This is a genomic window from Streptomyces sp. NPDC088730 (assembly GCF_044751215.1).
GTDB lineage: Bacteria > Actinomycetota > Actinomycetes > Streptomycetales > Streptomycetaceae > Streptomyces.
In genome coordinates this window covers 1-57,671 of record NZ_JBIVLK010000025.1, presented here as the reverse complement: position 1 = coordinate 57,671, position 57,671 = coordinate 1, and the positions used below count along the sequence as shown (strand labels likewise).

Annotated in this window: 49 protein-coding genes and 2 pseudogenes (1 of these 51 running past the window's edge); 27 read left to right on the top strand and 24 right to left on the bottom strand. The window is 68.2% G+C overall.

Going from position 1 to position 57,671, the window contains the following annotated elements; genetic code table 11:
- From ACIP89_RS36290 to ACIP89_RS36280, 3 genes are all read right to left on the bottom strand, one after another.
- Positions 1-15, bottom strand: the start of a protein-coding gene (locus ACIP89_RS36290) for a glutaredoxin domain-containing protein (protein ID WP_402118726.1). Its footprint begins 426 nt before the window's first position; only the first 15 of its 441 coding nucleotides appear in the window; it begins with the start codon at positions 13-15; the stop codon falls past the left edge of the window.
- A gap of 58 nt (positions 16-73) precedes the next feature.
- A complete protein-coding gene (locus ACIP89_RS36285; protein WP_402118723.1) occupies positions 74-1,258 on the bottom strand; it encodes an alpha/beta hydrolase family protein in 1,185 nt (394 codons plus the stop codon).
- A gap of 105 nt (positions 1,259-1,363) precedes the next feature.
- Positions 1,364-2,122, bottom strand: coding sequence for a TetR/AcrR family transcriptional regulator (locus ACIP89_RS36280; RefSeq protein WP_402118721.1), 759 nt, complete (start codon positions 2,120-2,122; stop codon positions 1,364-1,366).
- A gap of 231 nt (positions 2,123-2,353) precedes the next feature.
- On the opposite strand from ACIP89_RS36280, the gene ACIP89_RS36275 reads away from it, so the two are divergent.
- The 4 genes from ACIP89_RS36275 (at position 2,354) to ACIP89_RS36260 (ending at position 6,495) form a co-directional block, all read left to right on the top strand.
- A complete protein-coding gene (locus ACIP89_RS36275) occupies positions 2,354-4,582 on the top strand; it encodes an MMPL family transporter (RefSeq protein ID WP_402118719.1) in 2,229 nt (742 codons plus the stop codon).
- 154 nt (positions 4,583-4,736) lie between these two features.
- Entirely contained in the window at positions 4,737-5,579 is an 843-nt protein-coding gene (locus ACIP89_RS36270) for a class I SAM-dependent methyltransferase (protein WP_401933557.1), read from the top strand.
- A gap of 26 nt (positions 5,580-5,605) precedes the next feature.
- Positions 5,606-6,016, top strand: a complete 411-nt coding sequence (locus ACIP89_RS36265) for a VOC family protein (RefSeq protein ID WP_401929382.1) — start codon at positions 5,606-5,608, stop codon at positions 6,014-6,016.
- 14 nt (positions 6,017-6,030) lie between these two features.
- Positions 6,031-6,495, top strand: coding sequence for a helix-turn-helix transcriptional regulator (locus ACIP89_RS36260; RefSeq protein WP_401929384.1), 465 nt, complete (start codon positions 6,031-6,033; stop codon positions 6,493-6,495).
- A 304-nt stretch (positions 6,496-6,799) separates the two neighbouring features.
- Here ACIP89_RS36260 and ACIP89_RS36255 read toward each other — a convergent pair whose 3' ends face one another.
- Complete coding sequence (locus tag ACIP89_RS36255; RefSeq protein WP_401929386.1) at positions 6,800-7,450, bottom strand: MOSC domain-containing protein; 651 nt, start codon at positions 7,448-7,450, stop codon at positions 6,800-6,802.
- Positions 7,451-7,715: 265 nt separating this feature from the next.
- On the opposite strand from ACIP89_RS36255, the gene ACIP89_RS36250 reads away from it, so the two are divergent.
- The 4 genes and pseudogenes from ACIP89_RS36250 (at position 7,716) to ACIP89_RS36235 (ending at position 11,717) form a co-directional block, all read left to right on the top strand.
- Positions 7,716-9,245, top strand: a complete 1,530-nt coding sequence (locus ACIP89_RS36250; protein ID WP_371775616.1) for a helix-turn-helix domain-containing protein — start codon at positions 7,716-7,718, stop codon at positions 9,243-9,245.
- Between the two features lie 255 nt (positions 9,246-9,500).
- Positions 9,501-10,042: pseudogene (locus ACIP89_RS36245) on the top strand (transposase); the annotation flags it as partial.
- A 1,040-nt stretch (positions 10,043-11,082) separates the two neighbouring features.
- Positions 11,083-11,222, top strand: a pseudogene (locus tag ACIP89_RS36240) (IS5/IS1182 family transposase); the annotation flags it as partial.
- A 276-nt stretch (positions 11,223-11,498) separates the two neighbouring features.
- Positions 11,499-11,717, top strand: a complete 219-nt coding sequence (locus ACIP89_RS36235) for a hypothetical protein (protein WP_402118716.1) — start codon at positions 11,499-11,501, stop codon at positions 11,715-11,717.
- A 35-nt stretch (positions 11,718-11,752) separates the two neighbouring features.
- On the opposite strand, the gene ACIP89_RS36230 is transcribed toward ACIP89_RS36235, so the two are convergent.
- Complete coding sequence (locus ACIP89_RS36230; RefSeq protein WP_381745731.1) at positions 11,753-11,923, bottom strand: hypothetical protein; 171 nt, start codon at positions 11,921-11,923, stop codon at positions 11,753-11,755.
- 165 nt (positions 11,924-12,088) lie between these two features.
- On the opposite strand from ACIP89_RS36230, the gene ACIP89_RS36225 reads away from it, so the two are divergent.
- From ACIP89_RS36225 to ACIP89_RS36200, 6 genes are all read left to right on the top strand, one after another.
- Positions 12,089-12,541 carry a hypothetical protein gene (locus ACIP89_RS36225; protein WP_402118713.1) on the top strand — a complete coding sequence of 151 codons (453 nt, stop codon included), beginning with the start codon at positions 12,089-12,091 and terminating at the stop codon, positions 12,539-12,541.
- 608 nt (positions 12,542-13,149) lie between these two features.
- The gene (locus tag ACIP89_RS36220) at positions 13,150-15,036 is read left to right on the top strand and encodes a hypothetical protein (RefSeq protein ID WP_402118711.1); all 1,887 of its coding nucleotides are present in this window, start codon (positions 13,150-13,152) and stop codon (positions 15,034-15,036) included.
- Positions 15,037-15,068: 32 nt separating this feature from the next.
- Positions 15,069-17,186 carry a DEAD/DEAH box helicase family protein gene (locus ACIP89_RS36215; protein ID WP_402118709.1) on the top strand — a complete coding sequence of 706 codons (2,118 nt, stop codon included), beginning with the start codon at positions 15,069-15,071 and terminating at the stop codon, positions 17,184-17,186.
- A gap of 60 nt (positions 17,187-17,246) precedes the next feature.
- Positions 17,247-17,432, top strand: a complete 186-nt coding sequence (locus ACIP89_RS36210; protein ID WP_355756404.1) for a hypothetical protein — start codon at positions 17,247-17,249, stop codon at positions 17,430-17,432.
- A complete protein-coding gene (locus tag ACIP89_RS36205; RefSeq protein ID WP_381745723.1) occupies positions 17,429-19,489 on the top strand; it encodes an AAA family ATPase in 2,061 nt (686 codons plus the stop codon). Before ACIP89_RS36210 ends, ACIP89_RS36205 begins: the two co-directional genes overlap by 4 nt.
- The gene (locus ACIP89_RS36200) at positions 19,489-19,962 is read left to right on the top strand and encodes a DNA phosphorothioation-associated protein 4 (RefSeq protein WP_381745721.1); all 474 of its coding nucleotides are present in this window, start codon (positions 19,489-19,491) and stop codon (positions 19,960-19,962) included. The genes ACIP89_RS36205 and ACIP89_RS36200 overlap by 1 nt, the downstream gene beginning before the upstream one ends.
- Before the next feature lie 81 nt (positions 19,963-20,043).
- Here the strand turns inward: ACIP89_RS36200 and ACIP89_RS36195 are convergent, their stop codons facing one another.
- The 5 genes from ACIP89_RS36195 to dndB all read right to left on the bottom strand — a co-directional run bounded on the left by ACIP89_RS36195 (position 20,044) and on the right by dndB (position 27,017).
- Complete coding sequence (locus ACIP89_RS36195) at positions 20,044-21,759, bottom strand: DUF262 domain-containing protein (RefSeq protein ID WP_381745719.1); 1,716 nt, start codon at positions 21,757-21,759, stop codon at positions 20,044-20,046.
- Between the two features lie 139 nt (positions 21,760-21,898).
- The gene (gene dndE, locus ACIP89_RS36190; RefSeq protein WP_355756416.1) at positions 21,899-22,279 is read right to left on the bottom strand and encodes a DNA sulfur modification protein DndE; all 381 of its coding nucleotides are present in this window, start codon (positions 22,277-22,279) and stop codon (positions 21,899-21,901) included.
- Positions 22,269-24,296, bottom strand: a complete 2,028-nt coding sequence (gene dndD, locus ACIP89_RS36185) for a DNA sulfur modification protein DndD (RefSeq protein WP_402118707.1) — start codon at positions 24,294-24,296, stop codon at positions 22,269-22,271. Before dndD ends, dndE begins: the two co-directional genes overlap by 11 nt.
- The gene (dndC, locus tag ACIP89_RS36180; protein WP_355756422.1) at positions 24,283-25,881 is read right to left on the bottom strand and encodes a DNA phosphorothioation system sulfurtransferase DndC; all 1,599 of its coding nucleotides are present in this window, start codon (positions 25,879-25,881) and stop codon (positions 24,283-24,285) included. Before dndC ends, dndD begins: the two co-directional genes overlap by 14 nt.
- Positions 25,878-27,017, bottom strand: coding sequence for a DNA sulfur modification protein DndB (gene dndB / locus ACIP89_RS36175; RefSeq protein WP_355756425.1), 1,140 nt, complete (start codon positions 27,015-27,017; stop codon positions 25,878-25,880). Before dndB ends, dndC begins: the two co-directional genes overlap by 4 nt.
- 251 nt (positions 27,018-27,268) lie before the next feature.
- On the opposite strand from dndB, the gene dndA reads away from it, so the two are divergent.
- Entirely contained in the window at positions 27,269-28,435 is a 1,167-nt protein-coding gene (dndA, locus tag ACIP89_RS36170; RefSeq protein WP_402118703.1) for a cysteine desulfurase DndA, read from the top strand.
- Positions 28,436-28,456: 21 nt separating this feature from the next.
- On the opposite strand, the gene ACIP89_RS36165 is transcribed toward dndA, so the two are convergent.
- Positions 28,457-29,893 (bottom strand): DNA phosphorothioation-associated putative methyltransferase, encoded by a 1,437-nt coding sequence (locus tag ACIP89_RS36165; protein WP_402118701.1) that lies wholly within the window; start codon positions 29,891-29,893, stop codon positions 28,457-28,459.
- A gap of 360 nt (positions 29,894-30,253) precedes the next feature.
- Between ACIP89_RS36165 and ACIP89_RS36160 the strand changes: the two genes are divergently transcribed.
- The 4 genes from ACIP89_RS36160 (at position 30,254) to ACIP89_RS36145 (ending at position 33,138) form a co-directional block, all read left to right on the top strand.
- Positions 30,254-31,000, top strand: coding sequence for a hypothetical protein (locus tag ACIP89_RS36160; protein WP_402118699.1), 747 nt, complete (start codon positions 30,254-30,256; stop codon positions 30,998-31,000).
- A 21-nt stretch (positions 31,001-31,021) separates the two neighbouring features.
- Positions 31,022-31,471, top strand: coding sequence for a hypothetical protein (locus ACIP89_RS36155; RefSeq protein ID WP_402118698.1), 450 nt, complete (start codon positions 31,022-31,024; stop codon positions 31,469-31,471).
- 446 nt (positions 31,472-31,917) lie between these two features.
- Positions 31,918-32,181, top strand: coding sequence for a hypothetical protein (locus ACIP89_RS36150; RefSeq protein WP_386300864.1), 264 nt, complete (start codon positions 31,918-31,920; stop codon positions 32,179-32,181).
- 156 nt (positions 32,182-32,337) lie between these two features.
- Positions 32,338-33,138, top strand: a complete 801-nt coding sequence (locus tag ACIP89_RS36145; RefSeq protein WP_402118696.1) for a hypothetical protein — start codon at positions 32,338-32,340, stop codon at positions 33,136-33,138.
- Positions 33,139-33,299: 161 nt separating this feature from the next.
- On the opposite strand, the gene ACIP89_RS36140 is transcribed toward ACIP89_RS36145, so the two are convergent.
- A complete protein-coding gene (locus ACIP89_RS36140; protein WP_362434196.1) occupies positions 33,300-33,470 on the bottom strand; it encodes a helix-turn-helix domain-containing protein in 171 nt (56 codons plus the stop codon).
- A 272-nt stretch (positions 33,471-33,742) separates the two neighbouring features.
- On the opposite strand from ACIP89_RS36140, the gene ACIP89_RS36135 reads away from it, so the two are divergent.
- Together ACIP89_RS36135 and ACIP89_RS36130 are read left to right on the top strand one after the other, a co-directional pair.
- A complete protein-coding gene (locus ACIP89_RS36135) occupies positions 33,743-34,960 on the top strand; it encodes an IS110 family transposase (RefSeq protein ID WP_402118694.1) in 1,218 nt (405 codons plus the stop codon).
- Between the two features lie 882 nt (positions 34,961-35,842).
- Complete coding sequence (locus tag ACIP89_RS36130) at positions 35,843-36,757, top strand: tyrosine-type recombinase/integrase (protein WP_402118691.1); 915 nt, start codon at positions 35,843-35,845, stop codon at positions 36,755-36,757.
- A 174-nt stretch (positions 36,758-36,931) separates the two neighbouring features.
- Here ACIP89_RS36130 and ACIP89_RS36125 read toward each other — a convergent pair whose 3' ends face one another.
- The 8 genes from ACIP89_RS36125 to ACIP89_RS36090 form a co-directional block, all read right to left on the bottom strand.
- On the bottom strand, positions 36,932-37,957 hold the full coding sequence (locus ACIP89_RS36125; protein ID WP_401933568.1) for a GNAT family N-acetyltransferase: 1,026 nt from the start codon (positions 37,955-37,957) through the stop codon (positions 36,932-36,934).
- Positions 37,954-39,909, bottom strand: coding sequence for a DUF4910 domain-containing protein (locus ACIP89_RS36120; RefSeq protein WP_402118688.1), 1,956 nt, complete (start codon positions 39,907-39,909; stop codon positions 37,954-37,956). The genes ACIP89_RS36125 and ACIP89_RS36120 overlap by 4 nt, the downstream gene beginning before the upstream one ends.
- 52 nt (positions 39,910-39,961) lie before the next feature.
- Positions 39,962-41,899, bottom strand: coding sequence for an aminotransferase class I/II-fold pyridoxal phosphate-dependent enzyme (locus ACIP89_RS36115; RefSeq protein ID WP_402118685.1), 1,938 nt, complete (start codon positions 41,897-41,899; stop codon positions 39,962-39,964).
- The gene (locus ACIP89_RS36110) at positions 41,896-43,116 is read right to left on the bottom strand and encodes a hypothetical protein (RefSeq protein ID WP_401929394.1); all 1,221 of its coding nucleotides are present in this window, start codon (positions 43,114-43,116) and stop codon (positions 41,896-41,898) included. Before ACIP89_RS36110 ends, ACIP89_RS36115 begins: the two co-directional genes overlap by 4 nt.
- A gap of 31 nt (positions 43,117-43,147) precedes the next feature.
- Positions 43,148-44,218: an alkaline phosphatase family protein gene (locus ACIP89_RS36105; protein WP_402118683.1), complete on the bottom strand. Its 1,071-nt coding sequence runs from the start codon at positions 44,216-44,218 to the stop codon at positions 43,148-43,150.
- Positions 44,219-44,271: 53 nt separating this feature from the next.
- Complete coding sequence (locus ACIP89_RS36100) at positions 44,272-44,433, bottom strand: hypothetical protein (RefSeq protein ID WP_158072237.1); 162 nt, start codon at positions 44,431-44,433, stop codon at positions 44,272-44,274.
- A gap of 175 nt (positions 44,434-44,608) precedes the next feature.
- Complete coding sequence (locus ACIP89_RS36095; protein WP_402118681.1) at positions 44,609-45,430, bottom strand: metallophosphoesterase family protein; 822 nt, start codon at positions 45,428-45,430, stop codon at positions 44,609-44,611.
- Positions 45,431-45,481: 51 nt separating this feature from the next.
- Positions 45,482-46,462, bottom strand: a complete 981-nt coding sequence (locus tag ACIP89_RS36090; RefSeq protein ID WP_402118678.1) for a nucleoside-diphosphate kinase — start codon at positions 46,460-46,462, stop codon at positions 45,482-45,484.
- A gap of 541 nt (positions 46,463-47,003) precedes the next feature.
- Here ACIP89_RS36090 and ACIP89_RS36085 point away from each other — a divergent pair.
- The 4 genes from ACIP89_RS36085 to ACIP89_RS36070 are packed head-to-tail and all read left to right on the top strand — an operon-like array spanning position 47,004 to position 50,915.
- A complete protein-coding gene (locus ACIP89_RS36085; protein WP_402118675.1) occupies positions 47,004-48,323 on the top strand; it encodes a nucleotidyltransferase family protein in 1,320 nt (439 codons plus the stop codon).
- A gap of 29 nt (positions 48,324-48,352) precedes the next feature.
- The gene (locus tag ACIP89_RS36080) at positions 48,353-49,309 is read left to right on the top strand and encodes an ABC transporter ATP-binding protein (RefSeq protein WP_402118673.1); all 957 of its coding nucleotides are present in this window, start codon (positions 48,353-48,355) and stop codon (positions 49,307-49,309) included.
- On the top strand, positions 49,306-50,079 hold the full coding sequence (locus ACIP89_RS36075) for an ABC transporter permease (RefSeq protein WP_073734812.1): 774 nt from the start codon (positions 49,306-49,308) through the stop codon (positions 50,077-50,079). Before ACIP89_RS36080 ends, ACIP89_RS36075 begins: the two co-directional genes overlap by 4 nt.
- Positions 50,076-50,915: an ABC transporter permease gene (locus ACIP89_RS36070; RefSeq protein ID WP_402118672.1), complete on the top strand. Its 840-nt coding sequence runs from the start codon at positions 50,076-50,078 to the stop codon at positions 50,913-50,915. The genes ACIP89_RS36075 and ACIP89_RS36070 overlap by 4 nt, the downstream gene beginning before the upstream one ends.
- A gap of 527 nt (positions 50,916-51,442) precedes the next feature.
- Here the strand turns inward: ACIP89_RS36070 and ACIP89_RS36065 are convergent.
- The 4 genes from ACIP89_RS36065 to ACIP89_RS36050 all read right to left on the bottom strand — a co-directional run bounded on the left by ACIP89_RS36065 (position 51,443) and on the right by ACIP89_RS36050 (position 55,955).
- Positions 51,443-52,159 (bottom strand): hypothetical protein, encoded by a 717-nt coding sequence (locus tag ACIP89_RS36065; RefSeq protein WP_402118670.1) that lies wholly within the window; start codon positions 52,157-52,159, stop codon positions 51,443-51,445.
- 242 nt (positions 52,160-52,401) lie between these two features.
- Positions 52,402-53,250, bottom strand: a complete 849-nt coding sequence (locus ACIP89_RS36060) for a phosphatase PAP2 family protein (protein WP_402118669.1) — start codon at positions 53,248-53,250, stop codon at positions 52,402-52,404.
- On the bottom strand, positions 53,251-54,204 hold the full coding sequence (locus tag ACIP89_RS36055) for a YihY/virulence factor BrkB family protein (protein ID WP_371630842.1): 954 nt from the start codon (positions 54,202-54,204) through the stop codon (positions 53,251-53,253).
- Positions 54,204-55,955, bottom strand: a complete 1,752-nt coding sequence (locus tag ACIP89_RS36050; protein WP_402118667.1) for a diacylglycerol kinase family protein — start codon at positions 55,953-55,955, stop codon at positions 54,204-54,206. The genes ACIP89_RS36055 and ACIP89_RS36050 overlap by 1 nt, the downstream gene beginning before the upstream one ends.
- A 185-nt stretch (positions 55,956-56,140) precedes the next feature.
- Here ACIP89_RS36050 and ACIP89_RS36045 point away from each other — a divergent pair, with 185 nt between their 5' ends.
- A complete protein-coding gene (locus tag ACIP89_RS36045) occupies positions 56,141-56,728 on the top strand; it encodes a DoxX family protein (RefSeq protein ID WP_401929412.1) in 588 nt (195 codons plus the stop codon).
- Positions 56,729-56,965: 237 nt separating this feature from the next.
- Complete coding sequence (locus tag ACIP89_RS36040; RefSeq protein WP_402118666.1) at positions 56,966-57,472, top strand: hypothetical protein; 507 nt, start codon at positions 56,966-56,968, stop codon at positions 57,470-57,472.
- Positions 57,473-57,671: the final 199 nt, after the last annotated feature.

The following is a 57,671-nucleotide window of genomic DNA, read 5'->3' as shown; positions in this document are numbered from 1 at the left end:
CCAGGCGCGCGTCATGGTGGAGCAGGCTATCGACGAACCGAACAGCCCGTCGAGCCAGGGTCTTTCGTTCTGGTCAGGGCCGCCGGAACACCACCTCGGGATACCTGGCCGCGGGGCCGTCGAGGAGTGGTTGCGGAATGCCCCGCAGGTGACGGTCGAAGAAGGCCGCGACGTAGTCCCGGGTGATGTGCCACCCCTGTTCCGCGGCCAGCGGTACGGCGGCGTCCGGCAGGCCGAGCTGATCGGCCAGGTACGGCAGGTCCGTGAAGGAGAAGTGCCCGGCGCCCGCCACGGTCAGCCAGCGCTTCCACCCCTGTAGGTGCGCCCACGCGTCGGGCCAGTCGGAAGTCGTGCCCTCGGGGCTGTGCGAGTCCTCGGCGCCGAGCATCAGGAAGGGGCGCCCCCCGAGCCCCGTCGCGGCGGGGCTCACGAAGAAGTCACCGTCCAGGTCGGCCCCCGCCCGGACGCGACGGTCGCGGGCCATGGTCGCCGCGGCGGCCGCGCCCCCGATCGAATGCCCGGCCGCACCGATCCTGCCGGCGTCGATCGCTCCGGACAGCGCCCCCGCCCCCCGGCCGTGCGTCAGCTCGTCGATCACGAAGGACAGGTCCTCGGCCCGCCCGCGCACGGCCTCGGCCCACTCCTCGTCCGTCTCGACCCGCTCGCACGCCGCACAGGTCAGCACGCGGCCGCCGGGGAACGCGGTACCGACGGACTCGTAGGCGTGGTCCACGGAGGCGACGACATAGCCGCGGCTTGTCAGGTCCTCGGCGATCGAGGTCAGGGTGGCGCGCGGCATCGAGAATCCCGGGGAGAGCAGGACCAGGGGGAAGCGCCCCCGCGCCGGGGAGGCCCCCTCCCGCTCGTGGGTGTCCGTCCGGGCGACCGTCTCCGGGGGCACCACGCCGTCGAGCCCCCGCGCCTCCACGAGGAGCCGCGCCTCCTCCGTCGTCATGTACGGCGCCGGGGAGCCGCTCGCCGGGCGGGACGGGTACGTCACCGACACCATCAGTTCCCGGGCGCCGGCCGACGGTACCCATGGGTCCGTGCGGTGGTGGTCGACCAGGTGCAGGGTGCGCCGGCCCACCGCGTACGGGCCGGTGGGATCAGGCAGTGCCAGCGCGTTCGCGGGGGCGACCCTGGACGGGGGCCCGGGAGTGGGGGCGGCGGAGGCCGGCGCGGCGCCCAGGAGCGGGGCGGAGAGGGCGAGGACGAGCAGCGCGGCGACGCCGGCGCGGTGATGTCCGGTAGTGGTCATGCGCCCAACGCTAGGCAGCGGGGACCGCCAACACATGCTGCTACGGGGCGACTTGGGTGTACCACCACCGTCGGACCCCTGTCGGACCCTGGTACCACGCCGCGCTCAGGCGCTCACGCCCGCACCCGCACCCGCACCCGTCGGGATCTGCCGGTGGACGTCGTCCAGCAGGTTCCGCATCGCGATGCGGAAGATCTCGGCCTGGTGGCCGCCCAGGAACGCGGCATGACCGAACACCTCCAGGATGACCAGTCCGTTGAGGTGCCCCCACGCGCTCAGCAGCAGGGCCGTCGCGGGAGGCGGCAGGCGTCCCGGACCGTAGTGCGGCAGCTGCTCCAGATACGCCCGCAGCTCGGGCGAGAGCGCGGGGGTCTCGGCGGCGGCGAGCTGCGCCACGGTGAACCCGTCGAACATCTCGCGCTCGAAGATCGAGCTCATCCGGCGCATCGCCTGCGTGGTCGGGCCCTCGACGGGCGCCGCGTAGTCCCGCAGCGGCGTCCCGTAGAGGAGCTGGAAGCGTTCGGGATGGGCGACGGCCCACTGGCGGTAGCCCTCGGCCGCGATGACCAGGCGCGGCAGACCGGGGTCCTCCGGGGCGGTGTCGACGGCGGCCTGCACGGCATCGGCCAGGTCCCCGTACGCCTTGGCGATGAGCTCCGTGACGAGGGCCTCGCGGCTCGGGAAGTAGTGGTACAGCGCCTGCACGGTCATCCCCAGTCCACGGGCGACCGCGCGCAGGGACAGCGCGGCGGGGCCGCTCTCGGCGATGTGGTGCTCGGCGGCCTCCAGGATCTCCCGGGTCGCGGCGGCCCGGCGGCGCTGGCGCAGGGTCTGCGGGACCGTCACGTGTTCGTCGGCAGGCATGGGGCGACCGTACGGCGGCCACCGCGCGCCGGGCAAGGGGAAGTTGCCGCCCGTGAAGAAAATCTAACACTGCCAAATCTTCTTGCTCCTCACTAACGTCACTCGTGGCGCTCGGCCGGGCAGCACGCCGACCGCACCCCCCGTGACCGACTCCGGCCGCTTCGGGCCGTTCTGACCATGTAGACCCCTCCGTATGGACACCTCCCGTATGGACACCTAAGGAGATCGTGCGTGTTTGAACGCATAGCCGAACTGGCGATCCGCCGGCCCCGGTTGATACTCGTCGTCGCCGTCGTGGCCGTTGCCCTGATGGGCGTCCTGGGCTCCGGCGCGTTCGGCAAGCTGCTCGGGGGCGGCTACGACGACCCGGCCTCCGCGTCCACCAGGGCCGGGAAGGTCATCGACGAGAAGTTCGGCGGGGAGACGAACCTGGTCCTGCTGGTCCGCGCCGCCGAGGGCCGGGTCGACGCCCCGGCCGCACAGCGGGACGGCCGGGCCCTGCTGGCCGGCCTCAAGAAGGAGAGGAACGTGGAGAACGTCGTCTCGTTCTGGGACACGGGCAGCGCCGCCCTGCGCTCCCGGGACGGCCGCGAGGCCATGGTGCTCGCCCATGTGAAGGGGAACGACACCGAGCGCGACGAGAACGCCAAGAGCGTCATCGACGCCTACACCGGGCCCTACAAGGACGCGCTCACGGTCCGGGCGGGCGGCGCCGCCGCCGTGACCAGCGAGATGGGCACGCAGTCGGGCAAGGACCTGCTGCTGGCCGAGGGCATCGCCGTACCGCTGACCCTGGTTCTGCTCCTGATCGTCTTCGGCAGCGCGGTGGCCGCCCTGCTGCCGCTGGTGATCGGCATCATCGCCATCGCGGGCACGTTCGCGGAGCTGTTCCTCCTCGGCAGCGTCACCGATGTCTCGGTCTTCGCGGTCAACCTCACCACAGCGCTGGGGCTGGGCCTCGGCATCGACTACGCCCTGCTGATGATCAGCCGGTTCCGGGAACAGCTCGCGAGCGGGGCGAGCGTGGACGACGCCGTCCGGCGGACGGTGAGTACCGCGGGCCGAACGGTCGCGTTCTCCGCCGCTACCGTGGCGGCCGCGCTCGCGGCGCTTCTGGTGTTCCCCCAGTACTTCCTGCGCTCGTTCGGCTACGCCGGGGTCGGGGTCGTCGCCATCGCGGCGTTCAGCACCCTGTTCGTCATGCCGGCCCTGTTCGTCGTGCTGGGCCACCGGGTCAACAGCGGGCGGATGCCGTGGTCGAAGCCGGACCGCGCCGGCACCCGGGCACCGGTGTGGGGGCGGCTGGCCGGTACCGTCATGCGGCGGCCCGCGCTCACCGCACTGCCCGTCCTCGCGGTCCTGCTGGTCGCGGCGGGCCCGCTCCTCGGCATCACCTTCGGCACACCGGACGAACGCGTGCTGTCCTCCGGCGCCGAGAGCCGCCAGGTCTCCGCGGTCCTCCAGGAGAAGTTCGACGGCAACGACGACGCGGCCCTCCACATCGTCATCGACACCTCGGTGGGCAAGGCCTCGCTGGCGTCGTACGCGGCCGAGCTGTCCGCCCTCAAGGGCGTCGCCCGGGTCGAGACCAGCACCGGAACCTACGCCGAGGGACGGTCCACAGCCGCCGGCAACCCCGCGCTCGGCCGCCCCGACGCACAGCGGATCAACGTGGTGAGCGCCCTGGCGCCGAAGTCGGACGCCTCCCAGGACCTGGTCGGTGAGGTACGGGCGCTCACCCCGCCCGCCGGAGCGCACGCCCTGGTGGGCGGCACCGACGCCGTACTGGTCGACGCGAAGGGCGCGATCGCGGACCGCCTCCCGGTCGCGGTGGCCCTGGTCGTCCTCACCACGTTCCTGCTGCTCTTCCTGTTCACCGGCAGCATCGTCCAGCCGCTGCGCGCACTGCTGCTCAACGTGATCAGCCTGGCCGCGACGCTCGGCGTCATGACCTGGATCTTCCAGGACGGGCACCTCTCCTCCCTGCTCGGCTTCACGGCGCAGCCGATGGAGGTGTCCATGACCGTGCTGATGTTCTGCATCGCGTTCGGCCTCTCCATGGACTACGAGGTCTTCGTCACCAGCCGCATCAAGGAGCTCCACGACCTGGGCGAGGACAACGAGAGCGCCGTGACCAACGGCCTCGGGCACACGGGACGCATCGTCAGCGCGGCGGCGTGCCTGCTGGCGGTGAGCTTCTTCGCCTTCGGCACGGCCGAGCTCAGCTTCATGCAGCTGTTCGGCCTGGGCAGCGGCCTGGCCATCCTCATCGACGCCGTCGCGGTGCGCGGCGTCCTGGTGCCCGCCGCGATGCGGCTGCTCGGCCGCTCCGCCTGGTACGCGCCCGGCTTCCTGCGCAGGGTCCACGGACGGTTCGGCCTCAGCGAGGGCGGCCCCGCGCCGGAACCCGCCGCCGGGTCGCCGGAGTCGCCGTACGCGAAGGACCCGGCCCGGGTCTGACCGCGCGCTGCCCGCTTCCCGCGAAGTGCGCCCGCCTCCCCGCCCCCGGGAGGCGGGCGCCCGCGCGGACGGGGGCGGGACGGGCGGTGCCCGGAGGCACCGGGCATGGTGGACTTCGACTCCGGCGGACGGAGACGGCGACAGTGAGGCGGGCATGACCGAACACGGCGAGGACCAGGGGTATCTGCTGGACAACCAGCAGTCGGAGGCGGGCATCAGGTTCGGCGCGCTGGCCGAGCTGTTCGACCCGGTGACGTTCCGGCACATCGACACGATCGGCATCACCGAGGGCATGCGGTGCTGGGAGGTCGGGGCCGGCGGCCCCTCCGTTCCCGCGGGTCTCGCAGAGCGGGTCGGCGCCACCGGGCAGGTGGTCTGCACCGATATCGACGTGTCCTGGGCCAGGGCGGCCGCCTCCGATGTCGTCGAGGTGCTGCGCCACGACGTCGCGGCCGACCCGCCGCCGCCGGGCGGCTTCGACCTGGTGCACGCCCGGCTGGTCCTGGTGCACGTCGTCGACCGGGCCGAGGCCCTGCGCCGCATGGTCCAGGCGCTGCGACCCGGTGGCGTGCTGCTCCTGGAGGACGCCGATCCGGGGCTCCAGCCGCTGCTGTGCCCGGACGAGTCGGGCCCCGAGCAGCGGCTGGCCAACCGACTGCGGTCCGGGTTCCGCGAGCTCATGGCGGGGCGCGGTGCCGATCTCGCGTACGGGCGGACGCTGCCCCGGCGGCTGCGCGAGGCCGGTCTGCTCGATGTGCGGGCGGACGCCTTCTTCCCGATCACCTCGCCCGCCTGCACCGTCCTTGAGGCCGCGACCGTCCGGCAGATCCGTGGCCGGCTGGTGGCGGCGGGGATCGCGACCGACGCGGACATCGACCGTCATCTCTCGAACGTCGCCACCGGGGAGCTCGACCTGGCGACGGCCCCGATGATCTCGGCCTGGGGCCGCCGTCCGCAGGACGGTTCTCGACCGGATCAGGATTCGAGAAGCGCCTGACGCGGGCCGTGCCTAGTCTGACCGCCATGGACATCACCATTCACACGAGCGTCCTTCCGCACGACGACCCGGACGCGTCCCTGGCCTTCTACCGCGACGCCCTCGGCTTCGAGGTCCGCGGCGACGTCGGCCAGGGACGGATGCGCTGGATCACGGTCGGCCCGGCGGGTCAGCCCGACACGTCCATCCTCCTGGCACCCCCGGCCGCCGACCCCGGGGTCACCGAGAGCGAACGCCGCACCGTCACGGAGATGATGGCCAAGGGCACCTACGGGTGGATCCTGCTGGCCACCCGGGACCTCGACGCGACCTTCGAGAAGGTGCAGGCGGCCACCCCCGAGGTCGTCCAGGAACCGACCGAGCAGCCGTACGGAATCCGCGACTGCGCCTTCCGCGATCCCGCGGGCAACATGGTCCGCATCCAGGAACTCCGCTGAGAGGGGGTCCACTCGTGTGCCATCCCTCGTGGGCGCGGGCCCGCGCCCAGGACCAGTGGCTGCGCGAACTGGCGCTCCTGCGCCGGGTCCGCGACCGGCTGGACCGGGAGTACGCGCAGCCGCTGGACGTCGAGGCGCTCGCCCGCGACGCGCACATGCCCGCCGGCCACCTCAGCCGCCGGTTCCGGCTGGCGTACGGCGAATCGCCGTACGCGTACCTGATGGCGCGTCGTATCGAGCGCGCGAAGGCGATGCTGCTCCGCGACGGCCCCGGCGTCACGGAGGTCTGCTTCGCGGTCGGCTGCTCGTCGCCGGGCGTCTTCAGCACCCGCTTCACCGAACTGGTCGGGGTGCCGCCCGGCGCGTACCGGCTCCGGGCGGCGGGCACTGCCGCGGCCGTGCCGCCCCGCGTGGCGAAGCAGGTGGCACGACCGGTCAGGAACCGGGAAGCACCGCCCCCGGAGCCACAACCGGTCTGACGGGCGGGGCGATCACCGCAACCGGCCTGGCGGGCGGGGCGATCACCGCAACCGGCCTGACGGGCGGGGCAATCCCCGCAACTGGCTTGACGGGTGGCCTGGCGGGCGGGGCGATCACCGCGGCAGTCACCTCGGCCGGCACCGTACCGCCGCCGCGCCGGCCGAGGACACCCGGGTCTCGTCCGACGGCACCGGACCCCACCGGATCGTGACCGGGAGCGCCGGCCCCTGCACCGGCCCGGACGGGTCCGCCCGGAGGCCGCGTCTCCGGCGCGCTGGCGGGAAGGCGCCTGGGCGGCCGCGACTACCCGGACGTCCGCCGCCGGGCCAGCTCCTTCCCCTCCTCCGGGAGCGCGTCGGCGGCCAGCAGCCGGGGCAGCAGCTCACCCTCCAACGTCATGGCCCGGAAGACGAGCGCGACGGTCACCTCGTGATCCGGCCGGTGCACGATCTCGACCGGGTCGGCGGCGCGGATCACGCCGGGCTCGATCACGCGCAGGTACGCCCCTGGCAGTGCGGCCCGCGTGAAGCGCTTGATCCAGCCCTCACGCCCCAGCCGGCCCTGGAACGTCGCGCACGGGATCCGCGCGCAGGACACCTCCAGGACCACGTCCGCCCCGATCCGCCAACGCTCCCCGATCAGGGCTCCGTTGACGTCCAGCCCCAGGGTCGTGAGGTTCTCCCCGAACATCCCGTTGGCCAGCGGCCGGCCCAGCTCGGCCTGCCAGCCGTCGAGGTCCTCGCGGGCGTAGGCGTAGACGGCCTGGTCGGCGCCGCCGTGGTGCTTCACGTCGTAGACCCGGTCACCGGCGAGACCGACCGCTCCGGTGCCCTTGGGGCCCGGGGCGGTGACGGCGACCGGTCCGGCGACGGGCCGCTTGTCGATACCGGTCCGGCTCAGCCCCTTCCAGGGGTTGGCACGGGGGCGGCCGATGTTGACCGAGAGCAGCTTCATTCCGGGGACCATACGACCGCCCCCGCGCCGGAGCGACACCTTTTCCCCGCCGCTCCCCCGCCGTCCGGCGCCGGCGAGGACACCCCGATGGACGCGCTCCGGGTGCCGGGCCGGGCCGGCGGGCGGACCATGGAGCCGGGCGGCGGAGTCCGTGCCGGGCCGGCCGCCCGCACGACCGCCGCACACCGCGGGCCTGCACCCGCCCGTCACCCGAACACCACACCCCACCAGCAGTCCCATCTCATATCTGAGATAGCCTTTCGGTATGTCAGATGACTACCTCGTACGTATCGGCAAGCTCATCCGTGACGCCCGCCAGCACCGGGGCTGGACACAGAGTCAGCTCGCCGAGGCGCTCGCCACCAGCCAGAGCGCCGTGAACCGCATCGAGCGCGGCAATCAAAACATCAGCCTTGAGATGATTGCGCGCATCGGTGAAGCACTCGACAGTGAGATCGTGTCGCTCGGCTACGCCGGCCCCATGCACCTGAGGGTGGTCGGCGGGCGCCGGCTGTCCGGCGCCATCGACGTCAAGACCAGCAAGAACGCCTGCGTGGCGCTGCTCTGTGCCTCGCTGCTCAACAAGGGCCGCACCGTGCTGCGCCGGGTGGCCCGCATCGAGGAGGTCTACCGCCTCCTGGAGGTGCTGAACTCCATCGGGGTGCGCACCCGGTGGATCAACGACGGCACCGATCTGGAGATCGTCCCACCCGCCCGGCTCGACATGGACGCCATCGACGCGGACGCCGCCCGCCGGACCCGGTCGATCATCATGTTCCTCGGTCCGCTGCTGCACCGGATGGACCAGTTCAAGCTGCCGTACGCGGGCGGCTGCGACCTCGGCACCCGGACCATCGAGCCGCACATGATCGCGCTGCGCCGGTTCGGCCTGGAGATCGCCGCGACCGAGGGCATCTACCACGCCCGGGTCGACCACACCGTCACCCCCGGCCGCCCGATCGTGCTGACCGAGCGCGGCGACACCGTGACCGAGAACGCGCTGCTGGCCGCCGCCCGGCACGACGGCACCACCGTCATCCGCAACGCGTCCTCCAACTACATGGTCCAGGACCTCTGCTTCTTCCTGGAGGCGCTGGGCGTACGGGTGGACGGCGTCGGCACGACCACGCTGACCGTGCACGGGGTGCCGACCATCGACGTGGATGTGGACTACTCTCCCTCCGAGGACCCGGTCGAGGCGATGAGCCTGCTCGCCGCCGCCGTCGTCACGGAGTCCGAGCTGACGATCCGCCGGGTGCCGATCGAGTTCCTGGAGATCGAGCTCGCGGTGCTGGAGGAGATGGGCGTCGACTGCGACCGCACCTCGGAGTACCCGGCCGACAACGGGCGCACCCGGCTGGTCGACCTTACGGTCCGGCCCTCCAAGCTGGAGGCGCCGATCGACAAGATCCACCCGATGCCGTTCCCCGGCCTGAACATCGACAACGTGCCGTTCTTCGCGGCCATCGCCGCCTCGGCCCATGGCCAGACCCTGATCCACGACTGGGTCTACGACAACCGCGCCATCTACCTCACCGACCTCAACCGCCTCGGCGGCCGGCTCCAGCTCCTGGACCCGCACCGGGTCCTGGTCGAGGGCCCGACCCGTTGGCGCGCGGCCGAGATGATGTGCCCGCCCGCGCTGCGCCCGGCGGTGGTCGTCCTCCTCGCGATGATGGCGGCCGAGGGCACGTCGGTGCTGCGCAACGTGTACGTGATCAACCGCGGCTACGAGGAGCTCGCGGAGCGGCTGAACTCGGTGGGGGCGCAGATCGAGATCTTCCGGGACATCTGACCGGCGGGGTGGCGTGCCCCTTGGGGGCAAGGGGCACGCCACCCCCAAATGCCCTCTGAACTGCGGTTACACCCTTGTGCGACCTTCCAGTGAGCATCACCGTCTTTCACCACCTTGTGCAACATGCGTGCAAGATGATCTTAAATAGGTGACGCCGCATCAGGAACGTCTGAGCGACAGTCAGCCATCACGGACAGTGCTCACCAAAGGGCCCTCGCGATGTCCCCACCGACGGCCGCCGCACACCACCGTGTTCGGATACTTCCAGGACGCACCGCCGAGCCCACCGCCTGCGTGATCGACACGCAGAGCGCGAAGACCGCAGCCAGTGTCCCCACCGACACCCAGGGCACGGATGCCGGCAAGAAGATCGTGGGCCGCAAGCGCAGCATCGTTGTCGACACTCTCGGTCTGTTGCTGCTGGTCAGCGCGACCGCCGCCAGCGTCTCGGACAACGAGGCCAGCAAGCGGCTCCTCACCCAGCTCACTGCCGACCACCCCACGGTCACCAAGGCGTGGGTCGACACCGGCCACAAGGCCAAGGCCATCGAGCACGGAGCCTCCCTCAGCATCGACGTCGACGTCGTCCCGCGAAACGAGCAAGTCAAAGGCTTCTCCGTGATGCCCAGGCGCTGGGTGGTGGAGCGGAGTTTCGGGTGGATCATGTTGCACCGCCGCCTCGCCCGCGACTACGAGACCAAACCCGGACACCCTGAGAGCATGATCGCATCGCGATGATCTCGAACCTCGCGAAACGAGCAACCGACGAAGCGCCCATAAACTGGCACAAACGATGAACTATCCAGCTTTCAACCGAAACCTCCTCTCAAGACCCTCTACATCGCGCGTGCGGAGCCGAGCCAGGCGCTGGAGCGAGTCCACGTCGAGCCGATGGAGCCGTTCTCCGCGGCCCGGGAAGTGACATTGCTGCGCAAGCGAGGTTGGGGGTGAGACCCGGCCATGACGTCAGACCTCACCCCACGTTTGTTCCATGTGGTGTGGCGGATGGGGCTGGGCGGCCCCTTAGCGCATCGCGATCAAGGTGCAGATTGCGCTGACCACTGCCGCGAGGGCCGAGATCACTGCGGACCCAGCCGCGACTATGGACAGGATCTTGCCGTTGCGAGAGAGGGGGCTATCCTCACCCTCAGAGGGATGACTGTGCTCATGAGACGAGTCCTTTTCAGTTTCGCGACTGGAATTGTCCTGAGTGGGCATTGCGTTCCTTCCGGTTGAGGCGATGCCGGTAGGCGTAGGTCAATACGCTGCTATCGCCGTGAATGAGGCGCCCCCGGATTGCCGTCCGGGGGCGCCCTCGTTTTCGGATGGAGACGTTACAGAGTTCCGCACCTCAACGGCGCACCGTTAGAGGGACTGACGCCGAAGCGGGTGGCCGATTTTCGACCACCACACCCGCCGCCACTCCGCGTAATGAGGATTTTAAAAATCTAAAAAACCTTAGCCGGGGGCGACCATGCCCCTCACCTGGCACTTTCGGTGGACTCAAGGTGTCTGGCAATTTTGCGCCAGGGACGCCGGGTGGGGTGGTATCGGATAAACGATGCAATTCATCGCGAATTGCATCGGTCGGTCATGAGCTGTCGCCGCGAAGTCCGTATTGCAACGGAGGTGAATCTGTCTGAATTTGATCGGTGAGGCCCTGGAGTCCCAGGTGGAGCAGCGGGTGAATTGGCATAGATTGCGCTTCAAGTGGTGCAATTCATCGATTGGTAGCAATTTTTGCATGTTCGTCGGCATCTTGATGCTGGATGTATGTGTCACCCAGTGTCGCGGCCATCTACCGCTGGAGGTTTGAGGGGCCGGCGGTTCTATTAGCAAGACGATGACCATCGCGGACGGCGGTTACCCCGGCACCGGCTTGGCGATGCCGCACCGCCGCCGCAAAGGCGAAGAACTGGCCGACTGGCAGAAGGCGCACAACAAGTCCCACAAACAGGTCGCGCCCGAGTCGAGCACGCGGGGAACTTCACCTCCGGCATCCCCTGGGCCGCGTCACCGCCACCGGCCTCTACGACCCCGACGCCGGCGACGGCCGCGAAGTCTTCGCCGGCGTCCTCCTCGCCGAGGTCCACTTCGCCCCGGCTCTCGCCGCGCCGCCGGAGCCCTCCACTGGCACGGCGTGATCGCCGCCGCCCAGCTCCCCTGCGGCCTGGACCCGACGACGATCACGAGCACCACCGCCCAGCTCCTCTTCGCGTAACCGCCGAACCGATCGGAGCCGAGGAGGAACCCATGCTGGACACCCTGCTACGCGACATTGACGCCACCGACATCAACGCCTTCGCCCACACCCTCACCACTCCCGACGGATGCGAGCCGACCCGCACGGTCATGCCCGGACGTCGCCTGAAATTCGTCAAGTTCCGAATATTCGCAGCAGCAAGCGCCGCGTCAACCCGCCAAGTTCCGCGTGTACGAAGCCCAGACCGCCGTCGCCCGCCGCCAGACTGAGAGATCATCACCGAGGGCATGCTCCCACCCCTCGGTCAGAAGCTGATCGTCGGCGAGCTCGAACAGATCCTCCTCGACACCTCCCGCGGTGCGGACGCCACCGAGTTCGTCGAGCTCCTCTCTACGACGACATCGAGTGCCACGTCGAGTCCATCAACAACCGCATGGACCTCGCCGCCGGCGACCTCCACCGACGGCGTCTCCATCCTCAACGGCGAAAACGGCCTCCACCTGAAGCCGACTTCAATGTCCCCGCCGCCAACACCCCCACCGCCCCCAAACCCTGGTCCGACTCCACCAGTCACCCCATCGCCGACGCACTCCGCTGTATCGAGTACCTCCGCTCCATCGGCGCCCCGCTTCCGGCCCGCGTGATCACCTCCTACATGGCCTGCGCCACCCGCGCCACCAACGACTCCTACCGCGCCGCGTACTGCGGCAGCGTCACCGGCTCCACCACCCCCACCGCCGACTTCGCCCCCAACGAAGTCGAAGTCGTCCGCGCCCGCTACAACCTCCCCCGATCACCGTCTACGACGTCCAGATCTCCGCCGACGACGCCTACCAGCCCGTCATCCCCGAAGACCACTGGATCCTCCTCCCCCGAACCGACCTCCTGGGCCGAAACCCAGCACGGCGTGACGGCCGCATCCCTGGTCTTCTCCTCTGGCTCCAACCCGGCGGTCCTCCGCGAAGACGCCCCCGGCATCGTCGGCACCAACGGCCACCAGGACGACCCCGTCCAGGTCTGGTCGAAGGGCGCCGCCGCCGCCATGCCCGACCTCTACGTCCCCGACATCCACATCACCGCCAAGGTCCTCTGATGCCGGCCGCCCCACGAACCCTCGCCACCACGGTCTTCATCACCAACCCGAAGACCTATCAGACCCTCCTCCTCAAGCCCGGCACGGAGGTCACGGACCCGGCCCTGGCCGGCCCAGATCACGCACTCCGACGCCTGGCAGCCGGAACCACCGCGGCCGCCCCGCCGCACCAAACTCGCCCCAGAGACGTCGGCATGTCCCTCACCGACGCCGACCAGGCGTACTTGACCTCCGAACTTGGCGCCGCCGACCCACCGACCTCGAGAGCCGGTACGCCCGCCTCGGCAGCCTTCCGGCCGTCGTCATGGAGATTCTCCGTGAACGCAAGGCCGCACTGATCGCCGCCCCCTGACCGTCACAGCGCAGGGGGTCGCGATGGTGAACAGCACGGAAAACGTGAAGGTCATTAACGGCAGATCGTGGCCATGCGAGATCAGGGAACTCAAGGCGCCCTTATGGCGTCCCCTGTACCGTTGATACGACCGCGCTGTCGCTGAGGTACTGGGAGGGAACTCGGCGTAGGGGGAACGCGGGGCAGAACGCAGTGACATCTGCAGTGTGTGGCATCAGTTGTTCCCCGCCACACGCGGTGGGTGGCTGCCTCCGGTATGGAGATCACCGGACTCACGTCGATCTTTTTGAGGGCCATGAACACAATCCGCAGCTGGTACGAGGAGCTCAGCAGCCTCAGCCGGGACATCGTCCTGCAGCACCTCTGTGCCGATGTTCCGGAGCCACTGGAGCGACTGGCCCAGAGACATGCCATCTCCCCTGAGGCGGTACGGCAGCGCCAGAGCTATCTCAGCGACAGCTTCAACCAGTGCGTGGCCGACAGTTCGGTTCCGCGTGGCTGGATAGCTCAGGTGCAACTTGAGCTGCAGAAGCCGCACGTAGTCAGCGGACTCCTGTACCGCTACCCGTGGCTCGGCGAGAACGTCGGGGGCGGACTTACGGTCCTGCGTCTCCTTATAGGCATGTACTGGCACGATGCGACTACGAGCACGAGTGGACAGTGGATCTACGGCGCCGATTTGGGGGAATGCGAGGCTGCGACCGTACAGGCGCTTGATCTCTGCCCTGACGAAGTCATTAACCTGTCGACGGCGGCTAGCCTCCTTGAGGCGAGTGCGGTGCCAGTACCAGAGGACCCTGATGACCTGGCTACTTGGCTGGCCTACTGCGGGTTCGAAGGCGATGGTCATCAGCTCTCGCGGCCCTTTCAGGAACAGGAAGTCGCGGCTACTCCGACCGTTGAAGAGACTGAGGACCTGCCTCAGCTCATGCAGCGTCTCACTGAGCTCCTCCAAGTAAACGAAAATCCCATTGCGAACGTCACTCTCGGTGAAGTCCTAGAGGAGGCAGGGACGTATGGCGGTGAGCTGGGTGAGGTAGCTTGCCGGCTTCGGGATGCGATGTTCCTGGGGGATGGAATGTGGGTCATTCCTGGCAACACACCCGCAAGGAAGCCCTATGAGGCAGATGAAGTGGAGGAGGATCTACGTCCAGCCCCCGTTGCGGAATCTGCCGTGATCACATTTTCCGGAATGAATGGATCCAACAATCACATTGCGGAGAGTGACGCCTCTCACGATTCTGGCCATCCTCACGACCTGCCGGGGCGCAAACAGGCAGACGCAGGAGGTCCGGCCCGAGAGGTGCCGCTGGGAAACGTTGGGGAGTACTCGTCTCCCGCCGACCGGATCGCAGGCTTGCTCGAAGATACGCCCGCAGGCTTGAGTAGTTCCCTCATCAAGGAAGCCCTTGGTACGGCGGTTTCCCAGGAGCAGGTGATAAAAGCGCTCTTCGGGGACGACCGCTTCGCCATCACGCATCAGGGGTCCTGGTACCTGCAAAGTGCATTCGGGATGGCTTCTCCAACTGCCGAGGTCCCAGCACAACCCTTCTTTACCATCGCCGAGGAAGTCGCCGACGCTCGCTCCTCGGCGAGCGGAGCTCCCACTTCCTGCGCTGGAGCAGGGGCGAACGGTTCAGTGCAGCGTGGAAACGAGAGGCTCGACAAGATCGAGGCTGCGTTTCGCGAGGTAGATCGTCCACTGAGCATCGATGAGCTGAAGGCGCAGACAGGCATCACCCTCGGCAACCACTATCTGAGACAGCAGATCGAGTCGGATACGCGCTTCAGTCGAAGCCAGAAGGCGATGTGGGCTCTTACCGAGTGGGGTATGCCTGTCTACAAGCCGATCAAGGAGTTGGTCTCGGACCTGGTCGATGCTCACAGCGGTGCGGTTGCTGCCGATGAGGTCATCCGGCTTCTCCGGCGTGACTTTGAGATCAAGGAGTCGAGCCTGAGACAGACCATGTCCTCCCCTCCCTTCGCTACGCGCGGCGGAACTGTCCGTCGCGTCGGCGAGGACTTCGGTGAGAGCGAGGTGTCTATTCCTGCTAGCCGGCCGGCGTCGCCTGAGGAATCCGAACGGCTAGTCGATGAAGCGCCTGACGTAGACGACCTCATGGGCAGGATGGGACTGACCTGATGGCTGAGGAACCGCGACTGCGTAGGTGCAGCGTGGAGTCTGACTACCGAAGCGATCGTAGTCACCTGGTCGAAGACTTCTATCTGCCCGCTCTGGCAGCCTCCACCACGTACGACCGGGCCGTGGGCTACTTCGCGGCCTCGGTGATCGCCACGCTCGGACAAGGCGTCGACGATTTCGCTGAGCGCGGTGGCGCCATGCGGATCATCGCGTCTCCTTACCTTGAGCCGACGGACATTAAGGACATCGAAGAAGGCTACGAGCTGCGCGAAGTTCTCCACCGAGCCGCACTACGCGACCTTGAGCAGGCGATGGAAGACCAGCGCGCTGCTCGAGGGCTCGGCAAGCTTGGGCTTCTGGTCGCCGAAGGGCGGGTCGATTTCAAGCTGGCGTATGTCGAAGAGCGGGGCCGTGTCGGGATGTACCACGAGAAGATCGGTGTCTTCCGGGACGGTCACGACATCGTCGCCTTCAAGGGGAGCGCGAACGAGACCCGCTCGGGTCTCGTCGGCAACTTCGAAGCGATCGAGGTCTACCGCAGCTGGGACCCTCGGGACACCGATCGTGCTGCACGGATAAGCAAAGACTTCGAAGACCTGTGGCACGACCGGACTCCGACGCTGCGCGTCGTGCCGTTCACTGAAGCAGCAAAGGTGGTTGTCGAGCGCAGCGCACTGGCGACTGCTGGCCGCTACGAGCTGGACGATCTTCCGACTGGCGGGGCACCCATCGTGACGTCTCCGCAGCCGCCGGTCGGAGCACTCGCGATTCCGCAGAGCCTGGCGGTGCGCGATTACCAGAAGGAAGCGGTGCAGAACTGGTTCCGCAACCAGTGCCGCGGCATCCTGCGTATGGCCACTGGCACGGGGAAGACCCTGACCGCGCTATCGGCGGCAGCTCAACTCGGTTCGCTCTTGCATAGGAACGATGACAACGCCTCGCTGCTTGTCATCGTCGTGGCCCCGTTCCAGCACCTGGTCGATCAGTGGGCCAAGGACATCGAATGGTTTGGTGTGACCCCGCTTCGCGCGTACGAGTCGTCCAGTAAGTGGTCGCCACGTGCCCATGCCCTCCTGCAGAACCTCGCCTTGGGCGGCATGAGCGGTGGAGTCATCGTGACCACCAACGCCACCTTCGGCGGCGACACCTTCCAGAGCTTGCTCGATGCCTATGAGGGGCAACTCCTCATTATCGCGGACGAGGCGCACAATCTCGGTGCTCGGCACCTTCGCACTCAGCTCCCGGAGAAGGCTCAGTACCGGCTCGGCCTGTCAGCGACGCCGGAGCGCTGGTTCGACGATGAGGGAACTGAGGCCCTCACCGGCTACTTCGGCGAGATTGTCTTCGAGATGGGCATTGGCGAGGCCATCCGTCGCGGGGCCCTGTGTCGCTACACCTACACGCCTGTGCTAGTGGAACTGGACGACGAAGAAGCCGAGCTCTATGCCGAGACCAGCGCGAAGATCGCCCGACTCATCGCGGCCGGTACTGATCTGATGGAGACAGCCGACCGGGACAGTCCGCTCGGTCGGCTCCTGAAGAAGCGCGCGGACATTATCGGCCACGCCCGGGGCAAGCTCGAGGTCCTGCGCACGGAGCTAGTGAAGCGCCGGGAGACCAGCCATCAGTTGATCTACTGTGCGGAGGGCAAGCACCCACTCCTGTACGAACAGGGCACCGAAGGGCCGCGTCAGATCGACCAGGTGATGGACATGGTGGGCAACGACCTTCAGTTGACTGCCGCCCGCTATACCTCCGAGACGAAACGACCTGCACGGCAGGACATCCTTCGCCGCTTCGAAGGCAACGAGCTACAGATCATCTCGTCCATGCGCTGCCTGGACGAGGGTGTGGACGTACCCGCGTCACGCACTGCATACCTCATGGCGAGTTCGTCCAACCCCCGCCAGTTCATCCAGCGCCGCGGCCGTGTACTACGGAAGGCCCCTGGCAAGGACCGGGCTGACATCGTCGACTTCGTCGTCGTACCGCCGGCGGGAGGAGACGCGATTCAGTACGAGACCGAGCGCAACTTGCTCCGCCGCGAGTTCGCTCGGGTCGAAGAGTTCGCCTACCTCGCCGAGAACGAAGCGGTCACCCTGGACGTCCTACGCCCCGTGCGCGAGCGCTACGGCCTGTTCGACACCTGAGACCCCACACCAAGCCCCCCTCAGCTATCCCGCTTCTTCGACTCGAATCAGGAGTAAACCGTGAGCGACGAAACAGCCGGCCCGCCCTCCGCGCGGACAGTGCGCGAGGTGCTGAGCGAGCTGTCGCCGGCTGCTAGGACCCTCGTGCAGAAGGTCATCGACCTGGAGAACCAGAACATCCACATCAGGGAATCGACGAAGGTGGTCCCCAGCATTGTGGACGCCGTGAGGGAGTTGACCAAGTGAAGCTGCTCAAACTGACCCTCAAGGACTTCCGCGCTTTCTACGGCGAGCAGGTCCTCGACCTCTCCGTCAAAGAGGACAAGCCGGCCGTTCTCATCTTCGGCAACAACGGTGCGGGCAAGACCACGTTGCTCAACGCGTTCGGATGGGTGCTGTACGGCACCTTCTCGGACGACGTGGAACAGCAGCACCGGGTGATCCACGACAAGAAGTGGGAAGAGACCTCCTTCGGGGAGGAGGCGACGGCATCGGTCCGACTCGACTTCGAGCACGAGGGCATCCGCTTCTCCACGACTCGGAGCGTCACGGTCAACAAGCAGACGGACGAACAGCAGACGGTCAGCCCGTCTCTGACCGTCACCGAGGTTGGGCCCGACGGTGAAGCCAAGTCTGTGCCGAATGGCCAGGACCGCATCGAGAAGATCCTCCCCAAGGGGTTGCGGCAGTTCTTCTTCTTCAATGGCGAGCGTATGGAGAAGATGTTCTCAGGCGACGACAACAACGAAGAGGTCAAGAAGGCCATCAAGACACTCCTCAACTTGGAGGCCATTGAGCGGGCCATCGACGATCTCCCCAAGGCTTCTCGTCAGCTTGCCCGTGCGATCGACTCCAAGGGCGATACTCGGCTGAAGCAGCTCACGGATCGCCAGGAGGAACTGGCGGCACAGGCGAAGGCGGAAGAAGAGGATAAGCTCCGACACTCCGCTGCAATCAGCACCTTTCAGAAGGAAATTGAGTCCATTGGACGCGCTCTGCGTCAAAACGAGCAGGCCGAGCCGCTACAGAAAGAGCGTGAGCGACTCACTCGCCGTATCAACCAGGAGAAGGAACGCCTTGCGGACCATAAGAGCCGCAAGCGTGAACTGCTCTCCAAGCATGGGTTCCTGGCCCTCACCGGCGGGCTCGACGGCAAGGTCGTCGAGCTTGCGGACCGTATGCGTGAGCGAAGGCAGCTGCCAGCTGGCATCCAGCGCAGCTTCATCGAGGACATCCTCGAAGAACAGCTGTGCATGTGCGGCCGCTCCGTCGAGGAGGGGACTCCTGAGTACGAGGAGCTCAACAAGCGGAAGTACAACGCTGGTCTTGAAGATGTTCAGCACCGTTGGATGCACGTCAGCGGCGAGATGCGCAGCATGAGCGACAAGCGACAGGAACTCCTGGATCAGCTCACCCTGAACGCTTCTGACATCCAGAAAGCGGACGCTGCCATCAGCCAGCTGGAAGCGGAGCGGTCAGATGTGGACCGTCAGCTGGAAGGTGTGAACATTCAGGACGTGAAACGCCTGGTCGAGCGCCGCAAGGAGTGTGGCGAGAAGGAGACCGAGGCCCGCGTTGCGCACAGGGAATCCGAGAACCGTATCGCCTTGATCGAGCAGGAATCGGTGAGTGTTGCTCGCCAATACAAGTCTGCGGCGGCCAAGAACGAGGAGTCTCGCAGGATTCAGACTCAGGTCGGTTTGGTCGAGTCGGTTCGGAACGCGCTGATCGAGATTCTGGCGATCAAGACGGAAGAGGTTCGGGATCAGCTAGACAAGAAGGTTAAGGAAGTCTTCTCCCGGATCTTCATCAAAAGCTACATCCCCGAACTCAATGATTCCTTCGAGTTGGAGTTGCGCGCACCGAGCGGTGTGGCTATCCGCTCCACCGGCGAGAACCAGATTCTCGGGCTGAGTTTCGTAGGAGCCGTCTCCGAAGTGGCCCGAAGTATCAATGCCCGAAAGAGTCACGCAGATGAGGCGACGATTGAAAGCAGTGGGAGTGGCGTCTACCCAGTCGTGATGGATGCGCCCTTCGGAAGCCTTGATCTCACCTATCAGGAAGAGATCTCGAAGGCGCTTCCGGCGTTGACATCGCAGATCATTACCCTGCTGTCGCAGTCACAGGCTCGTGGCAACGTTATGGAGAATCTGCAGCATGCGGCCAACCGGATGTATGTGTTGCGATCCTTCACGCCGAACAGGGCAGCTGAAGAAGAGACCATGGAGATCAACAATCGTGCAGTGCCGTACGTTTCCTACGGCGAATTCGAGCACACCGTTCTGGAGGAAGTGACCGTCTGATGGCTACCACGGATCGCTTCCGCCGCCCGCACTCCCACGAACTCCTGCTGGAAAAGCTCGCAGACAAGAAGACCGGACCATTCACGACCATGGTCGAGGCGATGATGTTCGCCGCAGTGCTTGGGCACCGCAAGGGTCAGCGCATCGCGTTTGAGAAGTCCGACGAACCGATTCGCTTGGCACTGATGGAGGGCCGACTCTACGGTGACGTCCTTCTCGATATGCTCGCAGCAGTAGAGCATGAGGACGACCCGAAGATCCTCGGGAATGACCGGCAGGATGAGCGAGTCCTGATCTTCGAGGAGTATGCGAATGGTGGCCTTGCGCACCTGCAGACGCTGATAAGCCGTCAGCCCCACCAGGAACTCGAGGTCATCATTTCCAACTTGGTCCTCGATGGGCTTAGGAACCCTCCGGATAAAATGAAAGACGACGTCGGCGAGATCTTGGCCAGCGCTTCCCTAGACTGGTAATGAGGCTCATTCGGAGGTGGCGCCGGCCTGTGTGCAGCGGCGCCACCTTCGACCTCGGTGGCGAAGGGCCTGCAGTGTGCGTCAGCGCGGCCAGGTTCGGACTGCTATGCCGGCCAGTATTTCCTGCCGGGACTGGATGGCTTCCGGCGTCCACGCGGGACATTCGCCGACCATCTCTGTCAGCGCGAACTGAGATGCCTTGAGTACCTCGGCTTTTTCCTTGAACGGCTTATTCCCGATATGCGAGTTAACGCTGGCCTGCAAAAGGACCATGTTGCCGATGCGGTAGATCCACTTGTCCGCATCCTCTTGAGTTCCGCTTACTGCGATGAACTCTGACCAATCGCCGGCGACCGCGCTCTGAGGGTAGACGTGCTCGAGGTTGACCTCAGCCGGGTTGTCGTTCGGGATGAACTCAGGCTCGGCCTCGTTCTTGTGTGTCCTCTCCAGCGCACCCAGAAAGTACCGGGCATTCTTGTTCGCTTCGTTGCGGCCAACGGTATGAAGGGAGAACTGAGCCTTGAAGTCGATGTCGGAAGCGATGAGTTCGTTCACACGGGCGCGGATCTCGGAGATGTTCGTGACGGTCCCCTTACGAATATCCACCGCGATCTGGGAGTAGACATCCTCGTAACGCCCTCGGTTGATCGTTCCCATGACCATTCCGCGTACGGACCAGCTGATCAGAGCCTTGAGCAACTTCTCGATCTGGCCAGACGCGAGGTGCTCGACCGCGGCGAGGAGGAGAATCTTGTTCGGGACCAGGTTGAACAGCACCAGAGTGTTGAGGGCCGGCTTCCGGCCAGCGCACTTGTCGTGCCAGAGCTCATGGTTCGGGTCGGACAGCGCGGCGTAGATGCGGGCGCCCGTCAGGAGCTGCTGGGAGAACGACAGGGCGTCCTGACTCCGGACCACCTCCTTCCGCATCTTGGCGTACAGGTCGCGCTCGGTGACCTTTCCCTCCCTTGAACTCCAGTAGTGGCGCAGGAACTTGGTGAACTTGTCGTCAGCGGTGGCCAATGACAGGGCGCCGATGCTCTTGTGCCAATTGTTCCGCACCGAGTCCAGGTGAACCTTGGCTGCCCCGAAGAGATGGTTCTTCAGCAGGTCCGCTGTCGTCAGGTCGGCGCCCCGGTTGTTGAGCGTCTCGAAGATTACGTACGCATCGGCTTCGGAGGGGGTCTCCACGACAGCGAGCTGGGCCCGGTGCTGGATGTACTTGACCCACTTCTTGAGCTCATTCGTGGCCGACTCGCCGTGCAAATCGGCGAGCTCCTTGAGCCGCGCGCAGAAGTAGCGGTACGCCTTGCAGATGTCGGAGTCATTCCGCTTTGGGGCCGCGAGCGGGAGCCCACTCCTGGTGACGATCCCGTGGTACGGAGGATGGTCTTCCTCGTTGAGCTTGAGATGCGGTTCCGTATCTTCGGCATCCCATGCCTGGCTGGCCAGGAAGTCGTCCTCGATCCGTCGTGCCTGCGTGTGCCCAAGCTCCTCCAGGGTCTCCCGGATGGCTGCAATCATCAGAGAAGAGGTGACGAGGCGCTGCTGACCGTCGATGATCTTCTTGCGGTCGTCAGGTCCATCCTGCGTCAGGACGATAGTCCCGAGGAAGTAGTCCTCGTCGGTTCCCGTCTCGATCGCTCGGCTCAGGTCCGTCCAGTAGTCCCGCACTTCCTGGTCCACCTTCCAGCAGTACGAGCGCTGGAACTGAGGGACTACTAGCCGGTTGTTGCGAAGGATCTCCCCGATGCCGAGGAGGTTGAGCTGGAGAGAAGTGCTGCCGTGACCCGATGCCATGCGGGACATCCTAGGGCGCGACCAGTCACGCGATCTATCAAACCTGAAGGATTGTCACTGCACGGTTGTACTGGCGGAATCCGAGCGGGCCAGCCCCTTGACGGAAGGTGGCGGGCCCACTCGGCGGGCGGAGTTGTCGCTAGGCAGCTGCGACGGAACCGATCAGCCCCTCGACCGTCGTCATCTCCTTGTGTGCACCGAGGTACCCGATCCCCCGAGCAAGGTGGATCGTGAGCGTCTTGGAGACGTTCTCGTCCGTCGGCTCCAGACCGTCAGCGACGCAGCGTTGCTTCAGCAGAGCGAGGTAGAGGTCCCCATGCTGGCCGGCGAAGGTCTTCCAGGACATCTCGACGTTGGAGTCGGTGACGACGTCCTTGACCAGCGGCGTGGAGGCATCTGCCAGGGAGAGGGCGAGGGCCCAGCGGCACAGGACGTTCCACTGAGTGATGCCGGTGGTGCGCTTGAGACGCACCAGACGGTCCTTGCTCGGGGTGGCGAGGCGGATGTTCTCAAGCGACATTCGGGGCTCCTACGTTCCACCAGTAGCCCTCGACGACGCTGGTGGTGAAGTTCGAGTCGTCGTGGACCAGGGTGTACGTGTGGGCGACGGACTTCTTCAGGCGGTCCAGCAGGTACTCATCGATCTCCTCGTCCGTAGAGAGAAGGAGAACCTGTTCGCTGGCGTGCGGGAAGTAGCGGTCGACCAAGTGCTCCCGGTGACGGCTGTCGAGGCGGCCGAGAGGCGTGTCGATGACGCTGGGCAGGCGGTTGCCGGCCACCTTCATCAGCCCCCACAGGAGGGACACTGCCAGGAGCTGTCGCTCGCCGGCGCTGAGCCGCCCGGGGTCGAGGGCTTCGCCTTCTCCGTCGGACAGAGTGAGCGTGAACTTGTCGGTATCGATCCTCAGGTCATGGACCAGACCCTGTTTCCGCATGAGCTCCTTGAAGCTCTGCAGTACGGCGACTTCCAGGCGGTTGATGTGGCGCTGGAGGAGAGCCTCTCCGAAGCGTTCCAGAGTGCTGCGGGCCTTCTCCGAGTACTTGATGATTCGCTCGACCTCTTCGGCCTTGACCTTGGTCTGAACGAAGCTCTTGTGAGCTCGCTCCAGAGCGGCCGTGACGCTTTCTCGTCGCCGCTTCAGCTCAAGGATCCGCTGGTCGTCGCGGTCGATACTCTCCTGGATCCGGGCGACCTTCTGAATCTGCTCGTCCCGGGCGTCTTGGAGAGCCTCCACCTTGCTCTGCTCAGGGACGCCGGCCAACTGGCGGTCCAGCTGGTCCACCTCTTCGGAGGCGGCGGCGGCCTGTTCCAGGAGTTGTGCTGCTCTGGCCTTATCGCGGACCAGGCCCTCGTCTAGTACGGAGATCTGCGCCAGCGCGTCGTGAGGCAGGCCAAGGTTGACCTTCAGCGCAGTGGACTTCGAGCGCTTCGCCCTGTCTTGGTCCAGCTTCTCCATCACTTCGTTGCGGGCGCTCTCAGGCAGGAGCTTGAGTAGCCACTCATCGCGTTCGGTGAGGACATCGAGCACCTGCCCGGCCTCTGCCGCAGAGTGTTCATGTTTGGCCTGCTTACGGAGCTCCTTGAGTTGCGTTCCCATGAGGAGGAAGGGAAGCGGACCGGCTGCCAACTGGACCAGCGAGGTACGGAGGTCGGCCAGCTGGCCAGCTGCGTGTTTGCGTTCGGCGTCCAGCTCAACGCGGCGCTCGAAGAGCCCGCCTCCCTCCTTCTTGAACTCATCCTCGAGGGAGTCGAGATCACGTTCAGCCTTGCGAAGGGTCTTCGCGCGATCAGCACGCTCTTGCGCTGCTACATCCAACTCTTCCTGAACAGAGGCAAGCTCTTGTTCCTGAGCGTGGATGTTGTCCATCAGATGTTGCTCTTCGTCGGAAAGCTTCTGACGGCGCTGGAGCGCGAGGAGATCAGTACGAAGTTGCTCCACCGTGCTTACACCGAGCAGCGAGTGAACGGCCGACTCGATGACTGTTGCCGCGCGCTCGGGATCGGCGAGCGACTCGATCTTCTCCCCGTCGAAGAAGGACAGAGACGCAACCTCCAGCGGGAGCAGGTCCTCGACATGGTCGGCCCACCCCTCGCTGAGATGCCGGCTGTACTTGAGCTCGGCTTGTGCACGGCGTGTGGCCTGGCCTTTGTCGCCGTAGTTCTCGTCCACTTGGACGGTGAGGAACTCCTTCAAGGACTTGCCGCTGGTGTGCCAACTCCGGTCGACCTTGTAGTAGTGCTCCTTGGCGTCCACCGTGACGGTGAACTCTAGGGTGATCGACGCGCCGCGGGTCGGGTCGTGCTGCCGGTTGATGCTCTCGCGGAGGAAGGTCTCGTACGACTTGTTGCCGCGGCTGCTGCAGCGGGCCCGGGGGCCGTAGAGCACGAGCTGGATGGCGTCGAGGAGGGTTGTCTTGCCACAGCCGTTGAGACCGCCGATCAGGATGATCGGCTTGTTCTTCTTCACAGTGAGGTCAAGAGACTGCTTACCTCGGTACGCCCCGAACTCTTCGAGGGTGATCTTACGCAGGAGCATCGGTGCCGGTCTCTTCGTCGAAAGTCAGGGTAGTCTCTGCATCCTTGCGCCACTGCTTCTTGCGCTGAGCGAATGCGAACGCGTCGTCGCGGTCCTCGTAGAAGCCCTTCTGGACAGCCGACTCGAGGGCCTGGAAGAGGCCGGAGCGCCTGGACATAGTCCGGTACTTGCGCTCGACGGAGAGCAGCTCACGCACCATGTCGTAATGCAGTTCGTCGCCCTCGCAGACCTCCTTCAGGAGCTCCATCTCGTCGGCGCCCATCACGAGCTGCTCGTCGAGGGCACCGCCGGGAAACTCCTCGCCCGTTGCCTCCTTGTAGATCCTCGGCACGGTGTCTTCGACCTCGTGCTTGTCGAAGACCCAGATACGGCGGATCTCGTGGAGTTCGGCAGGAGTGATCAGCTCGATATTGCGAACGTGCTCAGGAGCGTGGGCCCTGATCCAGGTCTGGGCGTCGAGGAGGTCCTTGAGCCACTTCTCCCGGAAGCTCTGGAGGTAGGGGCCGTGTACGACCACGTCTTCACCATCGCTGCGACGGGTGAAGAGGTTGACCTGCCCGTTCATCCGGCGGAAGTCACGGGCCGGCCGGTCGGGGCGGGCGTGGGGCAGCTTCTTGACCGGGTTGTAGTCGGGGTCGTCTTTGTCCTCGACGAAACCGAAGGGGGAGTCGAGTTTGTCCCGCAGATCCAGGAGTGGCTGCATCCACTCCTTTTCTTCGTCGTTGCTGATCATGGCTGTCATGGACTTGTCCTGCTCGACCAGGGTGCAGGTCCAGCAGCCGAAGCGGCTGGAGCCGCAAGACGGCGTGGTCGAGTCCACGACCAGCGGGCACTCGCCATCTTCCGAAGCGCCCTGGTACATGGTCAACAGGTCGTGATTGTTGTAGCCCCAGGGATTGGGCTTCTGCATCAGGTATTCCCAGACGTCGTCGTTAGTCCAGTCCTCGACCGGGCTGTAGACGAGCGAGTTGGGAAGATTCGCGTTGGGGGAGAGACGGTCGCGGACGCGCCGCTTTTCGTGCTTCTCCATCGCACGAGCGCGGGCCTGGCTCTCCGTCTTCCGAATGCCGAGGACCATGATGGCCTCGCCGTGGGCCGCCACGACGTTACGGATGAAGGAGTTCGACGGCTTGATCTTGAGTCGCTCGGTGCACCAGCGGAACTTCGGACGCGGTGCAGGGTAGCCGCGGCCGATGAGGTTGACCCAGAAGGTGTCCTTGATCTCCGGGGTCAGCTTGTGCGGCTCGACGGGGAGGCCCTGCTCAGCAGCGGCCTTTCCCATGGTTTCCAGCGACGTAGTGACCCAGGCGGCCACTACAGGGTTCTCGACCAGGGTGTCCGTGCTGATTACGTGAACCGTCTTGGTCCGCTTCTCGGCCGGAAGTTCCTTGAGAGCGGTCCAGACCAGCTGGAGGACAGCAGTGGAGTCCTTGCCGCCACTGTAACCGATGACCCAAGGAACCTCGTCCGCGGTATACAACTCGCGGACTTCCTCGGTCAGTTCGGTGGTCACCTCGTCGAGCGACCGACCGTCGAACGGCAGCCGGCGAACGGCGGGGATACCAAGAGGTAGCGGAGTGCTCATGCTTCGCCTCGCAGATAGGCGTCTTCCACACGCTGTTCCTCTGGGCTGAGGTCCAGGCCAAGGTGGTTACGCAGGTAGTTCACGGTCAGGGTTACGTTCTGGTGGCTCTTGGAGACGCGGCCTCCCACGATCGCGCGTCCTTCCCAGTGGGGATTCGCCCGGGTCCAGTTCACAGTCTTCAACGGTGCCAGTTGCTTCTTCCACTTAGACGGTGCCGTGGACTCCCGGAACAGGGAGTTCCCGATACGACCCAAGGCGTGGAGCGCGATGCCGTGGCTGTGGATGAAGTCTCGGCGCATCTCCGTCGCGGAGAGTTCTTTGGCACGGACCTGCGCCCACTCCGGGAGCGACTTGTCGATCGCCTCCCAGTACGACTGCGCGAGATCGGTGGCCTTGTCGCCCTCGATCTCCAGTCCCTGCAACAGGGCTTGGGTTCCGAAGTAGAGCGCGCTGAGCGTGAACATCTTCCGGGACCGAGGCGAGAGGTTGCTCTTCTCCATCTCGACGAAGCCCTTGAAAGTGGTCGACTGACTGATCATCGAGCGGACCACCAGGGACGATGTGTCCCGATGGTCGTAGAGGACGCCGATGGAGCGCGCCGGTCGCACCGCGTGCCGGTTAAGGTCGGCGAACATCTGCTGGGAGCGGGCAAGCCCGGCGTCCTGGAAGAAGACGACGGCGATTGTTTCCTCGCCGAGATCGGGGTTCTCCCTGAGCGCGAGCTCGATGGCGGCGCGACGATGCTGACCATCGTTGATCAAGAACCGAGCGTCCATGGGGATCCGGAGCTGCCCTGTACGGAAACCGATGCCGGTAGGGCTGTGGCTCTCGAAATCCATGTCTCCGTCGACGGAGGCGGTGAGGGCGCTGAAGATGTAGTCGTCCGGGTTGTCCAGGATGTACTTGGACAGGGCGGGGAGGCGTCCCTTATTGAGGATGCGCTGGGCGCGCAGTTCGGGGGACAGCTCTTCCTCGTCGAAGATGAAGATCTTGGGGATCAGGCGTAGCGGGCACATCGAGACATAGAACTCGCGACCAGCCTGGATGCCGCGAATTGCCGGGAAGGTGTACTCGAACCCGGTAGATGTGCGTGGGGCGACGACTCGGGTCGTAGGTGCCACGGCTTCGTTCTCCACTTCGGCAACTTTAACGTACTCGCGGTCGCTGGCGTCCCTCGTTCGATGTAACAAGACATCCTCCTGTGTGCGTAGGGCGCAGCAGGGGCAGAGGAGGCGATCAGCGGGACGGGGTGTGTCCGTCTTGGTGCATTGCCACCCGCGGGGATGACGTGAGCTGCTTTTGTTGTTGACGTACGGAGCGACGCCCTGCTGTGTGTTAGCAGGTGACGAGTGTACGTTAACGGATTGACGTACACGGCAACAGATGGATGACCAAGAAGTGGGTGGCTGATTTGGTGGCGTACCTGGATGTGGCAGCAACGACACGCGTCGACCCCCGGGTCGCCGACGTGGTGCTCCACTGGATGACGGAAGACTTCGGGAATGCCGGCAGTCGCACTCATGAATACGGAACTAGGGCAAAGAGGGCGGTCAAGGAGGCGCGGACGTTCCTGGCAGGAACAGTCGGCGCCAGGGTCGAGGAGGTCATCTTCACTAGCGGAGCCACTGAGTCCAACAACATCGCGCTCCTGGGCATCGCCCCGTACGGCGAGAAGCATCAGCGCCGCCACATCATCACGTCCGCCATCGAGCACAAAGCAGTCGTTGAGCCCCTGCTGCATCTCCAGAGCAAGGGGTTCGAGGTCGACTTCCTGGAGCCTGGCCCTTCGGGCCGGATCACCACGGAGGCGGTGCTGGAGAAGTTGCGTCCGGACACCCTCTTGGTCTCGCTGATGCACGTCAACAACGAGACCGGTGTCATCCAGCCGGTGGCCGAGCTTGCGAAGAAGCTGAGGGAGGCGCCGACGTACTTTCACGTGGACGCCGCTCAGGGGTACGGGAAGCTTCCCGAGGACCTGAAGGCGCCCATCGACCTGATCAGTATCAGCGGCCACAAGGTTGGGGCACCGAAGGGTGTGGGAGCGCTGGTCACGCGTCGGCGTGGCTGGGACAAGGTGCCGCTGGAGCCGATCATGTTCGGCGGCGGGCAGGAGCGGAAACTTCGACCGGGCACGTTGCCCGTGCCGCTGATCATGGGATTCTACGAGGCTGCCAAGATCTTCCAGGAGACGCGAGGGAACTGGGAGAGGGAGGCGCGTGACATGCGCGAGCGCATCCTGACGGCACTCGGTAAGACGCGGTTCAAGGTCAACGGCGACGTAGACCACTCAGTGCCGCACATCCTGAACGTGACCTTCGACGGACTGAACGCGGAAGCACTGATCGTGAGGCTGAAGAGCCAGGTCGCGGTCGCTACCGGGTCGGCGTGCACCAGTGCTTCGTACACGCCGAGTCACGTTCTGACTGCGATGGGGCTTCCCGAGGACGTTGCCGCAAATGGGCTGCGCTTCTCCTGGTTCCCCAGTCAGGTTCTCGACTTCGATCCGGAGGAGCTTGCGGAGACCGTCGCGCGGATGCAGCCGGACGCCTCGTGAAGAGGGTGCGCCTCCCCGAATTCAGCCAACTGCGCGGCGCACCAGACGGTGGCCGCGCAGTTCACGTCCGCAGCGGATCAGCTCGGCTTCCCAGCCGTGCTCGGTGCCGATGAGGTGAGGGTGCGCGTAAAGGCCGGCCTTGATCTCCGAGTCGGTGAGACGGTGGCACTTCTGGGAGTCCGGGTCGTCGGGCGCCAAGAACTCGTGCTTCCTGTGGAGCAGGGGGCGGTTGGAGGAGTCGGCGTAGGAGGTGTGTGAGGTCTCGAGCGTCTTCAGGTCTACGAGGTACGACGACACAATCCGTGGATGAGGATCCGTATCGAACTCTGGGTAGTCGAGCCAGCTCACTGCGCGACCTTGGTGCTTAAGCTTGGCGACGGCCCACTGTTGCGGGCGGCCGGCTGCGATCGATGCGCAGTGCTCGTACAGACGCAGGATGGTCGGCATGCGATCGACCGCTCGGCGGTGCACGTAGAGCGCGGTCTGAGTGAGCTTGCCGACGGCGGATGCATGCATCGCGCTGCGCACGTAATCGTCGTCCCGGAGTTTCAGGAGCAGGCGGTCCGCCCTCTGGCACGCCTCCTTATAGGAGGAGAAGAACGCGCGGACATCGAGCTGGACGCTGAGTGGCAAGCCGCTGAAGGGGCCGCGCCCGTTGAAGAGCTCGACGGCCAGGAAGAGCAAGGTGTTGAGGGTGGTGCGTTTTTCGCCCTCACTGATCTTGTCTGCGTCGGCGGAATCGCGGGTGAGGCGCTTGAGGTCGCCGGGCTTGAGGTGGGCGAGTAGCTCTGCCACAGGGCGTGGCATCTCCTCAACGTGGGGTGGTCGGCCGCGTCGCTCGACGTAGTCGATGAGTGACGCGATGGCCGTGGTGGTGTCCTCGGAGGTGAGCCATTCAGCGTCCGGCACGATGCGGTGGGCGAGGTAGCTCAGACGAGCACTGTCGCTCTTGAATGCGTAAATGATGCCGGGGGCCGCGGAGACGCAGCGTGTGCCCGTGGTCTCCTCGACGTAGTTTCGGATCTCGTTGGAGCCGAAGAGGAGCTGGAAGGTACGGTGACTGGTGAGGAGGCCGTCCCCGAACTCCTCACCGCGGACCTTGGACTTCTCCCAGGTGAGACGAGCGGAGACGATCAGGACGGTGGTCGCCAGTTCCCAGGCACGTAGCAGCGTCTGACGGCGCTCCTCGGGGTCCTCGATGACGTTGAGTACGTACGTGACCAGGACGACGTCGGATGGAACGGTGGGTGAGTCCGGGCTGTAGTACGGGTCCCAGCCCGTGATGCGGCAGTCGAGCCGTTCCAGCGATCTGACGTCTCCGCCACGGCCGCACCCGTAGTCGAGGATTGTCCGGTCCGGAGCGAGTTGCCTGTCCGCCAGGGCTTGGCGGGCGGGGACGGAGAGGGCGGCTCGGCCGATCGCTGTGCGGCGGCGGTCGGTGTTCCAAGACTCCTGCATCGTGCCTCGCTGGGGTATCCGTGGTGAGTGCAGGGTATCCAGCGGGTCCTGGGCCTGTCCGTTGGATCAGGAAGTCCGTGAGAGTGAGCGCGGATGTTGCCGGCGAAGGCGCTTCGGCTGGACCTGTCCAGGCCAGATTGGCGGCATCTGGTCCCTGTGGCTCGTTGGCGTTCTTGACCCGCTTCCTTGAGGGCTGGTCCGCTGTGCGAGTCGTCCGGACGGAGATCGGGGGCCGCTTGTCCAGTTGGAGGTCGAGAGCTCGGCGACGGGGGGCGGAGTGACCTCGCGGATGCGGCGTGGTGTGGTCGTCGGCGTGGTGTGGTCGTCGCCATGCTGGCCCGTGGCGGGGCGGCTACGACTATGCTGATCGGGCTCGTCACGAACGCGGTTCCGAATCAGGTGCGGTGGCCCGGATTGCTGGGGTGGATCCAGGAGCATGCCTGGTTGTCGTTCTGCCTGCTCGGGGTGGTGCTGATCGGGCTGTCCGAGACCCTTGCCGTGTTCGCGGATATGAGGGCCCCCGGCGGCCTCGTGGATCCGCTTCTGCGAGAGAACGGAGATGTGGTCGCGCCGCTCGGATCTGCGGTCGTCCTGCGGTCGCTGCCTCGGGATGCTTCAGCCTTCGCCGACAGGCGGGAGGAACTCTGGCTCCTCGTCACCGCAGTGCGGACCGCGCAGGAGCAGGGCGGGTCGCTCCCGGTGCATGTGATCGACGGGATGCCGGCAGTCGGTAAGACAACGTTCGCGGTGCACGTCGGGCACGCGCTCAAGAAGCTCTTCCCGGATGGGCAGTTGTTCGTGAACCTGAACGGGCACACGGCGGGGCGGAGTCCGGTGCAGGCGTCGGACGCACTGGCGTCGTTGCTCACGGCTACCGGGACGCCGACGCAGGAGATTTGGGTCGGTGACGTCGCCGGAGCGGTGACCGAGGCGCGGGCGGGGCTGTGGCGGAGTCGACTGGCCGGGCGGAAGGCGCTGCTCGTGCTGGACAACGCCGCGAGTTACGGGCAGTTCGAGGCGCTGCTGCCCGGGAGCGGCGGTTGTCTGGTGCTGGTGACGAGCCGGCGCAGGCTGGCCGCTCATGACGAGGTGGTGTTAGCGGTGTAGGCGCTGCCGCGCGAGCACGCGGTGGAGTTGTTCGCGCGGCTGAGCGGGCAGGATGCGGCAGGGCCCGAACGGCGGATGCTGGAGGAGCTGGTGGGGCTCTGCGGCTATCTGCCGCTGGGGGTGTCGCTGTTGTCGGCCCGGCTTCGGCGCCATCCGCTGTGGGGCGTGGAGGATCTCCGACAGCGGGTCGTCGAGGCCCAGGGGCGGCTCGGCGAGATCTGGGTCTGGGGGCTGGCGGTGGCCGCGGCCTTCGATCTTTCGTACGCGGACCTGCCAGCCGGGCGGCAGCGGTTCTTCCGGCGGCTCGGGCAGGTCCCGGGGACGGACATTGACGCCTATGTCGCGGCCGCGCTTGACTCGGTCACGGTCGCGGAGGCCCGGCGTCAGCTCGATGCGCTCTACGACGACCACCTGATCGACGAGAATCCGGGAAGCCGGCATCTTCTGCATCAGCCGCAAGGGAGACTGTGATCGCGTTGATCGACGGAGAAACTGACAGCGGCGATGCAGGGGTGGACGGATAGGTGACGGGCAACATTGGACGCGACCTGTTTCGGCAGCTCTTCGGCGACCCGAACAAGGACGGGGTCTACCTTGTCGGCGTCGTGGAGTTCTCGGACGATGCGAGCGAGGACCAGTGGTCGTACGTCGGGAACACTCAGATGGGGACCCTGGAGTCAATTGCCGGCAGGCTCGGCTATGAACGACGTGACATCACGATTGCGGAGCCTTACCGAGAGCCTGGCCGTGGGGTGCTGCCGGATGGAACAGAGCTGGCAGTCACCTCGAGCACCGTGCCAGGGAGCGCATCCTGGCATCGCAGTAGCCGGGAGCCAACGCCGGAGGAACGGCTCCGGTGGGCAGGGCATCCAGTGCCACCTCCGCCCGAGCCGGTGCCGGTGCAGGTCGGTCCCAACATGGAGACGGCGAGGCCTCGGATCGAGGAGCACCAGGGTGAGGTCTTCTACACGAAGAACGGCAAGCCCTTCACCTACCGGACCAACCACTACACCCTGGTCATCGTCGAGAGCCGGCGCAACGTGCAGTGGCACGAGATCAGGTCAGCGCTGGAGGCATGGCCGATCGCGGGGCCGTCGGAGATTCCACGATGCCCCGAACGTTCTGGGCGGTACGTCTACGGGATCGTGTCCGACGAGCGGATCCGGCAAGGGGACTGGTGACAACTATGGGCCTGCGGCTCTGTGGCAGCTGATGTGATGCTCGCCGAACCTGCCAAATCGTCGGACGCTGCAGCTACGGTCATGGGTGAGGTTCTACTACCGCGTCTTCCTCGTCGACCGAGCGCCGAGGAAGACCCGAGCACTGACGAGGGACGCATGGCCGAGGATCAGGAGTACGACGAGGTCGACGCAGTTGTTCGTATCCCCAAGGGCGAGCACCTCGCCGACTCGCGGAAGAGCGAAGGCTGGAAGCGTGGGTTCACTCCCAAGACGAGTGATAAGGGGCCGGGGCACGTCGAGATCCGTCTGAAGGCCGAAAAGGAGTCAGGTTTCGCAGACAGGCCCAAGATCGTCTACGCCGCCGAGTACTTGGAGGATCAGCGCCCTCGGCTCACCCCCCGCCAGCAGGTCATGGCTGAGATCGCGGGCCCGATCATCGTTGATCTCGTAGACATGGCAAAACCTCACGTTGCCTACTGGTTGCGCACACAGGCCGTGCCTGTCCTAGTTAGCAAGGGCGAAGCCTTGCTGCTGAAGCAGCAGGCCCGGAGAGCCCAGAAGAAGGCCTTGCGGGCCGGGGCCACGACGACACCTCCTGATGCCGTCCCGAAGGTCAAGGCGAACGCGCCTTCCCAAGATCTGGCCACCGCGCCCAGCGACCCGAAGGTCACTGTGACGAGCCAGCAGTTCCAGCAGATGTTCATGACTTGGCTCGCTCGTGAGGCGCCCCAGCAGGCGCTCTGGAGCCTCATCGTTAATGCCGAGGTCGAGGATGGGGGTGCTGCCGCCCTGGCATGGCAGCAGGATCTGAAAGAGCTTTCGCCTGAGCAGCGCACCGAGCGGGTCATGGAGTTCCTTACTACCAACCCCTCGATTCTGGAGGACTTCGCTCGTCAGCTCATGGGCAGCATGTCCCTCGGGCTCAGCGAGACGACTCTCAGGCGCGACGGGGCGTAGGGGGCCGCGCCGTTTCAGGATGGCGCGTCACTGGAAGGGGCCTCCGACCTACGTCGGAGGCCCTCTCCAAGGCAAACCCGCTGGTGGTGTCCGGCGAGGCGGGCTGTACGCCACGTTCTGTCGCCCGACCAAGGACAAGGGCACACGCTAATCTTGGCCGATCAGATCGCGCGATTCACCGCTTGAGCTTCCAGCCATGCCTCTACCTCCGGCCAGCGGTAGCGCAAATAGCGTCCGACCTTGTGGGCTCGCGGCCCCTGGCGTCGGTGATTCCATATATAGACCGTGTTCAGCGGTACGCCCAGGAAGTCAGCCAACTCCTCCGCGCTCATCAAGGGCCCCCCCGTTATGTTTTTCGCGGTCCTGAAATGGGACCACTGGCCTCCGGGCCCGGCATGACTGTGTCCCCCTGTCGAAGGAATGACCTGGGGGGTGGTGTCACCGGGCCCGGGGGTGTTCGTCGGAGACGCTGATCAGAGGTCCGGCCACCGTCCGGTCCGGCGCAATGCCGAACAGTTCGCGGGCGGCAGGTCTGCATAACGTGGATGCGCGAGCACGACACCCGAGCCGGGGCCAGTACCGTCAACACCTCCGAAAGGGCACGATGTTCGAGATCGAAGACGTGGGCGTGTTCCTCGGTTTGGACGTCGGCAAGTCCGCTCACCACGGCCACGGGCTGACGCCGGCGGGCAAGAAGGTCTTCGACAAGCCGCTGCCCAACAGCAAACCGAAACTGCGGGCCGTCTTCGACAAGCTGACCGCGAAGTTCGGCACCGTCCTGGTCATCGTGGACCAGCCCGCCTCCATCGGCGCCCTGCCGCTGACCGTCGCCCGCGACGCCGGCTGCCGCGTCGCCTACCTGCCCGGCCTGTCCATGCGCCGGATCGCCGACCTCTACCCCGGAGAGGCAAAGACCGACGCCAAGGACGCGGCCGTCATCGCCGATGCCGCGCGGACCATGCCGCACACCCTGCGCTCGCTGGAACTGACCGACGAGATCACCGCCGAGCTGACCGTGCTGACAGGCTTCGACCAGGACCTGGCCGCCGAGGCCACCCGCACCAGTAACCGGATACGCGGCCTTCTTACCCAGTTCCACCCCTCCTTGGAACGCGTCCTGGGACCGCGCCTGGACCACCAGGCCGTCACCTGGCTCCTGGAGCGTTACGGCTCCCCGGCCGCCCTGCGCAAGGCCGGCCGCCGCAGACTCGTGGAACTGATCCGCCCGAAGGCCCCACGCATGGCCACCCGACTGATCGACGAGGTCTTCGACGCGCTCGATGAGCAGACCGTCGTCGTCCCCGGCACTGGCACCCTGGACATCGTCGTCCCCTCCCTGGCTGCTTCCCTGACCGCCGTTCACACCCAGCGCCGGGCGATGGAAGCCCAGATCAACGCCCTGCTGGAGGCCCACCCTCTTTCCCAGGTCCTGACCTCGATGCCCGGCGTCGGCGTCAGGACCGCCGCTGTCCTGCTGACCACCGTCGGCGACGGCACCAGCTTCCCCACAGCCGCCCACCTGGCCTCCTACGCCGGACTCGCGCCGACGACAAAGTCGTCGGGCACCTCGATCCACGGCGAACACGCACCCCGAGGCGGCAACCGGCAGCTCAAACGGGCAATGTTCCTGTCCGCCTTCGCCTGCACGAACGCCGATCCGGCCTCCCGCGCCTACTACGACAAGCAACGCGCCCGCGGCAAGACCCATACCCAAGCCCTCCTCCGCCTCGCTCGCCAACGCATCAGCGTCCTGTTCGCCATGCTCCGCGACGGCACCTTCTACGAATCTCGGACGCCGAAGGACGTCGAGCTCGCCGCATAACCCCAGCAACCCTGAACCACCCCAAACCTGACAGGGGTGCCTTGACGAAGGACATAGAGGCCCCCCGCCACTAGCGGCCTCTTCCGCACGGGCAGTGGTTCGACGCATGGGCACTCCAGAACGGTTCGAAGCGGGCAGGAAAGAACCACGTGAGCGGTATTCCGCCGTGGTGGTGCACGGAACGTTGGCATTAAATTCCGGCCGGACCAAACAGAGGGCCTTTCGACAAAATGCCTACGACACTCGCGAACTCTCTAAGGACATCGGAGAATCTTCGCTGAGGGTTCGGCGAGCCCTCGTCGAACCCTCAGCGAGCATTCGCCTAGGTGAAATCTTCTCTACCACTCTGCACCCTTTGTCGCGAAGACCCCAAGAATGCATTTGACATCTTCAGCTCACCTGGATCAACATCCAATTCACTCAGGGCGCGATGAACGGGCAGACAATCTCGCCGTCGACGATGACCCTGATTAAAAGGAGTCCATAATTAGACTCAAAGGGCCGTTGGAAACTAGGAGTTGAGTCGATGCCGTACGACCGCTGGCACAAGTCGCGCCCGAAGAACGGGGAGTCGTCCTGCAAGGAACACGGCAAAGTCCCGACGCGGGATCACGGGACGGGGAAGCGGTGGCAGGCCCGATGGCGCAACCGGGAAGATGTCCAGCAGACGGAGCTGTTCCGCACCGAGGTCGAAGCCCGCAGGCACGAGACCAAGATGCGGTCCGGAGTGGACGACGGCTCGTACATCAACCCTCGCGCCAGGTCAGGGTCGGTGAACTCGCCCTTACGTGGCTCAAGGGGCACGAACACAAGAATCCACGGACTTACCGACGCCACGAGGAGCGAATTCTCCTGCACGTCGCTCCTACCACAGTTGGGAAGATGCGCGTAAAGGACGTGAACGCCTCGTCTTTGCTGGACTGGCTGCACGACCGTCGCAGGCTGCTCGAAAGTTCCACGCTGCGCCTGGTCTTCGACAATCTTCGGGCTGTCTTTGACCTGGCCGTGGACGACAGCCTGATACACAAAAATCCGTGCCTCGCCAAATCGGTGCAGGATGCCAAGCCGAAGCGAGGAGGAGGCGGCCGGGCAGAGCTGACCCTGACGTGGGAGGACACCGAGAAGATCCGTGCCGAACTTCCCGACCGCTACAAAGCACTCGTCGACTGTGGTCGCGGCCTGGGTCTTCGGCAAGGAGAGATATTCGGCCTGTCACCAGAAGACATCGACTGGGCACATCCGGACGGCGCCATGGTGCACGTGCAACGGCAAGTAGTCCACGACGGCTCGTTCCTCGTATACGCCCTCCCCAAGGGCGGAGACGACGAGGACCCGAAGGACCGGTGGGTCGAGCTGACCGACGACGTGGCCATCCCCCTGCGCGAGCACATGCAGAAGTACCCCCCGGTCGAGGTGACTCGACCGGGGGGCAGCAAAGGCGGCGACCCGGTCACGGTGCGGCTGATCTTCTACACCCGGGAGAAGACCGCCATTCAGTCGAACTGGTTCAACTCCTACCGCTGGAAGCACGCCCTGGCGTCGGCCGGCCTCATCAAGCCCCTTGAGCCCGACGCGAAGGGACGACGCTGGGAAAAGTCCCGCGACGTGATGATGCACGCGCTCCGACACCTGTACGCGTCGATGATGATCAACGGCGGGGTAGACGTGTACACGCTCGCGGACCGCCTCGGACACGCCGATCCCGCGTTCACCCTGCGTAAATACGTGCACCGGGTCGTAGGAGCAGGTTCCAAGGTCCGCATCGCGGTCAGGAGCGCCTACACCAGGGCCGCGTGAATCCTGCTCCGTGCGGCTTGTGCAACAACCGTGCAAGATGATCTTCAAGAGGTGTCATTTACGCAGGTCAGAAGCTTTGTCCATGAGTTCCGGGACATCTGACACGACGATGCCGCCGCACCCCGTCTGACCTGCCATTTAGCGGGTCAGGGAGGGGTGCGGGGTACGCCTGCGTCACCCGGGGGTCACGCAGGCGTACAGCGGCAGTGGCCTCATCCCGTGGCGTTCCTTCATCGGCCGGTTGCTTCGGCCGCCCTCCACCCACTCCTTGCCCGACTCGATGGCGGCGCGGATTTCCGTGGCCCACAGGAGGTAGTTGGGGCTGAAACTGTGGACGGTGGCGTCGCTCGTCCCGCCCACCCACATGTGCAGGCGCTGGTCGTCCAGGAGGACCACCGCGGCCGCCAGTGTCCGCCCGGGCACGTCGACGCGCACGACACGGGCGTGGTCGCCCAGGGCCATCACGAAGTCCACGAAGGCGCTCTCGGGATACATGTCCGCGCTGCCGTGCTTGGCGGCCGTGCGGCGGGTCAGGTCGCACACGGTGCGCAGGAAGTCGGGCCGGGGCGACTCGACGGACATCGTGGCTCCGACGTCGGCCGCGCGGCGCGCGTACCGGCGGATCGTACGCCGTGTCCTCGGGCCGAGCCCCGCCAGGTAGTCGTCGTACGACTGCACGCCTTGGAGCGGGAGTTGGAAGCGCGTGACGATCGGGGCCACCCGCCAGCCCTTGCTCCGGGCGACGTCGAGCAGCGGGTCGCCCTCCGGGACGCTGACCAGACCCGCGACCTGGGCGCCGGCGCCCACCTCCGCCAAGCCGTCCAGCATCGCCGCGAGCACCCGGTCCCGGTGGCCCGCGTCCGTGGCGAGTACGGGGACACGGGTGTCGTAGCAGTACCAGTTGTGCCCGAGCAGTGCCGGGCCGTCCGCCTTGGCGATGCCGACCTCCCGCAGGAAGCCGTACGGGTCGCCCCGCTCGTCGAGGTAGCACGGCAGGATCGCGACGGTCCGGCCGGCCTCGACCGCCGTCAGGTAGCGGACGGCGGCATACGGGCTGAGCGGGCTGTCCTGGTAGGCCCGCAGGTACGCTGGGGTGTAGTGGACGGGCGCGCCCGCGGCGGTGGCCACCCGCTGCCACTGGGCGATGTCCAGCTCGCCCAGGGACTCGGCGACTTGGATGCGGATCCGCCCTGCACTCATGTCCTGCCTCCTTCGTGCACCGCTCCCGCCCGGCCGGGCGTCACGTCGTCCGTCCCGGGGGCGGGTGCGGCGCCCGCCGCGGCGGTCTCCTCGATCCAGCCCGCCGCGGCCATCGCCGCCAAGAACCGCTCCCCGAAGTCGGCAGTCGCCGGGCGGATTCCCGAGTCCAGTTCGGCGGCGCGGATGACGGCCGCGGCGTCGGCGCGGCCGTCGACGCTCTGCGCCAGCGCCATCGCGGCGGCGTAGCAGCCGCCTCGGTCCGCCGTCAGCTCTCCCAGAAACCACCGGCGGTCCTTGTCCGTCATGGCTCCCGTCAGCGCCCGGAGGTTGAAGGGACCCGGCCAGTGCCTGCGCAGGGCCGGGCCCCGCTGGTGGTGCGGCCGACGGTCCGCGGGGGCCTCGTCCCAGGCGGACGACAGGGTGCGGTGCAGCCCGACGAGGACGTCCGCCTGCCGGTCGAGGACGCCCGGGCTCGCGCCGAGCGGGCGCAGGGTGCTCAGGGCGTCACGGCCGTAGTGCCACCGCCGCGTGAGCCGGGCGACGGCAAGCTCTTCGGACGGTGGCCCGTCGGCGCCCGGCGGTCCGGGGGGCGGTCCGTCGGCGGAGGGGAGGCAGGCGGTCATCCGCCGGGCGGTCCACTGGGTGAGGAGCCGGGCCATGCGGTCCGCGTCCGGTCCGTCGGCGGTCGCCGCGACGGCCGCCGCGGACGCCGCGATCGCCGCGGATCTGCGCAGCTCTCCGGGGTCGACCTTGTCGAGCGTGTCGGCGCCGGAGTGGTTGAACCGGTCGGGCCAGTGGCCGAGTTGGACGGCGGGGCAGCCGATCGCCCGGTCCGCGAGGATCGCGTGGTCGGAGGCGCCGACGAACGGTGTGGTGCGCCAGGCCCAGGTGTCGCAGCCGACGGCACCGCTGTAGGAGCGCGCGGCGGGCGGAAGGGCCCGTACGCAGGCCTCGACCAGGGCGTTGGCGTAGTGCGGAAGGTACTCAGGGCTGTACTCGACGATCAGCGGGCCGCTGCAGCGGCGCTGGTCCTCGCCCACCATGTCGAGGTTGACCGCCATGGCGGGCAGTGGCCGCACGCCCTCCACGACCGCCTGGTGGACGTAGGCGGCGAGTCCCACGAACTCCGGTGCCCACACGAAGCGGACGGGCCGGCGTAGTCGCCGTCCCGCCAGGACACGTCCGGCCGCCAGAGCGGCGGCGACACCCGAGGCGTTGTCGTTGGCCCCGGGCGCCGGGTGGCACAGGTGGGCGCCGAGCAGGCACGCGTCCCCCTCGTCCGCCGCTCCCGACGGGGTACGGGCGACCACCACGGGCATCCGGCGCGGGCGGTCGTCGACGTCGACGACCACCCGGGCCCGCTCTCCGCGCCGGTGCGCGCGCAGCAGCTCGTCGAGTTGGCCCGGGGTCACGCTGAAGCCGAACAGCGCGGTGTCGCCCGGCAGTTCGACGCGTCCCGCCTCGTCGTCCAGGTCGGGGCGGGTCATCACGCAGAACCCGGCCGCCTTCTCGGCCTCCATCCGGCCGAACAGCCCGGGGCCGAGATCGGCCGCCGAGGGGACGAGGACCAGTGCGCCCGGCGGCCAGCCGGGCTCCCCGGGTACCGCGAGCGGCGCCTCGCCGTCCACCGCCGCCGAGCCGGCCGCGAGAGAAGAGGGCTGTGCGGGGTAACTGACCAGCGCAGGAAGGCCGTTGAGCGAGAGGTGGGCTGCGCGCGGAGTCCATGAGTGGGGCGCCGTGTAGGTCCACCACGTCGTCCTGCCGTCCGCGGGCAGGTTCAGTACCTCGACGTCGGTGAGTCCCACGCGTTCGGCCTCGCCCGCGACGAAGTCGGCGGCCCGGGCGATCCCCGCCGATCCCTGGTACCGATCCCATTCGGCCAGCCGGGCAACCCAGCCCATCGCCTCGTCGGCGTCGATGTCCCGGAAAACGCCACCGACCAGGCCGCTCAAGCCACTTGGGCCGCTCAGCACACCTGGGCCGTTCGGAGCGCTCAGGCCGCTGTCACTCACGCTGTCCGCCCTCGCCGAAGGCCGCGTGGAAGGCGGTCAGGCGGGCGTCCGACAGCGGAACGGCCATCTTGAAGAGCGTGTCGCGGTCCCCGGCCCGCACTCCCGGGTCCCACGTTCCAGGCCCTTCCACCTCCTTGACCCGCAGCCCGAGCTTTTCGAGCAGGGCATCCGTCCGGTCGTCCCCCGGGACGGTCACCCAGGGCAGGCAGTCCGCCCCCTCGGTCACCGCGAGTCCCGCCCCGCGCAGCAGTGCCGCCGTCCGCGGCTTCACCCCGGCGATCCGGGCCCGCAGCGCGGTGAAGACGTCGCCCTGGGCCAGCAGAGCCAGGGAGACGGCCAGGCCGAAGGCGTTCGCGCCCAGCGGCGGCACCACCGCACGCAACCGCCGGGTCAGCGCGGGCGCGGCCACGGCGAACCCGACCCTGAGTCCGCCGCAGCAGTAGCCCTTGGACATGCTCCGCAGCACGATCAGGTTGTCGTGCTCGGCGACCGCGGGGACGCAGCTGGCGCCCGGCCCGGCGTAGACGGCGTATGCCTCGTCGAGGACCACCGTGGTGCCGTGGGCGCGGGCGGTGCGGACGATGTCGTCCAGCTCTCCCCTGCCGCGCAGGTCCCCAGTGACAGTCGGGCGGTCGAGCACGAGTACCGAGGGGGCGTGCCGGTCGAGGGCGTCGGCCAGGTCCTCCATGCGCGTCGCGATCGCCTCGCTGCCCGAGCGTGCCGCCCACCTCGGCAGGTCGGGGTGGCCGCCGCGCAGGTGCAGCACGGGGCCCGGCTGTGCCAGTGCCGCGCAGCCGTGCAGCAGGCCGGTGGCACCGGTGCCGGCCGTCACCGTGTCGGGGGGAAGCTCCAGGCCGAAGTGCTCGGACAGCACCGGCGCGGCCCGCGCCGCGGCGTAGGGGTCGGTCACGTGGTAGGCGCGTGCCGCGTCGGCGGTGACCGTGACCGACTCGAAGGCCCGGTCGACCGCGGACCGTACGAAGTCGATCTCGTCCGGCGACCACCGCAGGTCCACCAGACCGCCTTGACCGGCCGAGCCCACCGGACCGCCGGACCCCGCCGCCTCCACCGGTCCCGTTGCCGCGCCCCTCGCCGAACCCCCGGCGGCGGGCCGTTCCCACGTCGCGATCGCGGTGCGGTGCTCCCCGGCATCCGGGTTGCGGGCCACGAACTGAACGTACCGGGTCGTCAGTTGGACTTCCCGGCCGGCAGTGAAATCGGCGTCGGCGCGCTCGACCCGGAATCCGGCGCGGGTCAGCAGGTCCCGTACCTCGGCGGGCTGGTAGAGCCGTACGTCGTCGTGGACGACGACCGGCTTCGCGTCGCCTCTGCGGACCTCGATCGAGCCCCGGCTGCGGCCGTGCTCCACGCGGTAGTCGCGGCGGAAGACGGCCCGCAGCCCGTCGGTCTCGAAGGTCGCCTCGGGTACGTAGTTACCCGCGATCGTCAGGACGTTGGAGTGGTCGAGCAGGAGGACCCCGCCGGGGACGAGCGCCCGGCGCGCCTCCCGGAGCAGCCGCAGTTGCTGCGTGTCGCTGCCCCAGCCGAAGGACTGCACGCAGATGACCGCGTCGAACTCGCGCACTGGCCAATTGAGTTCACGCAGGAGGTCGAGTCGCAGCCATTCCACGTCCACGCCGGCCGCGGCTGCCGACGCCGCCGCCTGGCGCAGCGCCCACACGCCGACGTCGGCACCCGTGACGTGGAATCCGCGCCCGGCCAGTGCCACCGCGTGCCGCCCTGTGCCGCAGCCGAGGTCCAGGACGCGGCGGCCGGGGGCCGAGGCGTCGAGGACGCCGGCCAGGTAGTCGGCCTCCGCCGCGTTGCGCTCGGCGGTGTACTCGTGGGCCGCCACCGCCCAGAACTCCTCGCCGAAGAAGTCCTGGTACCAGGGGCGGCGGTCCGTACCACCGCCCGCGCCACCCGTCATACCGCGTCCGCCCGCAACGCCTCCTGCCGCTGGAGGAAGCCGCACACGTCGCACAGTCCGGCGGGGTTGGGCACGCCCTCCATGAGGAGGTAGCGGCCCTCGCAGACCCGGCACACGTCGTCGACCACCGGCAGCAGGCTGCGCTGGACGTTCTCGAAGGCGTTGAAGAGGTAGTAGTCGATGCCCGGCCACTGGTCGTAGAGGTGGTCGGCCATCGCGTAGGCGAGGGAGCGTTCGTCCGAGCCGGTGGTGAAGCGGCCCGGGGCGCCCTGGCGGTTGAGTTCCGGGGCGACGAGTTCGAGGTAGAGGGTCAGTTCCTTCTTGGTGATGCGGTAGAGCGGGAAGACGTAGCGCAGGTCGCCCAGTTCGCGTACGGGGATGCCGCCCATCCGGTAGCCGGTGGTGAACCAGGTGACCATGCTGGCGACCAGGTCGTCGGCGTTGAAGCCGAACGCGACGACCGAGGCGCCTGCCCGCCCGGCCTCCCGTTCCAGCATGCGGCGCAACACCTGGTGGCCGATCACCATGTTCATGTTGCGGTGCGGGCCGGCCACGACCTTGTTCATCAGGTCGACGAACGGCTCGCGCAGCTTGAACAGTTCGGTCACGTCGTCGGCGGTCACGATCGTGTGCTCCAGGCCGAGGCTCTGGCAGGCGTCCAGCGCGATCCGGAACGTCGCGGGCTCGTCCCAGTCGGGCAGTCCGGTGATGGTGACCGCGGTCATGTCCATCTCGGGCCAGCGGCCCCGGGTGCGTTCGAGGAGCTTGAGGTAGGCGACGCTGTCCCGGCCGCCCGACAGTCCGATGACGGCTCGGTCCCCGGCGCGCATGGTGCCGCCGGAGGTGATGCTCTGGACGAAGGTCTCCTCGACGTAGGTCACGAAGGTCTCGGCGGTGAGCTGCTCGGTGCGGCGTTCGAGGGTCCCGCCGTGGTCGAAGAGCACGGACTTGGAGTACACGGGGTCGGGCGCGGCGTAGACGTGCTCCTTGGGCTTGCGCAGCACGTCGAGGTCGTAGTGGCGTACCTGGCGTACCTCGATGACATCGTCCGCCCCGACGACGACCATCGACTCGGGAACCACGGCCCCGTCGCGGTAGGTGAGCACGGCGTTGGCCGGGATGCCGTGCAGGCGCAGGACGTCGAGGAGGTTCTGGCCCGGTTCTGCGTAGAGGTTCTCCGAACCGCCGGTCTTGTTGCGGAACACGACCGTGCTCACGGTCTCTCCTGTTCGTCTGGGGATGCGGGGGCTATGCGTCCTGGGCCGCGCGGGGCGCGTTCCAGGCCGCGAGGGGGACGAGCATCTCGTCGTCGCTGAGGGATCCGTGCTCCCACGCGACGGAGGGGTCGGGCACGGGGAACGCCGCGGAGGTCGCGAGGGCGACCACCGCGCCGATCCGTTCGCGGACGACGGGGGTGGCGGCGAGCAGGCCGCGTTCGGCCAAGGCGTCGGGGGTCAGGACGAGCGCGTGGTCGCCAAGCGCGTCGCTCAGGGCGTCCGCGAGTTCCTGCTCGTGGCCGGGCCGGGGGTAGAGCCAGCGGACCCGGCCGGCGCCGCCGCCGGGCATCCGGCAGTGCGCGGGTGCGTCGAACCTAGCCCATGCGTCCAGGAGTTCGACCTTCGGCGCGGCGGGAACCTGGCCGTGGTCGGCATGTGCGAGGACGCTCCATCCGGCGTCGGCCCAGCGGCTGGCCGCCGTGTCGAGCAGCCGCAGGGAGGCGTGCAGGCGGTCGTCGTAACCGCTGAGGTGGATGTGGTCGTCGAGGTTCACGTAGGCCCATATCAGGGGTGGTACGTCGTGGGGGTCCGCGAGGACGGCCACGACCTCGCTGACCGTCCGTTCGACGACCGCGACGGGATCGGTGCCGAGTTCCGTGGCCGACGACGGGACGATCCGGGCGCCGTGGAGCAGCGCCTCCACCCACTCCCCCGTCAGCCGTTCGAGTTCGGCGCCGACCACGAGGGCTGTGCGGCCCGCCGCGGCGGCACGGTCGAAGAGTGTGGGGCCGCCGTGCAGCAACGGGTTCTTGGGCGGCGTCGCGGGGCCGAAGGCGTAGGTCCCGCCCGTGACGAGGTGGGTGACGCAGTCGGCGTCCGGTGCCCGATAGACCATGCCGAGGGCGCCGTGCCGGGAGGGAGCGGCGCCGGTGACCGCGGTCAGCCAGGCGGTGGTCGAGGTGCTGGGGAACGTGGAGCGCAGGGGGCGTGTCCGCGCGTGGGAGAGCGCCGGTTCGGCGACGGCGTACGACAGGCCGTCGACCGCCAGGACGCACAGTCCGCGGGGCGCTGTGCTCAGACACCGTTCGACGACTTCGGGCACCACGCGCAGGTCGGCGGACGCTGTCGTACGTCCGCCGACGCGCGACGCCGTGCTCAGAAGTTCGGCACGCAGTCGGTGCAGGTGGTGCGGAACTTGGCGACGTGCACGGCCTGACGGTCCGTGATCATGCGCTCAACGAGACGCGGCAGCAGCATCACCGGCGCGGGCGTCGACGTGGTGGTCGTCTTCGGAGTGGGGAGTGGAGCTGTCTGCATGGATTCCTCCTGCTTGCTGGATAGCGCGAGAGAAAAGGCCAAACGACTTTCGACTTGTGCGCGAACAGGTCAACACACGGCGAGTTGGCCTGTCAACGCCGGAACGGCCGAGTGGACCTCTCAACTACGCCTGTTTTCAATAACGTTGATGATCCAGCCAGTTGGCGAAAGCCGGTCAGTTGACGAAGACCAGGGATTCCGCCTCCTCGACGATCTTCTCCGGTACGGGAGGATGCGTGAGGGTGCCTGCGTAGCGCTCGGCATCGGGGTCCGCCGCGCGGTAGGCGCGGTCGACGGCGTCCGAGACGTCGTAGCGCGTGGTCCTGAGGCGGACGTCGGGGCCCAGCAGCGCCCAGTACGCGGTGCCCGGCTCGGCCGCGTGGTAGGGCAGCCCGACGCTTCCCGGGTTGACGCTGCGCAGTCCGGCCACCGTCCGGTCGAACTGGAGGTGCGAGTGGCCGGTGACCAGGACCCGCACGTCGAGGGTGGCGGACAGTCGGGCGAACCGCTCGGGCGGTGTGCCCGGCGTGACCAGTTCGTGGTCGCTGCGCGGTGAGCCGTGGCAGAAGTGCACCGGGCCGAGCCCGTCGACCTCGACCACGACTCCGAAGGGCACCCGGGTGAGGAAGCCGATGGCCTCGGGCGAGTGCCGGTCGGCGATCCACGACTGGCGGGGTGTGTCCGCCGCGCGGGCGCCGGTGCCGATCTCGGCGGCGTACCGGTCGGCGTTGCCCCGCACGCACAGGGCGCGCTCCCCCAGCGCGAGGATCCGCTCGTACGTCTCCTGCGGCTGCGGGCCCCAGGTCAGGTCACCGCAGAGGACGACGAGATCGGCCGCCGCGACGTCGGGCTCGGCGAGCACGGCTTCGAACGCGGGGATGTTCGCGTGGATGTCGGAGAGCACCGCGACCCGGGCCACCGGCCCGTGCCGGCGCACCGGTCCTTCCCAGCTCGCCGGACCATGCAGGGTGACGTCTTCCGTCGTGGAGTCGTCCATCGGGGCGGGCCTTTCATTGCGGTGCTTGGTGCGGGGCGGAGCGGTCGGTGGTCAGTGGTCCAGGGCGACGGCGGCGGGCGCGGGGACACGGGCGGACCGTGTGCCCGCGGGGGTGGTCGCGCCCTGCGTGGGCCCGGTGGCCCGGGGATGGTTCAGGCGGGTGCCGGGAGGGGGTCCGATCAGGGCCGTGCCCTCGGACGGCAGCCCCTCGACCAGGTGCGCGGCGATCACTATGCGGTCCCACAACGCGAGTCCGCCCTGTCCCGCGGCCAGTTCGCCGACCCGGGCGAGGGCCCAGGCGGAGTCGGCCCGCGCCGGCCGGGCGGAGCCGGGTGCCGGGGCCAGGGGGTGGGCCGGATGCGCGGCGCAGAGCCGGCGCGCAGCGGCGACCACCCCGGCGGTCCGCGCGGGCGACGGCTCGCCCGCCAGCATCGTCAGCACCTCGTTCCGGTGGCTGTGGGGCACCAGGACGCCGACCTCCCGGACGAGATCGGCGGGATCGTCCGGCGCGTGCAGGAAATTGAGACACATCAGCTCGCAGCCGAGCGCGCCGCGCAGAGTGACGCCGTCCGTGTCCCGGTTCTTGGACGACCCCTTCAACTCGCTGAGCCGTTGGGCCGCGGACATACCCGTCTCCCGCGGACCGCGGGTGTCGCGCAGGGCGACGAAGAGGCAGGGCGGCCCGGACTCCAGGATCATGTCCACGGCCCGGATGACCGCCAGGGGCGCGGCGTTGATCTGGTAGCGCCACAGCTCGCGGCAGACCCGTGCGTCGACCCGGACCTCGCGTGCGCCGAGCGGCAGGAAACCGTGGCCGGCCAGCAGATCGAGGGCGGGCTCGATACGGCGCCCGACCACCGCGTCGGGCTTGAACATGACGAAGGTGGTTCCGCCGAGTGTCCGGCCGGCCTCCTCCGCGTCCCGCTCGTCCAGCAGAGCGGCCATCTCCCGGAAGTAGACGTCGTCCGGATACGTTCGGCGCCGTGCCGGATCGTGCGTGAAGGGGGCCTGCAACCACTGCTCGACGGCCATGTTCCTCCGGCTCTCCACTCGGTCGGGGCCCGTGCGCCAACCCGGCGTCTTCCAGCCAACTAGGCTGCATGTAGAGGCAGTTGCTCCATTGCCAATGCTGCATTCAGGGCAATACGCTGAGGCTAACGTCCACGACCGAACGCATCAAGGAGGGTCCCATGAGCGTCGCCTTCAAGAAGGTTACGGTCCGCCCGAAGCCGGGCAAGTAAACGACCGGTCGGAGCAGACGTGGATGCGGCCAGGATCCGGATTTCCGGACATCCTGACCGCGTCTTCCGTCGCCCGCCCCTGGAATTCCCCTATTCGCCACTCGTTGCCCTTGGCGCCCTAAGGGCTGTCCCGTAATCCCTGGTGGATCAGCGTGCGGCGTCGGACGCGGTGCATCGCAAGGCGGAGGGACGCCCGAATACTGGATGTATTCGGGCGTTCCGACAACGCGGCGAGGTGCCGTGGCCGTCGTCGCACGCCCACCAGGGATTACGGGACAGCCCTTAGTGGCCCTTTTCGGCCGGAGAACACGCCAACCGGGGCGGAGTCCGCGTTGACTGAAGCACCAACTGGGAACGCGGTCACGACCGAAACGGTCCTCGCCCTGCTCGACGCCGCGCCCGGATCCGACCGGGACTCTCTGCTGCGTACGGCCCGTGACGGCCGGCACAAGCTCGCCGGAACCCTGCTGAGCCTGTGGGCCGTCGGCGGCGAGGAACTCACGGACGGTCAGGCGGCCGAGCTGCGGACGGCACGGGAGCGCGTCGACCGGTACCGCCGGGTCTGGGAAGAGCTTCAGGAACACGCGCCCGACGCCTTCCCCTTGAAGGGGGCGACGATCGCCACCCTCTACCCGCCGGGTGTGCTCCGCTCGGCCGGCGACCTCGACGTCGTCTGCCCACGCCACGCCGACCTGTGGGCCTGCGCCCGCCATCTTCTCGCCTGTGGCTGGGAGTTGGTGGCCTTCACCGTGAAGCCCGCCCACCCCGGCGACACCGTCTCCCCCCACCTGGGCGCGGAGTTCCGCAAGCCGGCGCCCGACACGTCCCAGGACCCCTACGCCGTCGGCCTGTTCACCGCCGAGATCGTGACGGACGTCCACGGCCCCGCCCGACAGCTCGCCCGCCCGCCCGGCTCCGCGTGGACCACAAGCGCGGTCGCCCTGGTGGCGGAACGGTGGGAACGCCCATTCCGCTCACGTGACTTGCTCGACCTGGTGCTCCTTCTCCAGGCCATGGACGAAGAGGCCGTACGGCAGTTCGGCGCCGACCTCGACAGGGTCGGCCTGTGGCCGGAGTGGCGGCAGGCGATGCGGGGCGTCGCCCGTCTCGGCTGGCGGCCCACGGTCGCACTGCCGCACACCCGTGCGGCGGCGGTGCGCGTACGGCTGGCGCGGTCGGTGCGCACGGCGATGCGCTGGAGCAACCCGGTGCGGGCGGCCGCGTTCGCCGCGCAGTCCGGCATCGAGGGCCGCGGGGGGCGCCCGGCCGCCCTCGCCTCCGACCTCGTGCACCGCCGGCCCGGCGCGCGCCGGCTGCTCGCCTCAAGGGTGTCTCTGTTCGGGGTGCCGCTGGGGGGCGGGGACACGGGTTCGAACCCTCCTGCGGGTGCCCGCCCGGACGACCCCGCCGGTGCCCGTCCGTCGGCGGCCGAGCCCGCCGACGGGCTGCACCTGGACGGGCTGCGCCTGGACGACGTCGGCCGCCATCTGGTCGCGCGGACCCCGCTGGGTTCCTTCCTACTGGTGTCGGGTGCCGCCCGGCAGGAATGGCTGGACGAGGTGGACGGCGCGGAATCCGCACCCCGCACCGCTTCCGCCCCGACCGGGCCGTCCAGCACCGGCACCTCTTCGTCCGGACGATCGGTGGCGTGATGCGCGACAGCGGCAATCGACCTGACGGCGTGCGACTCGCCGTTGACGCCCGCGGGCTGCGGCGGGAGTACCGCGTGCGGCGCGGCCCGGCGGTCACCGCCCTGGATGATGTGTCGATCCAGGTGGAACAGGGCGAGGTGCACGGACTGCTCGGTCCGAACGGGGCCGGCAAGAGCACCCTGATGAAGATCCTCTCGACGGTGCTGCTGCCGACGTCGGGAAGCGCGTCCGTGCTCGGCCACGACCTGGTGACCGAGTACCGCAGGATCCGGCCGCTGCTCGGGATCGTCTTCGGCGGTGAACGCGGCCTCTACCCACGCCTGACGGCTCGTCAGAACATGCGCTACTGGGCCGCGTTGTACGGAATGTCCACGAAGAAGGGCCTGGCCAGGACGGACACCCTGCTCGACGAACTCGGCCTGGCCGAGCGCGCCGACGACCGGGTGGAGACCTTCTCTGTCGGCATGCGCCAGCGACTGCACCTGGCCCGCGGGATCGTCGGCGACCCGCGCGTCCTGCTGCTCGACGAGCCGACCAACGGCCTGGACCCCTTGGCCGCCCGTCAGTTGCGCGAGCTGATCCAGCGGCTCGCCGGGGAGGGCCGCACGATCCTCCTCGCCACGCACGACCTGGCCGAGGCGGAGGTGCTCTGCGACCGGGTCACGATGATCAACCACGGCCGGGTGATCGCGACGGAGGCGCCGAAGACGCTGTCGCGCCTGATGTCGCGACAGGAGCGTGTCCGCGTCCGCGCGGACACCGGACTGCTCGACCGGGTGCGCGCCCTCGACGGTGTCCTCGGCGTGGAGCCGGCCGACGACGGCACGGCGGTCGTCTCCGTCGAGAGCCAGCAGGCCCTCGGCGCCGTGCTCGCCTTCGTGGTCGCCGAGGGCGTCACCGACGTACGCACCGAGCTGCCCGGCCTCGAAGAGGTCTACCTTCGACTCGTCCACCGCAACGAGCAGCGCAGCGTGGTGAACCGGTGAGCCTGCTGGCCGCGACCGGGCGCTTCCAGGGCCGCCTGGTGCTGACCCACCGCGACTACCTCATCGACCTGGTGCGCACCCCGCTGCTCGCCGCCGTGTTCCTGCTGCTGGTACGGCACAACGACCGGCCGGACCTCCTCGCGTACGGGCTGCTCGCGCCGGTGCTGATGGGGATGTGGAGCATGGCCATGCTGATCTCCGGAGAGGTTGTCGACAGCGACCGCTGGCTCGGCACCCTGGAACTCCAGATAGCGGCGCCGGCCGGCTTCGCCCGCGTGGTGCTCAGCAGGGTCTGGGTGACCACGGCCATCAGTCTGCTGACGGTGGTCGAGGTCGGCGCGGTGGCGTTCCTCGGCTTCGGCATCGTTCCCGACGTACCGCACCCGTTCGTCTTCCTGGTGGGCCTGCTCGCCACCGCAGTCGCCACCGCCGGGTCGGCGACCCTGATGGCCGCCCTGTTCGTGGCGACGCGCACCGCCCGGACCTTCCAGAACTCGCTGAGTTATCCGGTACTGCTGCTCGGCGGGGTGTTCACCCCGCTCGACCGGCTGCCGGAGTGGACGCACCCGATCGGCAGGCTCCTCTACCTCTCCTGGAGTTCCGATCTGCTGCGCGACGCGCTTGACCCGGCCCCGGTCACCTCGGCCTCGGCGGCCTGGCGGACCGGCGTCGTCCTCGGCCTCGGGCTCCTCACCGGGATCGGCGGCCGGCTGCTGCTCGGCAGGGTCGTCCGGCTGGTACGGGAGACGGGGACGGTGGGGCTGGCATGACCACGATCACCTCGGCGGGCGACGGCACCCCCGACACGACCGGTCCGGGCCGCCGTCTCCAGGTGCTCGGCTGGGCGGTGCGCGCCGGAATCGCCGACTACGCCACCGTCTTCACCTGGAAGACCTGGGTGCTCGGCTGGTTCGTACGGATACTCGCCCAGATGCTGTTCTTCACCACCATCGGCGATCTGCTGGGGCCCGGGCAGGCCCGGTACCTGCTGATCGGCAACGCGGTGGCACTGGTCGCGCTGCACGGCGTCTTCGCGACGGCGTCAACGACATGGGAGTTGCAGAACGGCACCCTGCCCCTGCTGGTCGCCTCGCCCAGCAGTCCCTCCCTGGTCTTCGTGGGGCGGAGCCTGTTCTGGCTTCCGGACGGCGTCGCCTGCGGCCTGGGCGGGATACTCCTCCTCGCCCCGGTGGCGGACCTGCGGCTGACCGTGGCACGGGTCGCCCTGCTCGCGGTTCTCCTCGTCCTCGTCGCGGTGACGAGCTACTGCCTCGGCCTGTTCCTGGGTTCGCTGGTGCTGACCGCTTCGGACCTGCGCAACGTGGCGTCCAACGGCGCGTTCACGGTGATGATGATCGTCTGCGGCGCCGAGGTCCCGGTGCAGGCCGTCGGCCCCGTGCTCGGCCGGCTCGGCGACGTCCTGCCGCTGACCCACGGCCTCCTCGCGGTCCGCGAGGTACTGGCCGGGCGAGCGGGCTCCCACACCGCCGCGCTCGCGGCCTGGGAGGCACTGGTCGGGGCCTGCTGGCTCGCCGCGGCCCTCGCGTCACTCACGTGGCGGGCCCGCCGCAGCCGCCGCGACGGGACAGCCCTGTTCCTGAGCTGACCGGCCGGGCCGGGTCTGCTCGACGACGTATCGCAGCTTGCCGCCCGGTGCTCTCCGCGCGAGCGGAGGTGAGCAGGCGCTGTACGGCGATCTGAGCGCCGAACACGAGTGCGCAGCACCCAGCCGACACCCGCCACACCGCAGCGCGCCATCTGACCTGCGAGTCCTCTGTCGTGGACGGGCGCCGTGTCACGGGCTGAGCCGGCGCTCGCCTCGTGGGAGCACCCACTGCGACGTCCGGGCCGGCGGGGGGCGTCGGGCCGCCCCATGAGGAGCCGCGTGACACGTCTCCGCGCCCCAGGCCCCGGCACCGCACCGGCATGGCGTGAACCGCCGTCCCGTCCTGGTCCGGCGCACGCGGCACGTTCAGTGCGCGGTACTCGGCGGAAGCGTCCCGACCGCCAGATTCGCGCGCCCCACCCGGAGGCAGACGCCTCGTGAGGGCGATCGGGAGTACGGGGCTGGGGGCCAGGCCCACAGGGTGGCGGACGCGGTGCCGCCGAAGCGGAGGACGGCCCGGAGGACTTCTAGGGGGTCCATGCGCGGCTGAACAGTGCCAATTCCAGTAGGTCGGGAGCGAGCGGCCAGTGCGTGGACCCGGCTAGTTGGCCGGTGACGCCGCGTACCCATCTCAGGTACATGTCGTAGCGGTGCGGGGTCCACCCGCCGTCGCTCCACAGCCAGGCAGCGAGCTTCGCGGGTTCCTCAAGCCCGATGCCCTCCCCGAGTCGTGTCGTGTAGGCGCGCAGGACACGAGCTATGCGCTGGTCGAGGATGAGCGGGCGCGGCCCCGGCGCATCCGGTACAGCGCCGCCGGCGAAGTAGAGGAACTTGGTGAAGAACGCAGGTCCGAGGCCTGCGATCGCGCCGCTCAGCCTGCGGTAGCCCGCCACGGCACCATCGGTGGCCAGCAGCGCAATAGCCTCTGCCAGCACCGCCTCGACCGGGCCCGGGCGCAGGATCTCATCCAGCCGGTGGGCTCCGTAGCCGTTCTCACCTTGTCCCCAGACGTAGCTGGCGACGAGTGTCTCGGTCCAGCAGGCCGTTGCTGCCCCGGTCCTGGCCACCGCCAACACCTGCGCCCGGCTCAGCGAAGTCGGCTCACGTCCGACCTGCTCGGCCAACCCCGAGGGCCATGGCCGGATGCCGGCCCAGGACCCCGGGATGTAGCGAACCGCGTGCGCGCCGGTCCCGTCCGCGTACGGTGCCCCGTCTCCGGCCAGCCAGGCTCCCAGCTTTGCCACCGCATCCGAAGGAAGCGGACGCTCAAGCATCCGCGCGTCCAGTACCCCAGCGCCCTCTCGCCACCCCATCGAACCCTCTCCCTAGGTTCCACCGGTTCGCCGCGACAGCAGGCATCACCAGTTCGTGATGGATTCTGTCCCAAGGAAGTGCACCCCCGCACGAGTGCGGGACGGTCTTCAGCTGATCTTGCGGGCGGAGGGTGACTGGAACCGGGTACGGCCTGGGTACCTGCCCGCGCCGGTCAGCGCCCGCCGTGGTTCTGCTGATGCCCGGAGCCGGAGCCCCGATCTTCGAGGCGGGGGCGGCCGCCGGCCACGGCGTCGGGTTCCGGGTGCGGGCCGGTGAGTTCGGGCACCAGGCCCTCGCTGACGGGAGCACGGACCCGGCCCGCGTCGGTGCGCCAGGTTTCGAACGCCCAGGAGGTGGCCGCCACCACGGCCAGGCCCAGGAGCCAGCCGCCGGCCACGTCGCTGAACCAGTGGACGCCGAGCGCGACACGGGTGAAGCCGACCCCGATCACCGACACGACGGCCAGGCCCCAGCACGCGGGCCGCCAGGCGCGCGGCACCATCGGCAGCAGGGCCAGCAGCAGCACGGCACACGAGGTGGTCGCGGTCATCGCGTGTCCCGAGGGGAACGAGAAGCCGGGGGCGTGCGCGACCGGGTTCTCCAGCGACGGCCTGGCCCGCTCGACGACGGTCTTGACGAGCAGTCCGATCAGTCCTCCGGCGACGGCCGTCACCGCCGACCAGGCGGCGAGCCGCCAGGCGCGGCGGTAGAGCAGCCACCCGGTGAGCAGTGCGACGGCGGCCCGCAGCGTGAAGGGGTCCCACACCCGGTCGGAGAGGAACTGGAGGACGTCCGTCCAGCCGGGGTGCTCCAGGGCGGCGCGGTGGAGGCTGTCGGCCGCGCCCTCGTCGATCCGGCGCAGCGGCCCCCACCGGCCCTTGACCAGGACCAGCAGCAGTCCGAAGGGGACCGCGGTGGCGGCGGCCACGGCGATCGCGCCCAGCAGGTGGAAGCCGAAGCGGCGGTCGGCGGCGCGGCGGCGGCTCTCGCGGATACGTCGGGCGGTGGTGCGCACGGGCATTCAGACTCCCGGGTCCTCTTGGATCGGGCCGGGTACCCGGGCCCGTGACGCCTCCAGCTGGGCGGCGAAGGACAGGCCGAGGAACAGGGCGATGGACGTGAGATAGGCCCACAACAGCAGGGACATGAAGGCGCTGAGCGGCCCGTACACCGTGTCGAAGGAGTGGCTCAGCTGGAGGTAGCGGCTCAGCAACCAGGTGAGCAGCGTCCACAGCACCAGGTAGACGGCGGAGCCGAACGCCAGCCAGGTGTACCCGGGCTGGGCGCGGCGGGGCGAGCGGCGGAAGATCGCGCTCGCCGAGATGAGGGCGAGGAGCAGGCCGAAGGGCCAGCGCAGGAAGTTCCAGACGGTCTGGGCCTCGTCGTCGAGGTGGTAGACGCTGACCGCGGCGGCCGCCAGGTCACGGCCGGCGACCATGACGACGAATCCGAGCCCCAGGGGCAGTCCGGCGCTGAGCGACATCACCAGTCCCCGCAGGTACTTGCGGTGGAAGGGCCGGTCGCGTTCATTGCCGTAGATCCGGTTGGCGCCGCGTTCGATCTGGCACATCGCGGTCGTGACGTTGACGAGCGAGAAGACGAGCCCCAGCCAGAGGGCCAGCGCCGCGCCGTCGCCCGCCTCCTCACGGCTGCGCCGCAGGGCGTCGTCGACGACCTCCGAGCTGGGTCCCGCGGCAAGCCGGTGGATGGTCAGTTCCGCCATGCGGCCGACGCTCTCGGTGTGCATGGCCGAGGAGAGGCCCACGAACGCGATGGCCATCGGGATGAGGGCGAGCACCGTCTGCAGGGCCAGCGCGCGGGAGTGGCTGAAGCCGTCGGCGTAGCGGAAGCGGACGAAGGAGTCGCGCACCAGCGGCCAACGGCCGTAGCGGCGCAGGGACTGCAACGCCTCATCGGCGGAGAGTTCGTCGCCCGACATGTCGCGGGTCACCGGGACCTTGACGACGGTGCCCATCAGGCCTGTTCCTGTTCCTGCGGAAGCAGCACGGTCAGGGCGCCCGGGGCGACCGTCACGGTCAGCCGGTCGCCCGGGTCGACGGGGTCGCCGTCGATCTCCCTGGGGCACGGCGCGTCGAACTTCAGCTCGGCCCGGCGGAAGGTGAGGTACTCCACGCGGAGGCTCTTCCCTCCCTCTTGCTCCGCGGTGTCCGACAGGGTGGTGTGCGGGGCCCCGGAGCGGCCCCGGAGCACCGTGGTGAGTGCCCGCAGCCAGCCGGAGGGGCCGTGCGGGTCCAGGATCATGAGCTCCAGGAGGCCGTCGTCGGGGCGGGCGGAGGGCAGCAGGTTCAGGCCGCCCTGCACGGTGCCGACGTTGCCGACGAGGACCATGCGGGCCGTGCGGTGCAGCGCCGGGGCCTCGTCGAGGCGCACGGTCAGCCGCACCGGGGGTGTGGTGAGGGAGGAGAGGCCGGCCAGGGCGTAAGCGGGCCAGCCCAGGACGGATTTGGCCCGGTCCGCGGTCTTCTCCATGATCGCCGCGTCGAGTCCGGCCCCGGCCATGGCGGTGAAATGGGTGGCGGGAAGGCCGTCCCCCTCGATGCGGGCGAGGTCGATGGGGCGAGGGGCGCCGCTGAGCGCGGCGTCCAGTGCCTCGGCCGGGGTGAGGGGCAGGCCCAGGTTGCGGGCGAGGAGGTTGCCGGTGCCGCTGGGCACGATGGCGAGCGGGACGCCGCTCCCCGCGAGGGCGTCGGCGACCGTGCGCACGGTGCCGTCGCCGCCGCAGACCACGACGAGCCGGGCGCCGTCGGCCAGGGCCCGTGCGCTCTGGCCGGTGCCGGGGTCGTCCGCCGTGGTCTCCAGGAACACCGGCTCGTGGAGGCCGTGCCGCTCCAGGACGGCGCGGACGGCCTCGTGGTCCCGCGGCCGGGTGACCGTCGGGTTCACGATGACGGTGACGGGGCCGGAAACGTCCGCGGTGTGCCCGGCCGCCGGGGCGGCGCGCACCGGCCGCCCGGTGGGCGGGGCGATCACCTCGGGCCGGGCGAACAGCGCGTACCCCACGATCATCAGCGAGAGGCTGCCGTTGAGCAGGCCGCCGACGACATCGGTGGGGTGGTGCATGCCCCGGTAGAGGCGGGAAAGCGCGACCAGCAGCGGCAGGAGCAGCAGCAGGGTGCCGACGATCCTGCGCCACGGGCCGCGCATCCGGGAGAGGGCGAGGAAGGCGAGGCCCGCGTAGAGCGCGGTGGCGGCGCCGGTGTGGCCGGAGGTGTAACTCGACGTCGGCGGGGAGGCGTCGAGCCGGTGCACATCCGGCCGCTGACGGTCCACCGACAGGGTGATGACCAGGAAGACGAGTGCCTGGAGCGAGACGGACACGGCGAGGAAGGCCGCCTGGCGCCACATCGGCAGCCGGGGTATGAACACCAGGCCCAGGCAGACCAGCAGGGTGATGGCGATCACCGTCAGGGTGTTGCCCGCCTCCGAGCCGATGAAGGACACGGTGGTGAGAGCGCCCGTGCGGAGGCGTTCGAAGCCCTCGTCGACGCGGTCCTCCGCGGATATCGGCCAGACGTGGGCGGCGGGGCCGGTGATGAGCAGCCCGGCGCCCACCATCAGCGCGGCCTGTCCGACGGTGAACGCGGCGATCCGGCCGGCCGTACCCGCGAGGCCGCGGGGCAGCGCGAACGCCCGGCTCCCCCGCGGGGCCCGGGTTGACTTCGCATCGGACAGTCCCACGGGTCTTTCCGGTACGGCGATCGGCATCGGAGTCCCCCTTCGTGTGCACAACTCGCGGCGGCTGACGTTTTTCGCGACGGTGTCTCCGTCGTCCGATCGGCGTCTGCCCCGGAACTCGTCCGGCAGACCTCCTGTGTGTGACGGCGTGTGTGACGGAGCACCTCTTCTGTCCGCCGCGTATGCCGCCCGTCTCCACGGGCAGACGAGGACTCATGGCTGTATTGAGAAGAATCGCCCGCCCGCTGCTGGCCGCCCCCTTCATCACCGAGGCGGGGCACGCGCTGCGCAGCCCACGCCCCCTCGCGGCCGTCACCGCCTCCCGGGCACGGCAGATCGGCATCACCGCTGACGATCCGGAGCGACTGGTCCGGATCAACGCCGCCGTCCAGATCGCCGCGGGCGGAGCACTCGCGCTGGGCCGCTTCCCCCGCACCGCGTCCCTCGTCCTGGCCGCGAGCCTCGTGCCGACAACCCTCGCCGAGCACGCACGATGGAGGGAGGAGGAGGACCCCGAACTGCGCAAGGACCAGCGCTTCCACCTCGCGCGCCGCGTCGGTCTGTTCGGCGCGCTGCTGCTCGCCGCCGCCGATACCCATGGCAAACCGTCGGCCGCCTACCGTGCCCGCGCGGCCGGGCACACCGGCCGGAAGAAGGCCCGCGGTGCTACGGCCAGGGCGGGCGGACACCTGCACTCGGCGATCGAGACAGTGGGCGCGAGCACGTCCGACGCCCTGAGCGGCGCCGGCCGGGCAGTGAACTCCGCCGCCGGGTCCGCACGCGCGATACTTCCGGACCGGTAGGACCGGTCCGGAAGGACGTGTGACGCGCGGGCTCCCTCCCGGGGTGGCGGACGGGCGGGAGAGGCGCGTCACGGGCCGGACTTCCGGCCATCGCGTCTGAGCTGCGCGTTGACGGGCAGATGAGTTCAGGTCGCAGGGGTGCGCCGCCGAACGCACCCGCCCCTGCGGCGACCCGAGCGGGTCCGTGGACCGAACAGGTCCGTGAACCGCAGCGACGCCGACGGAAGGTCACCACCGATGTCTCCTGTGACGGAGCAATGGGAAGATGTACTCAGAACGCACTTCGCCCTCGGCGAGGAGCTGCCCGCCGTACGGGCGGCGGCGGTCTTCTCGGCCGATTCCGGCTTCTTCGCCGTCGCCGGCTGCGACGGCGAGGACGGCCGGCGGTACTTCCGGCCCGCCGCGGATGATCCGGCTGGAGGGCTCCCGCACGCGGAGGCCGTGGACCGGGCCGCGCTGGAAGCCCTGTGGGTGGCCGGCGAGGAGAACGGTCCCGCTCCGCTCGTCCGTCTCGGCGGGGCCACGTGGCGCCGCGAGAGCCTGGACCAGGTCACGGACGCGGTGACCGGCAATGACCTCGACCTGGTGCTGCTTCGCGAGGGGGACCGGAGCATGTGGGTGGTACGGACCCGGCAGGGCCTGTGCATCTTCGCGCTGGCCCACGGGGACAACGAGGGCCACGTGGCGGAAGCCCGCTCGTTCGCCCTCGAATTCGACTCGTTCCTGGTCGGCCAGGGCTACTGATCTCCGCGGCCCGGCTCGTGAGCCACGGACCGTGCCGAGTCCGAGCGGCGTGTGGAGCGGCACCGGGGAGGACGACCCGTACCGGCCGTGGCCCCCCCCCCCCCGCCCGGGGCCCCGGCCGGGCCGGGGGGCCGCGAGGGGGGGCCCCCGGGCCCCCACGGGGGGCGGGGCCGGCCGGCCGGCGCCCCACCGCCGGGAG

Excerpts from the sequence above, each read along its gene's own strand:
- dndE (WP_355756416.1), bottom strand. The coding sequence starts at position 22,279 with ATGTCGCTTGAGAACATCCGCCTCGCCACCCCGAGCAAGGACCGTCTG.
- ACIP89_RS36090 (WP_402118678.1), bottom strand. The coding sequence starts at position 46,462 with ATGGCCGTCGAGCAGTGGTTGCAGGCCCCCTTCACGCACGATCCGGCA.
- dndC (WP_355756422.1), bottom strand. The coding sequence starts at position 25,881 with ATGAGCACTCCGCTACCTCTTGGTATCCCCGCCGTTCGCCGGCTGCCG.
- dndA (WP_402118703.1), top strand. The coding sequence starts at position 27,269 with ATGACCAAGAAGTGGGTGGCTGATTTGGTGGCGTACCTGGATGTGGCA.
- ACIP89_RS36130 (WP_402118691.1), top strand. The coding sequence starts at position 35,843 with ATGCGCGTAAAGGACGTGAACGCCTCGTCTTTGCTGGACTGGCTGCAC.
- ACIP89_RS36055 (WP_371630842.1), bottom strand. The coding sequence starts at position 54,204 with ATGGGCACCGTCGTCAAGGTCCCGGTGACCCGCGACATGTCGGGCGAC.
- ACIP89_RS36285 (WP_402118723.1), bottom strand. The coding sequence starts at position 1,258 with ATGACCACTACCGGACATCACCGCGCCGGCGTCGCCGCGCTGCTCGTC.
- ACIP89_RS36195 (WP_381745719.1), bottom strand. The coding sequence starts at position 21,759 with ATGGCATCGGGTCACGGCAGCACTTCTCTCCAGCTCAACCTCCTCGGC.
- ACIP89_RS36060 (WP_402118669.1), bottom strand. The coding sequence starts at position 53,250 with ATGCCCGTGCGCACCACCGCCCGACGTATCCGCGAGAGCCGCCGCCGC.
- dndD (WP_402118707.1), bottom strand. The coding sequence starts at position 24,296 with ATGCTCCTGCGTAAGATCACCCTCGAAGAGTTCGGGGCGTACCGAGGT.
- ACIP89_RS36255 (WP_401929386.1), bottom strand. The coding sequence starts at position 7,450 with ATGAAGCTGCTCTCGGTCAACATCGGCCGCCCCCGTGCCAACCCCTGG.
- ACIP89_RS36150 (WP_386300864.1), top strand. The coding sequence starts at position 31,918 with ATGGAGACGGCGAGGCCTCGGATCGAGGAGCACCAGGGTGAGGTCTTC.
- ACIP89_RS36235 (WP_402118716.1), top strand. The coding sequence starts at position 11,499 with ATGCTGGACACCCTGCTACGCGACATTGACGCCACCGACATCAACGCC.
- ACIP89_RS36250 (WP_371775616.1), top strand. The coding sequence starts at position 7,716 with ATGTCAGATGACTACCTCGTACGTATCGGCAAGCTCATCCGTGACGCC.
- ACIP89_RS36115 (WP_402118685.1), bottom strand. The coding sequence starts at position 41,899 with ATGACGGGTGGCGCGGGCGGTGGTACGGACCGCCGCCCCTGGTACCAG.
- ACIP89_RS36050 (WP_402118667.1), bottom strand. The coding sequence starts at position 55,955 with ATGCCGATCGCCGTACCGGAAAGACCCGTGGGACTGTCCGATGCGAAG.
- ACIP89_RS36145 (WP_402118696.1), top strand. The coding sequence starts at position 32,338 with ATGGCCGAGGATCAGGAGTACGACGAGGTCGACGCAGTTGTTCGTATC.
- ACIP89_RS36070 (WP_402118672.1), top strand. The coding sequence starts at position 50,076 with ATGACCACGATCACCTCGGCGGGCGACGGCACCCCCGACACGACCGGT.
- ACIP89_RS36140 (WP_362434196.1), bottom strand. The coding sequence starts at position 33,470 with ATGAGCGCGGAGGAGTTGGCTGACTTCCTGGGCGTACCGCTGAACACG.
- ACIP89_RS36040 (WP_402118666.1), top strand. The coding sequence starts at position 56,966 with ATGTCTCCTGTGACGGAGCAATGGGAAGATGTACTCAGAACGCACTTC.
- ACIP89_RS36165 (WP_402118701.1), bottom strand. The coding sequence starts at position 29,893 with ATGCAGGAGTCTTGGAACACCGACCGCCGCCGCACAGCGATCGGCCGA.
- ACIP89_RS36160 (WP_402118699.1), top strand. The coding sequence starts at position 30,254 with ATGCTGATCGGGCTCGTCACGAACGCGGTTCCGAATCAGGTGCGGTGG.
- ACIP89_RS36135 (WP_402118694.1), top strand. The coding sequence starts at position 33,743 with ATGTTCGAGATCGAAGACGTGGGCGTGTTCCTCGGTTTGGACGTCGGC.
- ACIP89_RS36220 (WP_402118711.1), top strand. The coding sequence starts at position 13,150 with ATGGAGATCACCGGACTCACGTCGATCTTTTTGAGGGCCATGAACACA.
- ACIP89_RS36270 (WP_401933557.1), top strand. The coding sequence starts at position 4,737 with ATGACCGAACACGGCGAGGACCAGGGGTATCTGCTGGACAACCAGCAG.
- ACIP89_RS36230 (WP_381745731.1), bottom strand. The coding sequence starts at position 11,923 with ATGGAGACGCCGTCGGTGGAGGTCGCCGGCGGCGAGGTCCATGCGGTT.
- ACIP89_RS36095 (WP_402118681.1), bottom strand. The coding sequence starts at position 45,430 with ATGGACGACTCCACGACGGAAGACGTCACCCTGCATGGTCCGGCGAGC.
- ACIP89_RS36045 (WP_401929412.1), top strand. The coding sequence starts at position 56,141 with ATGGCTGTATTGAGAAGAATCGCCCGCCCGCTGCTGGCCGCCCCCTTC.
- ACIP89_RS36200 (WP_381745721.1), top strand. The coding sequence starts at position 19,489 with ATGGCTACCACGGATCGCTTCCGCCGCCCGCACTCCCACGAACTCCTG.
- ACIP89_RS36100 (WP_158072237.1), bottom strand. The coding sequence starts at position 44,433 with ATGCAGACAGCTCCACTCCCCACTCCGAAGACGACCACCACGTCGACG.
- ACIP89_RS36265 (WP_401929382.1), top strand. The coding sequence starts at position 5,606 with ATGGACATCACCATTCACACGAGCGTCCTTCCGCACGACGACCCGGAC.
- ACIP89_RS36125 (WP_401933568.1), bottom strand. The coding sequence starts at position 37,957 with ATGAGTGCAGGGCGGATCCGCATCCAAGTCGCCGAGTCCCTGGGCGAG.
- ACIP89_RS36280 (WP_402118721.1), bottom strand. The coding sequence starts at position 2,122 with ATGCCTGCCGACGAACACGTGACGGTCCCGCAGACCCTGCGCCAGCGC.